This window comes from Arthrobacter sp. E44, assembly GCF_041877125.1.
Classification (GTDB): Bacteria; Actinomycetota; Actinomycetes; order Actinomycetales; family Micrococcaceae; genus Arthrobacter.
This window is the reverse complement of sequence record NZ_JBHDJA010000001.1, coordinates 1-57,671: the sequence shown is the minus strand read 5'-3', so window position 1 is coordinate 57,671 and position 57,671 is coordinate 1. Positions and strand designations below refer to the sequence as shown.

Here is a 57,671-nt window from a genome sequence, read left to right as displayed (position 1 = left end):
GTTTGCGGGCCATGGATGCCGGGATCGGTCCCAGCCCGTCCAGTACCGCTGGCTCATCCGTGAGTCCGAGCAGGGAGAACACCGGCACCATGACCAGGACGTCCGCGCGCGGGGTGGGAACCTTGCCGATTTCCGTCACGGCCGACGAACTGGCGTCGGTGCCGGTCACGTCGTCGTTGCCGGTCCCGTCGTCGATGCTGGCCGGCTCTGCCGCGGTGGTGGTGCCGGTGGCTGTCAGAGTGTTGCCGGTGGTGTTGCCGGCGCTGAGGAGCAGGGATGCTGCGATGTCGGGGCGGAGTTGGGTGATGGTGCGTGGTTCGTTGGGGCCTTGGAGGCCGCGGGCGGTGGCGGTGGTGCGGTTCCAGATGGCGCAGGCGGTGTCGCCGGGCAGATAGAGCGAGACCCAGGCCATCCCGTCCCGGTCCGGGGTGTATTCCATCCGCCGGTCCGCCACCCCTTTGGCGTGGCGTTTCTGCAGTGTCTCGGGGTGGTGTCGTTCCCGCCAGGCACGGACCTTGGCCCGGAACCGGGAGGGGACGAGTCCGCCAGGGGCTGCGCCGCGGGCGGGGTGGGGTGCGTCGGGGTCGAAGAAGTGCGCCACCAGCGCCGCAGCGCCCGCCGGATCGAGGCCCTCGGTTTCGTCCGCAACGATGCGGGCGTGCTGCCAGGACATGGCACCGGCGGACAGGGCCTGGAACACGGGCGGGAGGGAGCAGATTTTCCGGGACTGTTCCACCAGAGCGCCGGCAGCGGCGGAGCTGACGGTCAGGACCCCTGCGATCTCCTCCACCACGGACATCTCGGCGTAGGTACGGTCCTGCACCGACGCGTCAGGCGGGGTCATGGCAAGCTGAAACCCCATCGCCTCCGCTGCATCCCGCGCCTTCATCGCCGCCAGCTGCGCCTCCAACCGGGCCGCCAGTTCCAGCCGCTCCAGCCGGATCTCGTACCGCCGCCGCAACACATCAACACCCGAACCAATAACAACGCCGGAACCGAGAGCAGCGCCCGAACCAACAGCAACCCCGGAAGCCAGGAAGGCGTCCTCCTGGTCCAGCGCACCAAGGGCAGTGAGCGCATCAAGGGCAGCCACAGAGGCATGAACACCCGCCGCACCTGCCCCCACACCGCTGCCGATTCCCATAGAAGAATCATCCAACGAGGGTCTGACATTTTGTTTCGCAGCTGTCTCAGGCCAAAACAAAAGGAGGCAGGGTCGCCCCTACCTCCTTTTGTTCATGCACGCTCAGCGGAAACGTGCGGCCGCAGCTTAGCGCGAGCCGTAGTTTGGCGCCTCGACGGTCATTTGGATGTCGTGCGGGTGCGATTCCTTCAGCCCGGCAGAGGTGATCCGGACGAACTTGCCGCGGACCTTCAGCTCAGGAATGGTGGGTGCGCCGGTGTAGAACATGGTCTGGCGCAGGCCGCCCACCAGCTGGTACGCCACCGAGGACAGCGGACCGCGGTAGGCAACACGGCCTTCGATGCCTTCCGGGATGAGCTTGTCGTCGCCGGACACATCGGCCTGGAAATAGCGGTCCTTCGAGTAGGACGTGTTCTTGCCGCGCGACTGCATGGCGCCGAGGGAGCCCATGCCGCGGTAGGACTTGAACTGCTTGCCGTTGACGAAGATCAGCTCGCCCGGGGACTCGTCGCAACCGGCGAGCAGGGAGCCGAGCATGACGGTGTCCGCACCGGCCACCAGGGCCTTGCCGATGTCGCCCGAGTACTGCAGGCCGCCGTCGGCGATCAGAGGCACGCCGGCCGGGATGGCAGCCTTGGCGGATTCGTAGATGGCGGTGATCTGCGGGACGCCCACGCCGGCCACCACGCGGGTGGTGCAGATGGAGCCGGGGCCAACGCCCACCTTGATGCCGTCGGCGCCGGCGTCGATCAGTGCCTGGGCACCTTCCCGGGTGGCAGCCTGGCCGCCGATGATGTCCACGTGCGCCGCGGCGGGCTCGGACTTCAGGCGGTGGATCATGTCCAGCACGCCTTGGGAGTGGCCGTTGGCAGTGTCCACGAACAGCGCGTCGACGCCGGCGTCCACCAGGGTCATGGCGCGCTCCCAGCCGTCCCCGAAGAAGCCGATGGCGGCACCCACGCGGAGCCGGCCTTCGTCATCCTTGGTGGCCAGCGGGTACTGCTCGGCCTTGGTGAAGTCCTTGGTGGTGATCAGGCCCTTCAGCTGGCCCTGGTCGTCCACCAGCGGAAGCTTTTCGATCTTGTTGGTGGCCAGCTTGTGCGAGGCTTCCTCGCGGCTGATGCCCACGTGCCCGGTGACCAGGGGCATCTTGGTCATGACGTCACTGACCAGCCGCAGCGGGAAATCGGACTCCGGGACGAACCGGGTGTCGCGGTTGGTGACGATGCCCAGCAGGCGGTTGTCCTCGTCCACCACGGGCAGGCCGGAGACGCGGTAGTGGGCGCAGAGATCATCCAGTTCACGCAGCGTCGCCTCTGGGCGGATGGTGAGCGGGTTGGTGATCATGCCGGACTCGCTCCGCTTGACCCGGTCAACCTGGTCCGCCTGGTCGGCGATGGACAGGTTGCGGTGCACCACGCCCAATCCACCCTGGCGGGCCATGGCGATGGCCATGCGGGACTCCGTGACGGTGTCCATGGCGGCGGAAAGCAGCGGCGTCTGCACCGAGATCCGCTTGGAGATCCGGGAGGAGGTGTCTGCCTCGGACGGGATGACGTCGGTGTGGCCCGGCAGGAGGAGGACGTCGTCGTAGGTCAGGCCAATGAAGCCAAAGGGGTTGTGTTCGGGCTCGGTCATGAGTGCGCCTCTTACCTTGGTTGCTGGGTCACGGGTAGGGGTTGCAGCCGATGACCAGCCCGTGATTACGGAACTGGCCTGTGCAGACGATCCTGCGGGAGCACCGTGGAGCACGGCATTCCGGGGGCAGAAAGTGTTGAGTAAATATTAGAACCTCGGCGCCGATCCCCCTATTCCGCGCGGCCAATGTGAGCAACCGCACGGTCCCCCACCCGCTCGCCGCTCAGGCCAAGCCCGGGGAGCGGGTCAGTTCCAGCCGGTGGCGGCGAGCAGGCGCTGCTCGAACATGGGGATCATGGTCTCCACATAGGTCCGGGTCAGGTGGTTGTCATCCTTGTAGACGTAGACGTTTCCCACCACCGCCGGGCAGACCCCGCGGGCGCAGATGAAGTCGCTCATGTCCATCAGGTGCAGCCCGGGCAGCTTGCCGCGGTAGTTCTCGAGGGGGGACGGCTCCACCAGGGACTCGGCGAGCGCCGGGTTGCAGGCCGGCGCAGCGGCACCGTGGCGCTGGGCGCACTGCGGCATATTGAACGTGAACCGGGGGTTGTCCCGGATTCCCACCACCTCGATACCCGCATGGGCAAATGGCTGCACGCCTTCGAGGTATCCCGGCACCTCGGTTTCGAAGGGAGCCTCCTCGTGGGTCAGCGAAGCCACCGTGAACACAGCATCGGGCCTGTGCTCCAGGACGTAGGCGGAACTGGCGCGGTTGTAGGCGTTGCACTCTGCGTTACGCGTTTCCGAGTCGGCGCCGAACCGGCAGGCCGGCATCAGCAGTGTCACCAGTTCCCAGCCGCGGGCAGCAGCAACCGGGGCCAGCGCGGCGAGGTACTGCTGGGCATGGGAGTCGCCCAGCACCACGATGCGCTTGGAGGAAGGTTCCTCCGGCAGCTCCTGCCGGCAGCCCTCCAATATCGGGTCGCTGGTGGCATTGGCGCCAGTGCAGGGCGAGTCGATGCCGGCCCAGTCGTTGTCCAGCGCGGTGGGCCCGGGGATGGTCCGGGCCCTGGGGGCGGGAGTGTTTTCGTTCTCCGGGGTGAGTGCCAGCGCCCCTGGCGTCAGCTCCCTCGGTTGTGCCGCCGTCGCGCTTTCCTCCGCAGTGAGCGATGTCTGCCAGACGGCGACGGGCCCCGCCAGCACGGCACCGCAGGCAGCAATGACGACGGCGGTGCGCCAGGCGCGCAGCTTGGGCCAGTGCCAGTCGCGCAAGGGCTTTTCGACAAAGCGCGTGGTCAGGACGGCGAGCACCATGGAGGCAGCGACGATTCCAAGGCCCTGTTTGAGGTTGGGCGCTTCCACCCCGGTGGCCGCAAGGGCCAGCACCAGGAGGGGCCAGTGCCACAGGTACAGGGCGTAGGAATTATCGCCCAGGGCGACGGCGGGCCGGCTGCTGAGGAGGCGGTCCACCCCGAACCGGCTGCCAGTCTTCCCCGCCACGATGATGGCGGCCGCCGACAACGTTGGCCACAGTACCGCATACCCGGGGAAGGAACGGTCAACGGTCAGGACCAGCCCGCACGAAACCATGCCTGCCAGTCCGGCCCAGCCCAGCACCACCCGGAGCCTGCGGCCGGGCTTCAGGTAGGGCAGCACCAGCGCCAGCAATGACCCCAGCGCAAACTCCCAAAGCCGGGCGCGCGTGTCGAAGTAGGCGTAGGCCTGGCTGGTGGCGGTCTGTTCCACGGAATAGGCCAGGGACAGCACGAACACCGTCCCGAACACGACGGCGAGCAGCCCGCGGTAGGTCAGTCGGCCCAAGCGGGGTATCCGGCGCAGCCGGGACAGCGCAATGGCCGTGGCAGCGAAGATCAGTGGCCACAGGATGAAGACCTGCCCCTGGATGGACAGCGACCAGAAGTGCTGCAACGGGCTGGCGCCGGCATGGTCCTGCGCGTAGTAGTCCACGGCAGCGTCCGCCAGCAGCCAGTTTTGCCGGTAAAGCAGGGACGCCCACGCCTGGTCGAGCACCTCCGGCCAACGCCCCTGGGGCAGGATCAGCCAGGTTCCGGCCAGCACCCCCAGGATCACCACGACGACGGCGGGCAGAAGGCGCTTGAACAGGTGCAGCCAGTGCGCCAGGAGCTGGAAGGGCTTGCCTGATTCTGCCTTGCGGACGAAGGAGAGGGTGAGCAGGAATGCAGAGATCAGCAGGAAAATGTCCACACCGCCGGACACGCGGCCCAGCCAAACGTGGTAGGCCACCACCATCAGGACAGCCAGGGCGCGCAGGCCCTGGACCTCGGGGCGGAAGGACGGCTTTCGGGGCTTCGAAGGCGCGGGGCCTGTTGACGTGGCTTTGGTGTCTGGTGCTGCCTGCGGCATCCGCGGCATCAGACCGCCCATCCCGCCGCCGTCTGCAGCCGCTTGGCAAACTCGTCCGCCATGCTTTCCGCGTATTCCGCGCTCAGGTGGTTGTCGTCCAGATACACATACACGTTGCCCACCACGGCAGGGCACTCCGTCGGCGTGCAGATCCTGTCTGTCAGGTCCACCAGGGACAAGCCGGGCAGACGCGCCATGTCCAGGGTGTCGAAGGGACTGGCCGCCGGAAAATTGTCCCCGATCGCCGGGCGGCAGCCCTGGGCCTCGGCACCTTCCCGAACCACGCATTCAGCCATGTTGAAGGAAAAACGGGGATTGTCCCGGACGGCAGCTACCTGGATCCCCTGGTCCAGCCACCCGGAGACCATCTCCTCGAACCCCGGTGTCAGGGCCTCGGCAGGAGTCGAGGGCGCCGCCGCAGTCCCCACCACGATGATGGCATCAGGCTTTTGCCGGGTGATTTCCTTCTGCACGTCCGCGTTGAAGGCGTCGCAGTCCTCGCTTCCTCCGAGCCCGGCCGGCGTGGCCTTGCAGGCACCCTTGAGGATGGAATACAGCAGCCAGTTCTTTTCGGCTGCCAGCGGTTTGACGGCACCGGTCCATTGCTGCGCATGGCTGTCTCCGAGCACCAGGACCCGCTTGGAAGGCTCACCGGACGGCCGCTGTTCGAAACACGATCCCTTCAACAGACGGCTGTCCGGGGCGATCTCCTCCGTGCACGGCCCATCCAGGGATACCCAGTTCTTGGTGAGGTCCGCGGCCAACGGGAGGAGGGAAGCATCCGGGGCCGGCGTTGCGGCCGTGTAAGCGGGGTCAAGGACGCGGGACCCGGGGTTGTTGGCGATCTTTTGCGCTTCCACCGCACGGCGTTCCAACTCAAGCTGGAAACTCCAGCCGGACAGAGGCACCGCCGCCACAGCCACGGCCAGCATGATGGCCAGGGCGGCCCTGCGCTTCCGGACTTCCGGCCATTTCCATTCACGCCAGGGCTTTTCGATGTAGCGCGTGGTCAGGTAGGCGAGCGCCAGGGCCACCAGGATGATGACGGAACCGGAGAGCCATCCGGCGTGGTCCTTGCCGCTCCAGGCGAGAGCGAGGACCAGGAGCGGCCAGTGCCACAGGTACAGGGCGTAGGAGATGTCGCCGAGCTTGACCAGCGGCTTGGCAGAGAGGAAGCGGTCTATCCCTGCGGCGCTCTCTGTCTGGCCCGCGACGATGACCATGGCCGCGGCGACGGTGGGCCACAGCGCGGCAATACCGGGGAAAGCCCCCTGCACGTCCAGGACAATGCCGCACGCCAGCATGGCCAGAACCCCCACCCAGCCCATGATGACGCGGGTCCGGCGCCGGAAGCGCAGGCCGGGGAGGATCAAGGCCACGAGCGTGCCCAAGGCGAATTCCCACAGCCGGGCGCCGGTATCGAAGTAAGCCTGCACCTGGTTGATGGCGGTGAAGATGATGGAGTAGCCCAGCGAACCGAGGAAGATGGCGAAGAAGATGTAGGCAAGCAGGGGGCGGTAGGACAACCGGTAGCGCCGTGCCGTCCAGCCGGCCAGCGCGAAGATCAGGGGCCACAGGATGAAGACCTGTCCCTGGATGGACAGCGACCAAAAGTGCTGGAAGGGGCTGGCCAGGCTGTGGTCGTTGGCGTAGTAGTCCACCGCCTGCTGCTGCAGCAGGCGGTTCTCCGAATAGGACAGGGAGGCCCAGCCTTGCGCGATGAGGTCCAGCCACCGGGTGGGTGGAAGGACCAGGGCGGACACGGCCAGGGTTGCCACGATGACGGTGACAGCTGCCGGGAGGAGCCGCCGGAACAGGTGGAGCCAGTGTTTTGCGAGGGCGAAGGGCTGCTTCCGGTCATGGCGTCCAAGGAATTGGAGCGTCATCAGGAAGGCGGAAATAAAGAGGAAGACATCCACCCCACCGGACACGCGCCCGAACCAGACGTGGTAAGTCACCACCATGAGGACAGCCAGTGACCGCAGGCCCTGGATCTCCGGCCGGAAAGACGGCTTCCGCTGTTTTGTGGCGACACTGGGCCTGGGTTCCGGTGCCTTCGGGGTTTCCGTTATCGACACAAGAACCTCTCAAAATCCCGCCAGCCAAAGCAGCAAGCCTAGCCAACGCCGTCTTTAACAGCTAATCAACGCGGCCGTCCGGACTATGCTGGCCACAACCGGCGAAGGGAGCGGGCATGGTTGTCCAGTTGCGGATCTGTGTGCCCGGGGAGCTGTCCGAGGTAACGGTACAGACCTGCCGCGACCAGCGGGGTGTGGCAGAAGTCATGGTGGCCAAGGGGGCGGCCGTGGTGCCTCCGGGCGACGTGATCGAGGTTTTCATCGCCCGGGAGTCCGTGGAGGAACTGCTCGAAAAGCTGGACATCCTGAAGATCCAGGAGGCGGGCTCGATTGCCATGTCGACGCCGGAATTCGTCCTCTCGACAAAGGCGGACCAGGCAGAGCGATCCGCCCCGGGGGACGGCGCGGACGCGGTGATCTGGGACGATGTGACCCGGCAAACCGGGGAGGATTCCAGGCTGACGTGGAACTTCCTCGCTTTCCTGGTCCTGGCCACACAGCTCGCAGGAATTGGAATTGTGACCGATTCCCCGATTGCCATTGTGGGCGCCATGGCGGTGGGCCCCGAGTTCGGGCCGCTGGCCGCCCTGGCCGTGTCGCTGGCCACCCGGCAGTGGAAGCTTGGCCGGCGCGCCGCCGTCGCGTTGGGTGTCGGGTTCCCCGTTGCCATGCTGCTGGCAGCACTCACTGCGTGGCTTTCGGTGCCGCTGGGGCTGTTCCCGGGCGATGCCCTGGACAAGGGGTCGGCCGTCGAATTCATCTACCACCCCGGGCCGTATTCACTGATTGTCGCGGTGCTGGCCGGAATCGCGGGCATGCTGTCCATCATCGGCCGGCGTTCCGCCGCGCTGATCGGCGTCTTCATCTCCGTGACCACCGTGCCGGCGGCCGGGTACGTGGCGGTGGCTTTGGTGTTGGGCGAATACCAAAAGGCGGCGGGCTCTGCCCTGCAACTGCTGCTCAACCTCGTGGGCATCGTGGTGGCAGCCTTGGCAGTTCTGCTCTTTTACCGGGTGGTCGCCAGGCGCCTACCGGATGGGGCGGCGCGGAGGCTGCAGCGCCAGCGAAGCGGAGCGCGCCGCTAGCCGCCGAGCTCTCCCCTATGGGCGCAGCAGGCCCCGCAGGGTCTGGATGGTGTCCGCTTCGGCCGGAACCTTGTCATCGCGGTAGCGCTTGACGCGCGCGAAACGGAGTGCGATTCCACCGGGGTAGCGCGGCGACTGCTGCACGCCGTCAATGGCAATTTCGACGACGGTGACAGGCTCCACCCAGACCGTCCCGGCAGTGCGCCGCACCTCAAGCTCCTGGAACCTTTCGGTCTGCCAGCGCAGCAGTTCATCGGTAAGGCCTTTGAAAGTCTTGCCCACCATGACGAAACCGCCGGGTTCACCGAACTCTCCAGCAGGGTCCAGGGCCCCCAAGTGCAGGTTGGACAGCATCCCAGTGCGCCTGCCGGACCCCCATTCGCAGGCCAGCACCACCAGGTCATAGGTCAGGACCGGCTTCACTTTCACCCAGTTCGATCCACGCCGGCCTGCCGCGTAGGCGGACCCGATCGCCTTCACCACAACACCCTCGTGGCCGGCGGCAAGCGCGTCCTGTGAGACACGTTCCGCAACCGCCGGGTCAGCCGTTACCTCCCCCGGGATCCGGTGGGCAGGGGCAATGCGCTCAAGCACCTCGATGCGGTCGGCCAACGGCTCGTCCAGCAGGTCCCTCCCATCGATGTGCAGCACATCGAAGAACCAGGGATGCAGGAGGGTTTCGCGCACTGCATCCGCGCCAAACCGTGCCATGGTTTCCTGGAAGGGCCGCGGGCCGCCTTCCTCATCGAGGGCCAGGGTCTCGCCGTCCAGAATTACGTGCCGCAGCGGCAGGCCACGGACCACTTCCACCACTTCGGGCAGCCGGTGGGTGACGTCGGCCAGGTTGCGGGTGTAAATGCTGACGCGGTCGTCCGCGCGGTGGACCTGGATGCGCGCGCCGTCGAGCTTGTATTCCACGGAGGCCTCCCCCGTGGTTTCCAGTGCTGCACTGGGACTGGCTGCGGTGGAAGCGAGCATGGGCAGCACGGGGCGGCCCACCACCAGTCCGACGGCGTCAAGCTCGGCCTGGGTGCCAGTGATGGCCAGGAGGGCTGTTTCGCCGAGGTCTCCGGAGAGCATGGCGGCACGCCGGACGGCTTCCACGGGCTTCCCGGCAGCGCGGGCCACGGCATCAGTCAGGACTCCTTCCAGCGCACCGGTGCGCAGCTCGCCGAGCAGGACTCCGGTGATGAACGACTGTTCCGGCCCGGTGGCCGCCGACAACAGTTTCCGCAGGATTGCTGTCCGCCCCGCCGCCGACCCCGTACCCGCCGCAGCCAGCAGTCCGTCCAGCGCCGCATCAAAGTCGGCCACCGTCAGGCTCGGCTCGTCGGCCGGATCCTCCTTTGCCGCTGCCACCGCACTCCATCCCACGCCCACGCGGCCCTGGCGCGGTTTGGCACTGAGCAGGCCCACCGCCGTCGGGATCTCCACTGGCTCAAGGCGGCGCAGCAGGCCGGCCAAGGCGTCCACCTTCGCCAGCCGGGAGCGGGTCGACGCAACGGACGCGCTGGTTTCCACAAGCTCAAGGAGCAACATGGGACCATCCTGCCACGGCTCTGGACAGCCTCCCGGCGCTGCTCCACAATGGGCGCGTGGGGATCATTGTCGCGAACCTGTTCATCACCCTCGATGGCGTATACCAGGCGCCCGGCGGCCGCGAGGAAGACAGCGAAGGCGGCTTCGAATTCGGCGGCTGGCAGGCGCCGGTGTCCGACGACGAAGCGGGCGCCGCCATCGCTGCCGAGATCGGACGCATGGACGCCTTGCTCCTGGGGCGGGCAACCTATGACATCTTTTCGTCGTACTGGCCCCACCAGTCCGGCGACATTGCGGACGCACTTAACCGGGTGCCCAAGTTCGTCGTGTCCGGCTCCCTGCGCGATCCCGCGTGGGCAGGGACCACGGTGCTGCCGGATGCCGCCGCGGCCGGCAGGCTCCGGGAGGACTACGGGCAGGTGCACATGTTCGGCAGCGGGTTCCTCATCCGGTCCCTCCTGTCGGCAGGCGTGCTGGACCGCCTGCACCTGTGGCTTTATCCCATCGCGCTCGGACAAGGCAAGCGCCTCTTCGACGACGGCGCCGTACCCACCACTTTCAGCCTGGCTGAGCCGGCGCGCAGCTTCCCCAAAGGCGCTGTGTCTTTGGTCTATGAGCCTGTAGGCGGCGTAGAGACGCAGGACATGGCGGCGGGTTAAGGGGGCCTCGTTCAGGGGACATGAAAAAGGCTGGTCCGGCAGATGCCGGACCAGCCTTTTTCGAGCGGAAAGCCGCGAGGGTGCAGCCGCTAGTGGCTGTGGCCTGCGTGCTCGTCCTCTTCGGCCGGCTTCTCCACGACCAAGGTCTCGGTGGTGAGAACCAGGGCGGCGATGGAGGCCGCGTTGCGGAGGGCTGCACGGGTGACCTTGACGGGGTCGATGACGCCCGCGCCGATCAGGTCCTCGTACTCGCCGGACTTGGCGTTGAAGCCGTTGTTGACCTCGGCGTCGGCAACCTTGGCGGCCACCACGTAGCCGTCGAAGCCGGCGTTCTGGGCGATCCAGCGCAGCGGCTGAACCAGTGCCCGGCGGACGATGCCGACAGCTGCTGCGGCGTCGCCTTCGAGGGCCTTGACCGAAGCGTCCTCATCCAGTGCCTTGAGGGCGTGGACCAGGGCGGAACCGCCGCCTGCCACGATGCCTTCTTCGAGGGCAGCGCGGGTGGAGGACACGGCGTCCTCGATGCGGTGCTTCTTTTCCTTCAGCTCAACCTCGGTGGCAGCACCGACCTTGATGACGCCGATGCCGCCGGCCAGCTTGGCCAGGCGCTCCTGGAGCTTTTCGCGGTCCCAGTCGGAGTCGGTGCGGGTCAGCTCGGCGCGCAGCTGGGCAACGCGTGCTGACACGTCCTCAGCCGAACCGGCGCCGTCCACGATGGTGGTGTTGTCCTTGGTGACGGTGATGCGGCGGGCAGTACCCAGCACCTCCAGGCCAACGGAGTCCAGGCTCAGGCCCAGTTCCGGGGAGACAACCTGCGCACCGGTGAGGGTGGCGATGTCCTGCAGCATGGCCTTGCGGCGGTCACCGAAGCCCGGTGCCTTGACGGCAACGACGTTCAGGGTGCCGCGGATGCGGTTGACGATCAGCGTGGACAGGGCCTCGCCCTCAACGTCCTCGGCAATGATGAACAGCGGCTTGGAGGCCTGCAGCGCCTTTTCGAGCAGCGGCAGGAACTCCTGGATGGAGGAGATCTTGCCCTGGTTGATCAGGATGAGGGCGTCCTCGAGGACAGCTTCCTGGCGCTCCGCGTCGGTGACGAAGTACGGGGACAGGTAACCCTTGTCGAACTGCATGCCCTCGGTGAGGACCAGTTCCGTCTGGGTGGTGGACGACTCTTCGATGGTGATGACGCCATCCTTGCCCACCTTGCCGAAGGCCTCGGCGAGGAGCTCGCCGATTTCGTCGCTCTGGGCGGAGATGGCGGCAACGTTTGCCACCTGGGTGCCTTCAACCGGGCGGGCGTTCTCGAGCAGGCGGGCAGCCACGGCTTCAACCGCAACTTCGATACCGCGCTTGATCTGGCCGGGGGCAGCGCCGGCTGCAACGTTGCGCAGACCTTCCTTGACCAGGGCCTGGGCCAGGACCGTTGCGGTGGTGGTGCCGTCGCCGGCAACGTCGTTGGTCTTGGTAGCTACTTCCTTGGCCAGCTGGGCGCCAAGGTTCTCGTAGGGATCGTCCAGTTCCACTTCGCGGGCGATGGTGACGCCGTCGTTCGTGATGGTGGGGGCGCCCCACTTCTTGTCCAGGACGACGTTGCGGCCGCGGGGGCCGAGCGTCACCTTGACGGTGTTCGCGAGCTTATCGATGCCGGCCTCAAGGGACCGGCGGGCAGCGTCATTAAACGCAAGCTGCTTTGCCATGGTTTTGTCCTTTCAAAGACAGAACCCCGCACTGCCGGCCAGCATGAGCATGGCCGGCGGCACGGGGATCCGGAAGAGTTACTTTACGACGATCGCCAGGACGTCGCGGGCGGAGAGCACAAGGTACTCGGTGCCGCCGGTCTTGACTTCGGTTCCGCCGTACTTGGAGTAGATGACGACGTCGCCAACTGCTACGTCAACGGGGACGCGGTTGCCGTCTTCGAAGCGGCCGGGGCCTACTGCGACAACTTCGCCTTCCTGCGGCTTCTCCTGTGCGGAGTCCGGGATGACCAGGCCGGAAGCCGTGGTCTGCTCGGCTTCGAGCGGGCGGACAACAATACGATCCTCAAGAGGCTTAATAGAGACCGACACTCGGACCTCTCCTTTTCGTCAGCAAATTCGTGGACTGGAAAGCTTTCCGCCGTAGCTGGCAAACCGTCGTCGCGGTGCCGGCAGCAGCCTGGCTGGCAGCTCTTCATGTGTTAGCACCCGCCTAGGGAGAGTGCTAATGAAGACTCTATGTGTGAGTTAGCACTCGGTCAAGGTGAGTGCCAACGTTTCGTCATGGGCGTACGCCTTCTGGGATCGGACGACGCCGGGCGGCGGGGTGGAAGCCGCAGCCCACCTACCGGCCGAGGTCGTCAAAGTCCACGTCCTCGCCGCCGTCGGAATCGCCGCCGCCCTGCTTCCGTCCGCGGTAGAGGACCCACCCGGACACCGCTGCGGCGAGCAGCGCAATGACGAGGAAAACGATGCTTCCTGCCCGGGCGCCGTCGTACAGCCCGCGGATGTCCTTGGCCTCCTGAGTGTTGTCCTGGATGTCGTTGCCGCCCACGGAATAGACGGTGGCGTTGAAGGTGTCCAGCAGGAAGATGATCACCAGCAGGGCGATACAGACCACGGCCACCACGGCAGCGGCGATCAGGACGGGACGGGCAAACCTGGCGGGTCCGGTGTGCCTGGGCCCGTGGTCCGCGGTCTCCCCGGGGGCTGCGCTCTCATCCATGGTTTCAACAGTATCCGCATCCCGGCCACGCGCTCCTCCACTAGGCTGGAACCCATGGCTCACGCTCCCCAGGACCAGATCGCACAGGACCAGATCGCACCACTGCTGACCCCCGAAGGCTGGGAGTTGCTGGCATCGCTGGGCCCCTACCGGGACGAGGATTCGTTCGAGCTCAATTCGGCCCTCCGGAAGGCCGGGCACTCCCCCGGACTCGTGTCCGCCGTGCTCACGCAGTCGCGGCTGCGCACCCGGGCAGCGGCGAAATTCGGCGAGTTTGCCCGCCAGATGCTCTTCACCCAGGCCGGACTGGAGCAGGCCACGCGCCTGAACGTCGCAGCCCACCATGCGCGGCGTTTCGCGGCTGCCGGGATCAGCCACGTGGCAGACCTCGGCTGCGGCCTCGGCGCCGACTCACTGGCCCTGGCCTCCCTGGACATCAACGTCACCGCGGTGGAAATGGATGAAACCACCGCGGCCTGCGCAACGGTGAACCTCATCCCGTTTCCCAACGCCACGGTGGTCCACGCCGACGCGGAGGCGGTCCCGCTGGAAGGGATCGACGGCGTCTGGCTGGATCCGGCGCGCCGGGTCACCTCCACCTCGGGCACCAAACGGATTTGGGACCCCGAGGCGTTCTCACCGCCGTTGTCCTTCGTGGAGTCGCTGGCCGCCGGGGGGAAGGCCGTGGGCGTGAAGATGGGCCCGGGCATGCCGCACGAATCCGTGCCCGCCGGGTGCGAGGCGCAGTGGGTGTCGGTGGGCGGGGACGTCACCGAGGTGACCTTGTGGTTCAACGCCGTACGCAGGCCCGGCGTCCGCCGCGCTGCCCTGGTCCTGGGTTCCCAGGGGCCGGCCGAACTGACCAGCGGCGAGGACTTCGGCGCAGGCCCGACGGCGCCGGTGGGACCGGTGGAGGGGTATCTGTACGAGCCCGACGGTGCCGTGATCCGCGCCGGTTTGGTGGCGGACGTGGCGCTGGAACTCGGCGGGCATTTGGTGGATGAGCACATTGCCTACATCTGCGCCCCGGAGCTCCTGGACACCCCGTTTGCCAAGGCCTACAAAGTCCTCCAGGTCATGCCTTACAACGTCAAGGCCTTGAAGGCCTGGGTGAAGCAGGAGGGCGTCACCGTGCTGGACATCAAGAAGCGCGGCACCGCGGTGACCCCGGAAGAGCTGCGGAAGCAGCTGCTGCCGGGCGGGAAAAACACCAAAAAGGGCGGCAAAACGGCCACCCTGGTCCTGACCCGCATCGGCGAGGACCGGGTGGCCATCGTGGTGGAGCCCGTCTGACTGCCAGGCCGGGAGCCCCTCGCGCAGCTACTGGGCGCGCATGAACTCCTCGGCGGCCCGCACCTGCTCTGCCGTCGGCCGCACCCCCGTGTACAGGACGAACTGCTCCAGCGCCTGGATGGTGGCCACCTCCGCCCCGGTAATGACTGGCTTGCCGGCTGCCCTGGCAGCGCGGATCAGCGGCGTTTCGGCAGGCAGCGCCACCACGTCGAACACCACGCGGGCGGCCTCGATGGCTTCGGCAGGAAAAGCCAGGCTGTCCGCTTCCGCCCCTCCCGCCATGCCGATGGGGGTGACGTTGATGATCAGGTCGGCCGTCCCGCCGTCGAGCGCTGCACGCCACTGGAAGCCGTACTGGTCAGCGAGCGCACGCCCGGCGCCCTCGTTCCGGGCGATGACGGTGACGTCCTTGAAGCCGGCGTCCCGCAGGGCAGCGACCGTGGCCTTGGCCATGCCCCCCGCGCCCTGGACCAGCACGGAATAGTCGGTGGGCACCGCATTGGTGGCCAGCAGCTGCTCGATGGCGGTGTAGTCGGTGTTGTACGCCTTGAGGTGCCCGTCCGTGTTCACGATGGTGTTCACGGAGTCGATGGCCTTGGCGGAGGGATCCATCTCGTCCACGAGCGCTATGACGTCTTCCTTGTACGGCATGGAGATGGCGCAGCCGCGGATGCCCAGCCCGCGGACGCCCGCGATGGCCTGCTCCAGGTTGGTGGGCGCGAACGCCTTGTAGATCCAGTTCAGGTCCAACTGTCCGTACAGGTGGTTGTGGAACCGGGTCCCGTTGTTGCTGGGCCGGGCCGAGAGCGAGATGCAGAGGGTCATGTCTTTATTCAGAATGGGCACCAGACCATTAAACCCGCGTTCACCCGCTGGGTGGTGTTCCGGTCAGGGGCAGCCGGTTCCCGCAGGAAAGGGCCCGACGGCGGCGGGCAGCTTCCCGGGGGCGGGCGCCTTTCCGGCCAGCACGGCGGCCAGTGCGTCGAAAGCGGCGTCGGTACGGCCATAGAGTGCCAGCTTCACCGGCGCGCTGGAGCCCTGCAGCGGCCAGGGGGCATCCAGGGCCACGGCGATGTCACCGCCGGCCGGTTTCCCGCCAAAGCCGATCAGGTTGACCAGGGGTCCCGCCCCGACTTCGAGGCCGGCCCGGGCAGCGGCGGCCTCGAACCGCTCCCGGTCCCCCGGTCCGCCGCCGGCCACGCGCACCGAGCCGGGCACCAATGGTCCGGCGCAGGGGCCGGACACCACCGTGACTGCGGACGCGGACACCTGGGCAGACAAGGGAGCAGCGCTTCCGGCCGGAGCACCGGCACCCGGCGTTCCGGGAGCAGGCGTGGTCCGGGCATGCCAGATCATCATGGTGGCCACCCGCTGCGCTGCCTCATCCAGCCGGGCGGCGGGAAGCGTGCCTGCGGCCAGCGCCTGGACGATCGCGGCATGGGCCTGTGCCACGTCGGCAGGCATCAGCAGCAGGTCGGCACCGGCGGTGAGCGCCTTCACCGCGGCAGCGCCGGCCGGGTACTGGTTGTCCACCGCACCCATGTTCAGCGCGTCAGTGACGGCCACACCCTTGAAGCCCAGCCCCCTTAGCGCGCTGTAGCTTGGGCCCGAGAGCGACGACGGCACGCCGGGTTCCAGCGCAGGCACGGCGATGTGCCCGGTCATGACGATCGGAAGGCCCGCGGCGACGGCGGCCTGGAACGGCTTCCAGTCCCGGGCCCTGAGCGCATCGATGCCGGCCGGCTGGACGGGGAGGCTCAGGTGCGAGTCTGCAGTCACGGATCCGTGCCCCGGAAAGTGCTTGACGCTGGGAAGCACCCCGGCGTCCAGCATGCCCTGAGAAAAGGCCACCCCATGGGTTGCCGCTGCCACCGGATCGGCGGACATGGACCGGGACCCGATGGTGGGGTCGCTGGGCCCGATGGTCACGTCAGTGTCCGGGGCGAAGTCCAGGTCGAAGCCCAGCGGCGCCAGCTCACCCGCGAGGCCTTTGCCGGCTTTGCGCGTCAGGTCCGGGTTTCCGGCGGCGCCGTAGCTCATGGGCGTGGGCCACTCGGTGAGGGGGGCCCCGAGGCGTGCCACCGCACCGCCTTCCTGGTCCACGCCGATGATCCCGGGCCAGCGCCGGCCGTCGGCCGCAACAGCCTGCAGCAGCCGCTGGTTCACGGCTCCCATGGCGGCCACATCGACGTTGCCTTGCCCGTCAAGGGGCACGTTGTCCCCCATGATGATGGAACCCGCAAGATGCAGGCGCTGGATGAGCGCGGCGTGGGCCTCCACCTGGTTGCCCTTGAAGAACGGGAGCAGGACCTGCCCGGCCTTCTGTTCAGGCGACATCGCCGCCACAGCGGCCACTGCCGCGTCCTGGTCCCGCTGCTCCGGTCCCCACCCCAAAGGCCGGGAACCCGGGTCCGGTGACGGAGAAGCCGAAGGAGGTGCCGGCGTCGTACTTGCCGATGCCGAAGGGGACGGGACGGTGGGCGGCGCGGAGGACGACGGCGGGGCCACACTTGGGGAGGGAGAACAGGAGGCCAGGGCCAGGGCGGACAGGGCCAGGAGGAGAGGGAAGGATTTGGCGGGACTGTGACGCAGCAGGAACGGGGCCATCAATACGATGCTACCCCTGCACTAGACTTGAACCACCCGTTCGCCTCCCGGCAGCAGTCTGTGAGCGGCATCAGCCAGCGGCAAACCGGAGAGTAAGGAAACGTGTGAAGATCGACTTCGCGTCATCGAGGCAGTCAACGCTCGGTGTTGAGTGGGAGCTTGCACTGGTGGACGGAAAGACGGGCGAGCTCGCGTCCGTGGCCAACCAGGTGCTCCGCGGCGTGGCTTCCCGCCACCCGGAACTCAACGAAGACGACGAACACCCGCACATCAAGCAGGAACTGCTGCTGAACACGGTGGAACTGGTCACGGGCATCTGCGAGACAGCCGCCGAGGCCAAGGAGGACCTCAGCCGGTCCGTCGCCGCCGTCCGCGAGATCACCGATCCCATGGGTGTGGAGCTGTTCTGCGCCGGCAGCCATCCCTTCAGCCCGCCGCAGCTGCAGCCGGTGACGGACAAGGCGCGCTACGCCAAACTCATTGACCGGACCCAGTGGTGGGGCCGCCAGATGGTCATTTACGGCGTCCACGTCCACGTGGGGCTGGACCGCCGGGACAAGGTGCTCCCTGTACTGGATGGCCTGGTCAACTACTTCCCGCATTTCCAGGCGCTCTCCGCGTCCAGCCCGTTTTGGGGCGGTGAGGACACCGGCTACGCCTCCCAGCGCGCTCTGATGTTCCAGCAGCTTCCCACGGCCGGCCTGCCCTTCCAGTTCAAGTCCTGGGAAGAGTACGAGTCCTACGTCCAGGACATGTTCACCACGGGCGTCATCGACACCATCTCGGAGATCCGGCGGGACATCCGGCCGGTTCCAGCACTGGGAACCATCGAGATGCGCATCTGCGACGGCCTGGCCACGCTGGAGGAAGTGGGCGCCATCGCGGCCCTCACCCAGTGCCTGGTGGACGAGTTCTCCACCATCCTGGACAACGGCGGCACCATCCCCACCATGCCGCCGTGGCACGTGCAGGAAAACAAGTGGCGCGCCGCCCGCTACGGTATGGACGCCATCATCATCCTTGACGCCGCGGGCCACGAGCAGCTGGTGACGGACCACCTGCTGGAGACGCTGAACCGGCTGGAACCCGTGGCCGCCAAGCTGCGTTGCTCCGACGAACTCGCCGACGTGGAGAAGATCATCCGCCGCGGCGCCGGCTACCAGCGCCAGCGTCGCGTGGCTGAGGAAAACGGCGGAAACCTGCAGGCCGTTGTGCTGGACCTGGTCAAGCAGATGCGCAACGGCCCCACCGCCTGACGTGCTCTATCAGATATGGCTCCCAAACCGCCGGTTTGGGAGCCATATCTGATAGAGCAAATGGGGGTTTGAGGGGTTTGGTGGGCCTTTGGACCCTGCCCTGCCCCTTCAGTGCGGCGCGATTCTTTTCCGTAGGCTTGTGAGTTCCTGCGGAAGGGGAAGTTGAATGACTCCTGCTCCTCCTGTGGCCAAGCGGAGCGGCACACTCCTCCCCCTCATTGCAGTAGTGCTGGTCCTCTTTGCGGTGGCCGCACTTTGGCCTCTACTGGCTGCTGCCACCGCGCAGGCCCAGCTTTCCGTTCAAATCGCCGCCGGCCTTGCACCGTTCGTGGTTTTCTTCGCTGCCATTGGCCTGGCAGGTCGGACCGAGGGGATCAGGTTCGCCACCGCCGTCGGGTTCTCCACGCGGCATGCCGGCTGGCAGCTTCTCACAGCCCTTGCACTCCTGGCCGTCACGCTTGCCGTGACCCTGGCCCTGGCCCTGGCCGCGCTGGGCTTTCACATGTTCGGCGAGGGCCAGACCGGATTGCTGCCCTTCCTGTACGGGGCCGTGCGCAGCTTTCTGCTGGTGGGGTTTGGCGAGGAGCTCATCTGGCGCGGCTATGTCCTGGGGGCAGTGCGCCGGAACCTGCGCTCCGGGGCGGCCGCGGTGCTGCTGTCCTCGGCGCTCTTCGGGCTGTGGCACTATCCCGGCGGGCAGGACTTCTCCAGGTCCTGGTGACTATGCTCTTCGGCGTGGTGTGGAGCGCTGCCCGGATGAAGATCAGGCACTGCTCAACGTTCGCTACCGGAACCGCCCACGGCCTGCACGACCTCGCACTGCTTGTCATCGCCACTCTTACCGCCTGAGTTGCTCTATCAGATAGGGCTCCTAAACCCCCGGTTTGGGAGCCCTATCTGGTAGAGCAACTGGTCGTTTAACGGGGGTCAGGCCGGGAGCGACACCGAGGTGACCGGCATCGAGGAATCAGGAGCGAACCCGATACCGCTGGGCTCGACGCCCGCCATCACCAGCTGGGCCCCGAGCGCGGCCACCATGGCACCGTTGTCCGTGCAAAGATCCAGGGGCGGAACGTGCAGCCGGATCCCGGCCGAGGCGCAGCGCTGCCCGGTCAGTTCCCGCAGGCGTGAGTTGGCCGCCACGCCGCCGCCCAGCAACACATCCTTGATGCCGTGCTCACGGCAGGCCATGACCGCCTTGGACGAGATCACGTCCACCACGGCTTCCTGGAACGCCGCCGCGATGTCTGCCACGGGAATCTCTTCCCCGCGGGCCTCGAACTGCTCCACGCACCGGGCCACCGCCGTCTTGAGCCCGCTGAAGGACCAGTCGTACCGGTGCGGCCCGGGTTCATCCGCCGTGCCCATGTACTTGGGCTGGGTAAGGCCGCGGGGGAAGCGGATCGCCTTCGGGTTGCCATTGCGGGCCATCTTGTCGATCGCAGGTCCGCCCGGATAGCCGAGCCCCAGGATGCGGGCCACTTTGTCGTAGGCTTCGCCGGCGGCGTCATCGATGGTGGAGCCCAGCAGTTCCACGTCGCTGGTGATGCTGTTGATCCGCAGGATTTCGGTGTGGCCGCCGGAGACGAGTAGGGCGCCGAGGTTTTCGGGCAGTTCCTGCTTCCGGCCGCTTGCACGGTCGTCCAGGAGACCCACGCCCACGTGCGCCACCAGATGGTTGATGGCGAACAGGGGCTTTCCGGTGGCGACGGCGAGCGCCTTGGCGGCGCACACGCCCACCATCAGCGCGCCGGCAAGCCCGGGCCCGGAGGTGACGGCAATGGCGTCCACCTCCTCCAGGGTCACCCCGGCGTCTGCCAGGGCCTGTTCGAGGGTGGGGACGAAAGCGTCCAGGTGCGCCCGGGAAGCGATCTCGGGGATGACTCCACCGAAGCGGACGTGCTCATCCATGGAGGAGGACACCGTGTTGGTCAGGAGTTCGGTGCCGCGGACGATGCCGACGCCGGTCTCGTCGCAGGACGATTCAATACCCAGTACCAGGGGCTGTTCACGGTTCATGCCTGGCCTGCTTCCGTTGCTTCGTGGCCTTCAGGATGCGGTGCGGTCAACTGGAGGCGCATGATGAGGGCGTCCACGCCGTCACGGTAATAGCGGGGCCGGGTGTGGATCTGTTCAAAGCCAAACCGCACATACAGCTGTTGCGCCCGGGGGTTGTCGGCACGGACTTCGAGCAGGACGTCGGCCGCGCCCCGCTGCCGGGCCTCGTCGATCAGGTGCGTGAGCAGCGTGCTGCCGATGCCTCGGCCCTCGTAATCGGGGACGACCGCGATGGTCTGGACGTCCGCAATGGGCTCGATGCACATCAGGCCCGCATAGCCCACAATGCCGTCGTTTGTTTCCGCCACCAGGTAGCGGCGGGTCTCCGGCTGGGAAAGCTCGTCCAGGAACATCTGCACGGGCCACGCGTCAATGGGGAAGAGCTTCTGTTCGAGGAGACCGACGGCGGGGACGTCGTCCAGGGTCATGTCACGGATGGTGATTCCGGCCATGCGGGGGTCCGGGAGGGTGTTCACAGTGCCCGCTTCCGTGGTCCGGGAACCTGCGCGTCGGATTCGCGCAGGTAGAGGGGGGTGGAGTCCAGCAGGGTGTGTCCGGAAGCGAGCCGCGCGAGGGCGAACTGGCCAAGGTACAGGGCGTCCGGTTGCTCGCCGTCGAAGTCCGGGTGGGCCTGAAGGGCATCAGCGTAGAGCCCTGCACCTGCGCCGAAGGCGGGCAGGTCCGGAAGGCCTGCCGCGAACCCGACATGCGGCCCGTCCTCCAGCCGGGGCAACTGGGCATCATTGAGGCTGTAGCGGGCCCAGTACACCTCCTTGCGGCGGGCGTCCGTGACCACCAGGAACTCGGAAGGCGCCGCCGTGGATTCGGCAACCTCAAGGGCCACGGCGTCCAGGCTCATCACCCCGTGCAGGGGCTTGCCCCAGACGAAGGCCAGTGTGCGCGCGGTGGCAATGCCCGAGCGCAGCCCGGTGAAAGGGCCGGGCCCAACGCCCACCACAACGGCGTCGACGTCCTGCCCTTTGACCCCTGCCTCGGACAGCATGGCGTGAATGCCCGGGGCGAGCACCTCCGCGTGGCTGCGGGTGTCCTCCGTGGCGAAGCTTGCCACCACGCTTTCCGGGGCGTCGTCCGACACCAGCGCGGCGCTGGCCACGGCCGAGGTATCGATGGCCAGAATCAGCACGGGCTGCTCCCTTCCGGGCTTCCGAGTTCGGGAACGCTTGGCCACCGGGGCCCGTAGCCGCGCATCACAATGGTGCGGGGTTCGTCGGTGTCCTCGCCGTCGAAATCCAGGCTGGCGGAAGCCGCGGACGCTCCCTCCGCTGCAAAGCCCGTGGTCCCGGCGCTTCCCAACCCGATGGCCCCGAGCCCGATGGCGCGGTGCAGGTCGATCTCCAGCCGGCTGTCGCTCAGGTGTTCCACCCGTTCGTGCCCCCACTCCACCACTGTGACGGATGTGTCCATCGTGTTTTCAAGGTCGATATCGTCGACCTCCGCGGCCGAGCCCAGCCGGTAGGCATCCACGTGCACCAGGTCCGGGCCACCGGGACGCGGACCATCTGGCAGGTTGGGATGGATCCGGACCAGGACGAAGGTGGGCGAGATGATGCCCGGGCGGACGCCCAAGCCTTCGCCGAGACCCTGCGTGAAGGTGGTTTTTCCGGCACCCAGCTCGCCGGACAGCACCAGCAGGTCCCCGGCCTGCAGTACCTCCGCCAGACGGGCGCCGAACGCGTGCGTCTGTTCCGCCGTCGTCGCCGTAAACGTCTTTTCCCAGTTGGCAGGCAACTCTTGGGGGCTGCTCACGCGGCTCCCTCCTTGCCGGGCACGCCCGCCAGGCCCTGGCTGTTGTCAGCAGGATCGTCCTCGTTGATGAAGCGACGGGGTACGCGGGGGCTGATCCGGGTCACCACCTCGTAGTTGATGGTTCCAGCGGCGCGGGCCCAGTCATCAACGGTGGGCCCTCCGTCGGCGCCGCTGCCAAACAGCTCCGCTTCCGTGCCCTGCAGGCCGGCCCCCGATGCTTCCGGCCCCAGGTCAATGACCATTTGGTCCATTGCGATCCGCCCCACCACCGGGTAGGTCTTGCCGGCGACGCGGACTGGACCACCCGTGGCGACGCGGGGCACGCCGTCGGCATACCCCAGTGGTATGAGTGCCAGCGTGCTGGCTTCCCTGGTGCGGTAGTGCAGCCCGTAGGAGACGCCCTGTCCGGCGGGCACCTGCTTGCACTGGGATACGAGGGTACGCAGCGTCATGGCGGGACGGAGGCCAAGCTCAGCGGATGTGGTCCCGTCGAACGGCGAAAGCCCGTAAACGCCCAGGCCAACCCGCACCAAGTCGAAGTGGGTGTCCGGCCGGGACAACGTGGCGGGGGTGTTGGCCAGGTGCCGGACCTCAAGGTCCACGCCCGCATCCTCGGCGATGGCAAGCGCCTCGCGGAAGGCCGCCACCTGCTGGTCCGTTTCGGGCCGCTCCGGTTCGTCAGCGACGGCCAAGTGGGAGAAGATGCCCACCACGCGCAGCAGCCCCTGGTCCTGGTATTCCACGGCCTCCCCTACCAGCCGGTCCCAGGTCTCCGGGGTGGCGCCGTTGCGGCCAAGCCCGGTGTCCACCTTGAGGTGGATGCGCGCGGGGCGTTCCTGCTCCCGCGCCGCGGCAACGATGCGTTCCAGCTCCCAGCCGGAGCAGCCGATGTCGACGCCGGCGGCCACGGCGGCACCGAAGTTGCTGTCCGTGGTGTGCAGCCAGGCGAGCAGCGGCGCGTCAATCCCGGCGGCGCGCAGCGCGAGGGCCTCGGAAATGTGGGCCACACCCAGCCAGGAGGCGCCCGCCTGCAGTGCCGCCCGGGCCACGGGGACGGCACCGTGGCCGTAGGCATCGGCCTTGACGACGGCCATGACTTTCGCGGGGGAAGCAGCGGCGGCAAGCCGGCGGACGTTGTGCCGGATGGCGTCCAGGTCGATCACGGCGGACCGCTCATGGCGGGGGTCCGGCCCGGAGGCAGCGCTGAATTCACCGGTTGTTGCGGGGTAGGTCACCTAATTGATTCTAGTGCGGGCACTTCACGCCGAATAATCAGGGCGCCCAGCGCTGCTCAGGCATCCGACAGGTGCGCGATGGTGGCCGACGCGCGGCGCTGGGCAGCGAGCGGCACGTCGTCGATGATGTCCGCCAAGAACCCAAAACGCCGCAGCCATTGGCTGGTCTGACGTTCCGGGCGGGCGTTGGCGCGTTTCCACCAGTCCGCGATGTCGCCCCAGCCCGGGGCCGCCAGGGATCCGCCCACCTCCTGTACCGCCAGGGACGCGCACAGGTTGGCAAACCGCAGCCTGTCCCCCAGCGGCCAGCCGGCAAGAGTGCCGACGATAAATGCCGCGTCAAAGCAGTCACCCGCCCCGGTGGGATCGTGTGCCTTGACCGGAAGCGACGGAACCCACTCCTCCTCCCCGGTTTCCGAGTCCACGGCCATGGCACCCTGCGCTCCGAGGGTCACCACCGCCACGGGAACGCGATCAGCCAGTGCATAGAGGGCACTCCACGGGTTGTCCTTGCCGGTGAAGGCCATGGCCTCGCGCTGGTTGGGCAGGAAGGCGTAAAAGTACTGCAGGTTGTCCAGCCGCACCGGAGCCCACTCCCCGCTGGGATCCCACCCCACGTCCCCGAACAGCTTCACCCCGGCCGAATGGGCAGCCCGGGCCCACGGTTCCATCTCCAGGCCCACCTCCGCAATGCCGGCGAGCGCCTTGGGCGGGTCTCCGATCAGTTCGGAGTTTGTCACCGGGGCGGAGTGCCCGTGGGTCACCAGGGAACGGTCCTGGTCCACGCAGAGGGACACGGTGACCGGAGAGTGCCAGCCCGGGACGCGGCGGGACAGGCTGAGGTCCACGTGCTCCTGGCCGGAGAGGATCTTCCAGTTGAAGTCCCCGTATCCGTCATCCCCGAAAGCAGCCGCCAGGCCGGTGCGCAGCCCCAGCCTGGCGGCGGCAATGGCCTGGTTCGCCACCCCGCCGGGGCAGCTCCCCATGCCGTCGCTCCAGACTTCGGTGCCTGGTTCGGGACCGTGCGGCAGGCCCGTGAAGATGATGTCCTGGAAAACCGTCCCGGCGAGCAGCAGGTCGAATCCCGGCTCGGCATGTGGGCGGACGGCAGCCAGCGGATCGAAGGGGCGTGCTGGCATCGCGTCCATAGTGCGCAGGATACGCCGCACCGCACTGCTCCGGTAGGGGCTTTCGAATGGCCTGGACACGATGTCGGAGGCCGGTCCTAGACTTCATCCATGCGGCTGATGATTGCCGGCGGCGGGGGTTTCCGGGTGCCGCTGATCTACCGGGCTTTGGTGTCCGGCCCCTTTTCCGGGCTGGTCACCGAACTGGTGCTGTACGACGTCGATTCCGCCCGCCTGAACGCCGTCACCTCGGTGCTGCAAAGTATGCCGGGGAGCGGGGGTGCCCGGCTTCCCGTGCATGCCACCACCGATCCTGCCGCAGCCCTGGACGGTGCCGACGTGGTGTTCGCGGCCATCCGGCCAGGCGGCACGGCGGGGCGCATCGCCGACGAGAAGGTGGCCCAGGGCCTCGGGCTGCTGGGCCAGGAAACTACCGGCGCCGGCGGGATCTCCTACGCCCTCCGGACCATCCCGCACATGCTTGGCCTCGCCCGGCTGATGCGGGAACACTGCCCGGACGCCTGGCTGATCAACTTCACCAACCCGGCCGGAATGGTCACCCAGGCGCTCCTCCCAGTTCTGGGCCACCGTGTCCTTGGCATCTGCGACTCGGCGGGCGGGCTGGTGCAACGGGCAGCGGCCGCCGCCGGCGTTGCCTTGGCGGCGGGACGGCTCGACGGCGTGGGCTACTACGGGCTGAACCACCTGGGCTGGCTGTACCGGCTGGAGTCCGGCGGGACGGACGTGCTGCCTGGCCTGTTGGCGGACGCCGACGCGCTGCACTCGTTCGAGGAGGGCCGGCTCTTCCCACAGCCGTTCCTGGCCGCCCTGGGCCTGCTGCCCAACGAGTACCTGTATTACTACTACCAGCGCGACGCCGCCCGGCAGGCGATCCAGGCCATGGCACAAACCCGCGGAGAAAGCATCCACACCCAGCAGCAGGAGCTGTATCCGCGGCTGGCCGCTGCCGGGCCGGAGTCCTATCGGCTGTGGGAGGAAGCCCGGCGGTCACGTGAGGAGGGGTACCTGGCCGAAGCCCGGCATGACGGCGAGCGCCGGAATGAGGAGGACCTGGCCGGCGGCGGGTATGAACGGGTGGCGCTGGGGGCCATGCGCGCCCTGGCCGGTGGCGGGGAGGCCCAGCTGATCCTCAATGTCCGCAACGCCCTACCTGCCATGGGCAACGCGGATACCCGGGCACCCGAACCGTCCACTGCTCGCCCAAGCCCTTCCCAACCCGCCATTCCCGGTTTTCCCGCGGACGCCGTCGCCGAAGTCCCCTGCACTGTTACGGCTGACGGCGCCTTCCCGCTGCCGCAGCAGATGCCCGCCGGCGCGCAGCTCGAGTTGCTCCAGCGGGTCAAGGAGGTGGAGCGGTTCACGGTGCAGGCGGCCACCACCGGGGACCGTGCCGCAGCCCTTGAGGCCTTCGCCCGGCACCCGCTGGTGGATTCGGCAGACCTGGCCGCCAGGCTCCTGGCCGGCTACGAACAGGCTTTTCCGGATCTGGGGAAGATGTGGGAGGGCGGTGGGCGTTACGGGAAGGAGTAGTGTTTTACCGAATGCGCACTGAACCGGCTCCGTTGACGCGCGCCGGCGGCCGGAAGGAGGTCCCGTGGCACTGATCCGCAGGGTCGCTTTGCTCTCCCTCCACACCTCCCCCATGGAACAGCCCGGTTCGGGCGATGCCGGCGGAATGAACGTCTACATCCGCGAGCTGGCGTCGGCGCTGGCCGAGGCGGGCGTTGAGGTGGAGATCTTCACGCGCGCCACGTCCGTGGACCAGCCCGCCGTCGAGCATCCCGATCCCGGTGTGTGCGTGCACAACGTGCTGGCCGGACCGCCCAGGAAGATCCCCAAGGAGGAACTTCCCGGGCTGCTGCACGCCATGGTGGCGGAAATCGAGCAGATCCGCCGGCGCCAGCCGCACGGGCGCTATGACGTGATCCATTCGCACTACTGGGTGTCCGGGATCGCCGGGCTGGAGCTGTCCCAGCTGTGGGGTGTGCCGCTGGTCCACACCATGCACACGATGGCCAGGGTCAAGAACCTGCTGCTGGAGTCCGGCGAGCAACCGGAGCCGCGGCGTCGCGAGTTGGGCGAGCACCGCATCGTGGAGGGTGCGTCCAGGCTCATCGCCAACACCAGCTCCGAAGCCGCCGAGCTCGTCTCCCACTACGGCGCCACCTACGACCGCATCGATATCGCACCGCCCGGCGTCGACCTCGCCACGTTCACCCCGGCGTTCCGGGCACGGTCCAGGATGCAGCACGGCGTCAGCCCTGACACCTTCCACCTCGTCTTCGCCGGCCGGATCCAGCGGCTGAAGGGTCCGCAGGTCCTGGTCAAGGCTGCCGCGCTGCTCCGGAAACGCCGCCCGGACATCGACCTGCGGGTCACCATCCTGGGCGCCTTGAGCGGCAACAAGGAATTCAACCTCCGCTGCCTGATCAAGGAGGCAGGAATGGACGACGTCGTCACGCAGCTTCCGCCCGTCAAGGCACCTGAGCTTGCGTCCTGGTTCCGTGCCGCCGACGTTGTGGTGATGCCTTCCTTCAGCGAATCCTTCGGGCTTGTGGCCCTCGAGGCGCAGGCCTGCGGAACGCCGGTGGTGGCCACCCGGGTGGGCGGATTGTCCCGCGCCATTTTCCACGGCCGCACGGGCCTCCTGGTGGATGGCCACCACGCTGCCGACTGGGCCGACGCCTTGGAAGCCCTGTACGACGACCCCGCCACCCGCGAGGACCTGGGCCGGGCCGCCGCCATCCGGGCACAGAGCTCCGGCTGGCAGCGCACTGCCGCCATCACGCTGGAGAGCTACCATGCCGCCGTCGACAGCTTTGTGGGCCGCCGCCTGGCCCCGGTGGTGCCCGCTTCCTGACGTTCCTTCGTCCTTCGCCCCGCTGCTGTTAGCTTAGGGGCAGGTCTCCGGCGCGGGCCGGTGCAGGAAAGGACAAGGATGTCGAAGTTTCCTTCTGATCTTGAAATAGCACGTGCTGCCCGGATCCGGCCGATCGGGGACATTGCAGCTGCCGCGGGGGTCAACGCCGACGCCCTGGAGATGTACGGGCGGTATAAGGCGAAGATCGATCCGGGCCGCCTCGCTGCCCCCGCTCCGCACGGCAAGGTGGTGCTGGTCTCGGCCATGTCACCCACCCCGGCGGGCGAGGGCAAGTCCACCACCACAGTGGGCCTGGCGGATTCCCTGGCCCGGGCCGGGCACAAGGTGATGATCGCGCTCCGGGAGCCATCGCTGGGACCGGTGCTGGGCATGAAAGGCGGCGCCACCGGAGGGGGATATTCGCAGGTGCTGCCCATGGACGAGATCAACCTGCATTTCACCGGGGACTTCCACGCGATCACGTCAGCCAATAATGCGCTGATGGCCTTGGTGGACAACCACATCTACCAAGGCAACGCGCTCAACATCGATCCGCGCCGGATGACGTTCAAGCGCGTGCTCGACATGAACGACCGGTCTCTCCGCGAGGTGGTGATTGGTCTGGGCGGGCCGACCCAGGGCGTGCCGCGGCAGGACGGGTTCGACATCACCGTGGCCTCGGAGGTTATGGCGGTTTTCTGCCTGGCCACCGATCTGGCTGACCTGCGCACCCGTCTGGGGCGCATCACGTTCGGTTACACCTATGACCGGAAACCCGTGACGGTGGCCGACCTAGGCGTGGAGGGCGCCTTGACGCTGCTCCTCAAGGAGGCGGTCAAGCCCAACCTGGTGCAGACCATCGCCGGCACGCCCGCGCTGGTGCATGGCGGCCCTTTTGCGAACATCGCCCATGGCTGCAACTCGCTGATCGCCACGCAGACCGCCCGGCGCCTGGCGGACATCGTGGTCACCGAGGCCGGCTTCGGGGCGGACCTGGGGGCGGAGAAGTTCATGGACATCAAGGCGCGGTACGGCGGCCTGGCCCCGTCCGCCGTCGTGGTGGTAGCTACCATTCGGGCCCTGAAAATGCAGGGCGGAGTGGCCAAGGACCAGCTGACCCGGCCGGATATCCCTGCACTGGAAGCCGGCGTGGCCAACCTGCGCCGGCACATGCGCAACGTGGAGAAATTCGGGGTCACGCCGGTGGTGGCCATCAATCAGTTCTCGTCCGATTCGCCCGAGGAACTGGACTGGTTGCTGGCGTGGTGCGCTGCGGAGGGCGTACGGGCAGCCGTTGCGGATGTGTGGGGCCGCGGCGGCGGGGGCGACGGCGGCGATGAGCTCGCGGCATTGGTGGCACAGGCAGTGGAGGCGCCCAGCAGCTTCCGGCATCTGTACCCGCTCGAGCTGTCCGTGGAGGACAAGATCCGCACCATCGCCCAGGAAATCTACGGTGCCGACGGGGTGGACTTCTCCGTTCCGGCGCTGAAGCGGTTGGCCGATATCGAGCGGAACGGCTGGGGCTCCCTGCCGGTCTGCATGGCCAAGACGCAGTACTCGTTCACGGACGACGCCTCCCGCCTCGGCGCGCCCAAAGGATTCACCATCCACGTCCGCGACCTGCTGCCCAAGACCGGCGCGGGCTTCATCGTCGCCCTGACCGGGGCCGTGATGACCATGCCGGGCCTCCCCGCGGCCCCGGCCGCCCTGCGGATGGACGTGGACGCAGAAGGCAACCCCGTTGGCCTCACCTAGCACCCCCGCTCACCTTTGGCGCGCCTTTCAGAAACCCCCGCTCCCGTTTGGCAGCTCTTCCAGAAACCCCCGCTCACCTTCTGCTTCTTTTCCAGGAACGCCCGCTCACCTTTCGCAGCTCTTTTAGGAACGCCCGCTCACGTTCTACCCTGTGCTGGGCACCTGTGGATAACTTCAAACTGACTCCAGCTGTTTGTATGAGAATGCAGTATGCGATCCCGCCCGCCCCTACCCGAGCAATTGGCCAGCAGCCCTTTCACGCTTGAGAATTCCAGGAATGCCGGACTGCATCGCAACCGCTTGCGAGGCAGGGATATTCAGCACATCAGCCGGGGACTCTATCGTCCTGCCAACTGGGACTTCTGCCTGGAGGATGCTGCCCGCGCCCTTTCCGAAGCGACGCCCGGAGCATGGATTTCGCACGTGACCGCGGCCAGAATCCGAGGTTCTCTTCTGCCCGCATGGCTCTCAGACTCCAACGCGCTGCATCTCAGCAAGTCCACTGCCCTTCCCGGAGCGCGGAGAAAGGGAATCCATGGCCACCGGGTCATTGTGAAGCCCGGTGAGGTCGAGTTCGTCGAGGGAATTTGGCTGAGCACCAGGGCGCGAACCTGGTTGGACATGGCACGGCAGCTGCCTTTGAACGACTTGGTGGCCATGGGAGACCAACTCGTCCGGACACCCCGCCCAGAACTTGAGGGCAGGAAGGGCGCCTACTCAACCGTTGAGGATCTGCGGTGTTTGGTCGCCCGACACCCAAATCTTCAGGGCGTTGTTCGTGCCAGGCAAGCGCTGGACCTGATCCGGGTCGGATCTGATTCCGCGCCAGAAACGTTTCTTCGATTGTCCATGCTGGACGCAGGCCTTCCCGAACCCGAGTTGCAGGTTGGGCTTCGCCCAGGGGACGCGCGATCGCCGTCTGCTGACCTCGGCTTTCGACGACGGAGAGTTGCAATCCAGTACGACGGCGGCCATCACCTATTGGAGCCGCAGCGCCTGAGTGATCGGCGCAGGGACAAGGCCTTCGGAGCGGCTGGGTGGACTGTCGTCATTGTCGACAAGGCCGATCAGGAAGATGATTTTGCGGCTGCCATCAGGAAAATAAAAAGGGCCTTGAGTAGTTCAACCGTCGATCCCTCAATCAGGTCGGGGTTCGCCAATGAGTGATTCAGCAGCTCCTACGTTCCGCACCTCTGAACCTCATTCCGGCCCTTTTGCGCCTGCGAGAAGACCGCACGTTTAGTATCCGGAACAAGTCCAGCTAGCGTGAGGGCGTCCCGCCAAGACATACCCAACGTGAGCGGGGGTTGGAGAAAACCCAGCCAAAAGTGAGCGGGGGTTAGTAGAAGGCGTGTCAGAAGTGAGCGGGCGTGTTAACGGAGGACGCTCCCCCACCGGTGAACCGGTGAGGGAGCGACTGAAAGGGGTACGAAAGGGTTAGCGCTCCACGTCGCCGCGGATGAAGGCTTCGACCTTTTCGCGGGCGAGGTCGTCGTTGAACTGCTCCGGCGGGGACTTCATGAAGTAGCTCGACGCCGACAGCAGCGGCCCACCGATGCCACGGTCCAGGCCGATCTTCGCCGCACGGATCGCATCGATGATCACACCGGCAGAGTTCGGCGAATCCCACACCTCCAGCTTGTACTCCAGCGACACGGGGGCGTCACCAAAGTTCCGGCCCTCCAGGCGGACAAAGGCCCACTTCCGGTCATCGAGCCACTGCACGTAATCGGACGGGCCGATGTGCACGTCCTTGGCGGCCAGCTCGGCCTCAACGTTGGAGGTCACGGCCTGGGTCTTGGAAATCTTCTTGGACTCCAGCCGGTCACGCTCCAGCATGTTCTTGAAGTCCATGTTCCCGCCAACGTTCAGCTGGTACGTCCGGTCCAGGGTCACACCACGGTCTTCGAACAGCTTCGCCATCACGCGGTGTGTGATGGTGGCACCGATCTGGCTCTTGATGTCATCGCCCACGATGGGCACGCCGGCGGCGGTGAACTTGTCAGCCCACTCCTTGGTCCCGGCAATGAAGACCGGCAGGGCGTTCACGAACGCCACCCCGGCGTCGATCGCTGCCTGGGCGTAGAACTCGGCAGCCTGCTGTGAACCGACGGGCAGGTAGCAGACCATCACATCCACCTGGGCGTCCTTCAGGGCCTGGACCACGTCCACGGGCTCTTCGGTGGACTGCTCGATGGTCTCCAGGTAGTACTTCCCCAGCCCGTCCAGGGTGTGGCCGCGCTGGACCGTCACGCCGGTGGGGGGAACGTCGGCGATCTTGATGGTGTTGTTCTCACTGGCAGTAATGGCATCGGCAAGGTCAACGCCGACCTTCTTGCCGTCCACGTCAAACGCGGCGACAAACTCAACATCACCCACGTGGTACTGGCCAAACTCAACATGCATCAGGCCCGGAACGGTATCCGCCGGATCGGCGTCCTTGTAGTACTGAACGCCCTGCACCAGCGAGGCAGCGCAGTTACCCACGCCAACGATTGCAACACGAATGGGATGTGAAGACACAGAACTCCTTTGGGGACAAACGTCAGCCTGCCTGGTTTGCCTCCGAGTAATGGACGACGGCGGCCGGCTGGCTTGGCGCCACGCGGCGCCTTTTCATACTACCCAAGGAGCGGGGCCGGGCGTTGTCACGCCCGGCCCCGCTCCGTAAAGATAAACCTCAGTCAGGCGTTCTGCTTCCAGAGGTTGATGTCCGACTCCACCGCGAATTCGTCGATGGCGGTCAGTTCCTCGTCAGAGAAGCTGAGGTTGTTGATGGCGGACAGGCTGTCCTCCAGCTGCCGGACACTTGAGGCACCGATCAACGCAGATGTCACGGGCGAACCCTTCGGCTGGTCACGCAGGATCCAGGCGATGGCCATCTGGGCCAGTGTCTGTCCGCGGCCTTCGGCGATCTTCCGCAGCCCGCGGACCCGGTCCAGTTTCTCCTCCGTAATGGACTCTTCGGAGAGGAAACGGGCCTTTGCTGCGCGCGAGTCGGCAGGAATGCCGTGGAGGTAGCGGTCCGTGAGCATCCCCTGCGCCAGGGGCGAGAAGGCGATGGAGCCGGCGCCCACCTGGTCCAGCACCTCGTAAAGGTTGGGTGATCCGTCTTCGGTCCAGCGGTTGAGCATGGAGTAGCTGGGCTGGTGGATCAGCAGCGGCGTGCCGAGTTCCTTGAGGATGCGGGCCGCCTCGAGGGTCTGCTCCGGGGTGTAGGAGGAGATGCCGGCGTAGAGCGCCTTGCCCGAGCGGACGGCGTAGTCCAGGGCACCCATGGTTTCCTCCATGGGCGTCTCGGGGTCGGGGCGGTGGCTGTAGAAGATGTCCACGTAGTCAAGGCCCATGCGCTGCAGCGACTGGTCCAGGCTGGAGATCAGATATTTGCGGGAACCCCATTCACCGTAGGGGCCGGGCCACATGTAGTAGCCGGCCTTGGTGGAGATGACCAGTTCGTCGCGGTACGGCTTGAAGTCATCCTTGAGATGGCGACCGAAGTTGGTCTCGGCCGATCCGTCCGGCGGACCGTAGTTGTTGGCGAGGTCGAAGTGGTTTACCCCGAGGTCGAAGGCGCGCCGGAGGATGTCGCGCTGGTCCTCGAAGCGCTTGTCGTCCCCGAAGTTGTGCCACAGGCCCAGGGAAATGGCCGGGAGCTTGAGGCCGCTGCGGCCCACCCGGCGGTAGGGCATGGATTCGTAGCGGTTGTCCGCTGCAATATAAGTCATACGTTCCATCCTGCCAGTTGTGACCCGCGCTACACGGGAGGTTGTTAGCGCTAAGAAGAAAAGTTACGCCGGGGACGAATGCCCCCGGCGTAACTCCTGCTTCAGGACTTGAGGATCGCGGCACTCCACGGCGCCAGGGCAACCGAGCCGCCGTCCAGCGCGTTGCCCTCATCGGTGGCCAGGATGAGGTCGCCGGCCGTATCGTCCAGCCGCACCTTGGCGTCCGACAGGTTCACCAGCACCTCGACGGAACCGCGCCGGAAGCGCAGCCAGCCGGCGTCGTCGTCGAACGAAACCTCTGTCTCACCGAAGCCAAGGCCCGCCAGGTCCGGATGCTGGCGGCGCAGCGCCGTCAGCGACCGGTACAGCTCCAGCAGCCGCGCATGGTCACCCGTGGAAGCCTCGGACCAGTCCAGCTTGGACCTGCGGAAGGTTTCCGGGTCCTGCGGGTCAGGCACGACGGCGGGATCCCACCCCATGCGCTCGAATTCCTTGATGCGCCCTTCCGCGGTGGCCTTTCCTAGCTCCGGTTCGGGGTGCGAGGTGAAGAACTGCCACGGCGTGGTGGCCCCGTATTCCTCGCCCATGAACAGCATGGGCGAGAACGGAGAGGTCAGCGTGAGCACCGCGGCTACGGCAAGCTGCCCGTAGGACAGGGACTGCGAAAGCCTGTCCCCCGTGGCCCGGTTGCCGATCTGGTCGTGGTTCTGGTTGCAGACCACCAGCGCCGCCGGGTGCACCAGCGAGGCGTTGATGGGCCGGCCGTGGTGGCGGCCGCGGAAGCTGGAGTAGCTGCCATCGTGCAGGAACCCGTCCTTCAGCACCTTGGCCAGCACGGCCAGGGATTCGAAGTCGGAGTAGTAACCGGTGGTTTCGCCGCTGACGCTGACGTGCACCGCATGGTGGAAGTCATCGCTCCACTGCCCGGCCAGTCCGTACCCGTTGATGTCGCGGGGGTAGATCAGGCGCGGGTTGTTCAGGTCGGATTCCGCGATGAGGGTCTTGGGCAGTCCGGTCTCAGCCGAAATGGCGTCGCCCAAGGCCCCCAGGTCCTCCAGGATGTGCACGGCACGCTCATCGCGCAGCGCGTGCACGGCATCGAGCCGTAGCCCGTCCACGTGGTAATCGCGCAGCCACAGGGCCGCGTTGTCCAGGATGTATTCCCGGACCACATCGGAGCCGGGTCCGTCCAGGTTCACCGAGTCACCCCAGGTGTTGGCGTCGCCCTGCTTCAGGTACGGGCCGAACTTGGGGAGGTAGTTGCCGCTGGGCCCCAGGTGGTTGTACACCACGTCCTGGATGACGCCGAGACCTGCCCCGTGGGCGGCGTCGACGAACCGCTGGTACGCAGCAGGCCCGCCGTAGCCTTCATGCACGGTGTACCACTGGACGCCGTCGTAACCCCAGTTGTGAGTCCCGTTGAAACCGTTGACCGGCAGCAGTTCGATGAAGTCGATGCCCAGGTCCACCAGGTAGCCGAGCTTCTCCACCGCGGCATCGAGGGTTCCTTCGGACGTGAAGGTGCCCACGTGGAGTTCGTAAATGACGGCTCCCTGCAGGTCCTTGCCGCGCCAGCCGGAATCCTGCCAGGCGTAGGCGGCCGGATCGTAGGTCCGGGACTGCTCGTGGACGCCGGCGGGCAGCCGCCGGGACCGCGGATCCGGAACAGGGGTGGTGTCCCCGTCCAGCAGGTAGCCGTAGTCCACGTCCCCGTCCGCCGGGGCCTCGGGCGCCGTCCACCATCCTTCGGAGCCGGGCGCCGTTTCCTTCTGCTGCATGGGGTACTGCCGGCCGTCAGCCACCAGTACCACCGACGAAACGTCCGGCGCCCACACATCGAAGCGTTCGGGTCCAACGTTGACCAGGGTCATGCTTTTTCTCCATCCACAGGTGCCAGCAGGGCCACGGGATAGGTACCCAGCACCTCCGCGACCGAAACCTGGCCGGGTCCGTAGCTGGCTCCCGTGAGTTCGTCGCGCATGGCAGTGGAAAGGTCGACGGCGGTGTCCCGCCACCCGCCGCTGGCTTCCAGTCCGGCGGGGAGCCGAGTGGCCAGCGTGAGGGCACCGGAGGAGGCGTCGGTCCCGCGGCTGAACGCGAGCAGGTGCCCGGCCGCTGCGCCGGTGGCGCCCACCGGCACATATCCCTGGAACAGCTCAGGACGGTCCCGGCGCAGGCGCAGTGCCCGTGAGGTGACCAGAAGCTTGCTGGCCTCGGTGCCTGCGTCCGGCAACTCGCCGGCGTCGAGCTTTGCCAGCTCCTCCTGCCGGGCACCAAAGTCCACGGGCCGGCGGTTGTCCGGGTCCGTAAGCGAACGTTCCCAGAACTCGCTGCCCTGGTAGACGTCGGGCACGCCGGGCATGGTCAGCTGGACCAGCTTGGCGGAGACCGAGTTGGCCGCGGAGAAGGCGTCGATCCGGGCCACGAAGTCCGTGACCACCTTGGCGACCTTGGCGTCGTCGAAGACTGCATCGACGGCGGCCTTCACCTTGGATTCAAACTCCTCGTTGGGGTCGGTCCACTTGGTGGAGTTGCCGGCTTCCCGCGCGGCCTTTTCCGCGTAGCCCTGCAGCCGTTCCCGGCTTGCCGGCCACGCGCCGACGATCGCCTGCCACAGCAGGTTCTCGTACGGTCCGTCCGGGATCGGCGCCAGCTTACGAAGCTCCGCCAGCGTTTCGGCCCACTCCTCCGGCAGCTCGGCGATAACCGAGATCCGGGCCCTGGCGTCCTCGCTGCGTTTGGTGTCGTGCGTGGACAGCGTGGTCATGGACAGCGGCAGCTCCTGCTGGCGGCGCTGCATCCGCTGGTGGAATTCCTCCGGAGACACGGCGAACTCGGTGGGTTCAGCACCCACTTCGGTCAGCGTGCCCAGCCGGGTGTAGCGGTAGAACGCGGTGTCCTCCACGCCCTTGGCCATGACCATGCCGGAGGTCTGCTGGAACCGGATGGCGATGGCGTTGGCGGGATCCAGCAGCAGCGGGAGAAGGGTCCCCACTGCCACTTCCAGGTCCGGCCGGTGCGCGGCGGCTGATTCGCACGCCTCCTTGAGGACGTCGGCGCCCGCGGGCAGGTAGGACCGGTACACCGGGAAGGACGCAATAATCTCCGCGATGGCATCCGCTGCCTGGTCCACGCTGAGCCCGTGGGATTCGGGAACCAGCCGCGCCAGCCGCAGCACCTCGGAGCGCAGGATGCCGTCGGCGATCATGCGCTTGGTGCCGCGGATCATCTCGGCGTAGTCGGCTGGTTCGGAGGTACCCCGGAGGGAAGCGTCCAGCGCATCCAGCCCTGGCTGCCCGGCCGGGTCAACGAAGACCCGGTCCACGTCAGCCAGCGCGTCGTATCCGGTGGTCCCTTCGCAGGCAAAGTCCTGCGGCAACTCCTCGCCCGGCTCCAGGATCTTTTCCACTAGGACGTACGCGCCCCCGCTGAGGTCCTTGAGCCAGCGGAGGTAGCCGGCGGGATCGGCAAGCCCGTCCGGGTGGTCCACACGGAGCCCGTCCACCAGGCCCTCGGTGAACCAGCGGCCCACCTCGGCATGCGCCTTTTCGAAGACGGAGGGAACCTCCACCCGGATGCCGGCCAGCGTGGTGACCGCGAAGAAGCGGCGGTAGTTCAGCTCGGCGTCGGCGCGGCGCCAGTCCATCAGCTGGTAGTGCTGGCGGCTGTGCACGTCCTGCGGGGAGTCACCTTCGCTGTACGTGCCCTCGGCCAGCGGGAACCGGTGGTCGTAGTAGCGGAGCTCGCCGTCCTTGACCTCCAGCTTGTCCAGGTCGTCGTCCGAGCCCAGCATGGGGAGCCGGACCTTGCCGCCGCCCAGGTCCCAGTCGACGTCGAACGCTTCGGCGTAGGGCGACTCGCGGCCCTCCTTGAGCAGGGACCACCACCAGGGGTTCTGCACGGGAGTGGCCACGCCCACGTGGTTGGGAACGATGTCCACCAGGACGCCCATGCCGTGTTCGCGGGCGGCCTTGGACAGGGCCAGCAGGCCTTCCGGGCCGCCGCGGTCCGGGTCCACTGCGGAAGGATCGGTCACGTCGTAGCCGTGGTCCGAGCCCTTTTCCGCGGTGAGGATGGGCGACAGGTACACCCAGTCGACGCCGAGGTCCTTCAGGTACGGGACCTTTTCGGCGGCGTCGAACAGGGTAAAGCTGCTGCGGATCTGGAAGCGGTAAGTGGAGACCGGGGTCCTCATGCCTTGGCTTCCTCGTCGGCGCCCGTTGCCCTTGCCTCGCTTGCTTCCGCGGCTTTGGTCTGGGCTTCCACCATTTCCTCCTGTGCTTCCTCCTGCTCGGCCATCGAGGCAAGCGACGCGGCTGCGGAGTAGTCGACCTCTTCCTCCGGGCCCGAGTAGGCGCGCAGCACCACCATCGACTTGGCCTGCAGCTTCAGCGTGGCACCGGCCTTGAGGGGTTCATAGTCGTCGGCCTGGGCGGCGGTGTCGAACTGCACCTCCCAGTACTGCGAGTACTCCTCAGCGGGAAGGCAGAAGTCCACTTCGTCATCGTGGGCGTTGAAGGCCATGATGAAGCTGTCATCGGTGATCCTGCGGCCGCGGGAATCCTTTTCCTGGATGCCGTCGCCGTTGTAGAAAACGCCGATGGTGCGGCCAAAGCCACTCCCCCAGTCCTCGGGCAGCATTTCGGTACCGTCGGTCTTCAGCCAGACGATGTCCGGCAGCTTTTCGCCCTCGCCACGGCGGACCGGGCGGCCGTCGAAGAAGCGGCTGCGGCGGAAGGTGGGGTGGTCGTGGCGGAGCTTGTTGACGAAGGCGGTGAACTCCACCAGGGGCTGGTCCATGGCTTCCCAATGGATCCAGCTGAGCTCGGAGTCCTGGCAGTAGGTGTTGTTGTTGCCCTGCTGCGTGCGGCCGAGTTCGTCGCCGTGCAGCAGCATGGGGACGCCCTGGGAGAGCAGCAGCGTGCCAATGAAGTTCCGCTGCTGACGGGCGCGCAGGGACAGAACGGTTTCATCATCCGTGTCGCCTTCCACGCCGCAGTTCCAGGAGCGGTTGTGCGATTCGCCGTCGTTGTTGCCTTCGCCGTTGGCCTCGTTGTGCTTCTCGTTGTAGGACACCAGGTCCCGCATGGTGAAGCCGTCGTGGGCGGTGACGAAGTTGATCGACGCCACGGGGCGGCGGGCCGAGCTTTCGTAGAGATCGGCGGAGCCGGTCAGACGGGATGCGAACTCGCCCAAGGTGGAGGGCTCGCCGCGCCAGAAGTCGCGGACGGTGTCGCGGAACTTGCCGTTCCATTCCGTCCACTGCGGCGGGAAGTTGCCCACCTGGTAGCCGCCGGGACCGACGTCCCACGGCTCGGCGATCAGCTTGACCTGGGAAACTACCGGATCCTGCTGAATGAGTTCGAAGAAGGTGGAGAGCTTGTCCACGTCGTAGAACTCACGGGCCAGGGTGGAGGCGAGGTCGAAGCGGAAGCCGTCCACGTGCATTTCGGTGACCCAGTAGCGCAGGGAATCCATGAGCAGCTGCAGGGAGTGCGGGTGGCGGACGTTCAGCGAGTTGCCGGTGCCGGTGTAGTCCATGTAGTGCTTGCAGTCGTTGTCCACCAGGCGGTAGTAGGCCTGGTTGTCGATGCCCTTGAAGGACAGCGTGGGGCCCAGGTGGTTGCCCTCGGCTGTGTGGTTGTAGACGACGTCGAGGATCACTTCGATGCCGGCACGGTGCAGGTCGCGGACCATGGCCTTGAATTCCTGGACCTGGTGTCCCACGTCGCCCGTTGCGCTGTAGGTGTTCTGCGGCGCGAAGAAGCCGATGGTGTTGTAGCCCCAGTAGTTGTTGAGGCCCTTCTCCACCAGGGTGCCGTCGTTGACGAACTGGTGGACAGGCATGAGCTCGATGGCGGTGACGCCGAGCTTCTTCATATGCTCGATCACGGCGGGGTGCGCAACACCTGCGTAAGTTCCGCGCTGCTCTTCGGGGATCTCCGGGTGCAGTTCGGTGAGGCCCTTGACGTGTGCTTCGTAGATGACCGACTGGTGGTACGGAATCTTCAGCTGGCGGTCGCCGTCCCACTCGAAGAACGGGTTGATGACAACACCGTGCATTGTGTGGGGAGCGGAATCGGCGTCGTTGCGGGAGTCGGGGTCGCCGAACTCGTAGGAGAAGAGCGCGGGATCCCAGTCGATCTGCCCCTGGATGGCCTTGGCATAGGGGTCCATCAGCAGCTTGTTGGGGTTGAAGCGGTTGCCACTTTCGGGATCGTACGGCCCGTGCACGCGGTAGCCGTACTTCTGGCCGGGCTGGATGTGGGGCAGGTAGCAGTGCCACACGTAGCCGTCCACTTCGGTCAGCTCAATCCGGGTTTCAGTCAGGTCATCGGCCAGGAGGCAGAGTTCGACCCGCTCGGCCCGTTCGCTGAACAAGGCAAAGTTAGTGCCGGTGCCGTCAAAGGTAGCTCCCAGCGGGTAGGCATTTCCAGGCCAGACTTCCATCGTGCTCCTCATTTATTGGTCAGCAGCAGAGGACATCAGGGCGCCCCTACTGCTGGTGCGAACTAATGCCTACCGTAGTGGTTGGCTGTGACTATTACGTTTCCAAGCTTCATGTTTACTAAGCATGCTGACTTTACCCCAAATTTCGGGTAGGGCATCCGCAACGCGGCCTGCGGTGATCGGCCCGCCGGACACAGCCTCCGACGCCGCCCTCCCCGCCCGGCCGTGCAGGGCAGCGCCAAGTGCGGCGATGGCGGCCCACCGCCCGTCCGGTTCGACGCCCAGCTTCCGGAAGCGGACGACGTCGGACCCCACCTGGGCCAGCAGCGCACCAATGACGCCGGCCAGCACGTCCCCGCTGCCGGCAGTGGCGAGCCACGGGGTCCCGTCCGCCTGGCTGTAAGTAGCGCCCCAAGGGGCGGCGACAAGAGTCGTGGCGCCCTTGAGCAGGACGGTGGCGCCAGTGCGGTCAGCCGCATGGCGGACCGCAGCGAGCGTCCCTGCTTCCACCGCTTCCCGGTCCTCCCCGCGGCCCAGCCGCTGGAACAGCGACGCAAGCTCACCGGCGTGCGGTGTCAGCACCACGTGCGGGGCCAGGATTGCGGGCAGTGCAGGCAGCGCGCCGGCGTCGGCCACGACCGGAAGGTCCGACGCAATGGCGTCCCGGGCCCGGGTCAGCTGTTCATGGTCATGCGGCCCCATGCCGGAGCCCACCAACCAGGCCTGGACCCGGTTTTCGGCAACGGTCCCGGTGCTGCAGACAACCTCGGGGCAGGATTGGCGGACCAGGTCGGCCACCGACGGCGGGCCCAGGTACCGGACCATGCCCACCCCTGCCGCCAGGGCACCGCGACAGGCAAGCACTGCGGCGCCCGGGAAGTCCTCGGACCCGGCCACCACACCCAGCACGCCGCGGGAGTACTTCTGGGCGCGCCGGGCCGGGTGCGGCAGGAGGCGTGCCAGGTCGGGGCCCTCGAGGCGGCGCAGGGCAGGACGGGGCAGGTGCTCCTCGATCCCAATCGGTACCACCCGGACGCGGCCGGCATAGTCTGCGCCGGGATCGGCCAGCAACCCTGACTTTGCCCCGCCGAACGTCACGGTCAGATCAGCCGGCAGGACCGGGCCGGCAGCCTCGCCGGTATCGGCGTCCACTCCGCTGGGAAGGTCGCAGGCCACCACAAGGCCGTGGCGGTCTGCGTCCGTGATGGCCTCTACCAGGTCCGCGGCACTCCCCCGCAACCCGCCCTGGGCGCCGGTCCCCAGGACGGCATCAATCACGACGTCGGCCGCAGCGGCTTCGTCGGCAAGTTCCGGCAGTGCCGCTGCGCTGAGCCGGAGCACCCTGCCGCCGGCACGCTCAAACGCCCCGAGGCCGGCCGGGTGGGCGGCATCCCCGGTGAGTACCGCCGTCGTCCGCATCCCCCGGGCAGCGAGGAAAGCGGCGGCGTACAGGCCGTCCCCGCCGTTGTTGCCTTTGCCCGCCACCACCACAACGCGGGCACCGTTCAGGCGGGTGCCGCGGTCCCTGAGTTCATGCACGACGGCGTTGGCCAGCCCGTGCGCGGCGCGCCGCATGAGCACGTCCCCCAGTCCGTCGGCCAGGAGGGGTTCCTCCGCTTCGCGGACCTGAATTCCGGTATAGGCGCTGATCATGGCGGCCGCCCGGCTCAGCCCTCGGCCAGGACCGTGGCCGTGGCGATGCCGCCGTCGTGGCTAATGGACAGGTGCCAGCGCTTCACGCCCTTGGCCTCGGCTACCGCCAGGACCGTCCCTTTCACCTGGACGGTAGGGCCGTTCTGGTCGAGGCCGATCCAGCAGTCCTGCCAGTTCATGCCGGCAGGGGCGCCCAGCACCTTTGCTACGGCTTCCTTCGCGGCGAACCGGGCAGCCAGGGAGCGGGTGTTCAGCTCCCGTTCCGCGGGTACGAACAGGCGGTCCTTCAGACCCGGCGTCCGTTCCAGCTGGCGGCCGAACCGCTCGATGTCTACTACGTCTACCCCGATTCCAACGATCATGCGGTTCATTCTACGGTCGCACCCCTCTGCGGGGAGCCGGTCCACGCCGCTGGCCCCGGCTGTCCGCCATCAGCGGAAAAACGTGACTTTCGGGCTGGCCGCTCGGAGCGCACCCTGACATCCCGGGGCCTTCAGTGGCCGGAGCGGACCAAAAGTTACGCACCCCCTCGGCCCCAGATGTTAAGTTTCTCCACTCGCTGGAGATAATGGCCTATGGACAACTCGAGAGGCTCCCAGCCGCCACGGAGGAGAAGACCTTGGCGAAGGATTTTCAAAGGAGTCCTGATCCCACTCGCCGTCATCGCTGCTCCGCTTCTTCTGTTTCAGGCGTCGTACGTATTGGGAACGGCCCGGATGGTGTCCCTCGCCAACAGGCTTCACCCGTCGGCCGAGTGGGAACCGGATGGTGATAACGTCAGCGGCGGCGTCTTCTGCGTCCCTGTCGCTGTGCCTTGCGACAGCATGTGGCGCCAGTACAGGACGCAGCAGCCGCCCGCGCCCGCCGATATCCGCCAACTAACCGTGGCGGCGGGGCCGGACGGGAAAGTGAACGGGGACTGTGAAACGTCTCCCCTTCCTGCGAATGTCACCGGAATGTACACAGCATGCAGCGCAGCCGGAGTGTTGGACGGCTACGACGTTGAGGTTCGGGTGCTGAAGTTGGCAGAGAACGACCCGGAACGGATCATCCAGTTCCGGCTAAGCAGCATCAAAAACCGCTAGGCAAAACAGAAACCCCGGGCCGCGGGGCCCGGGGTTCAGCTGTCCTGCGTTATTCCGCTTATTCGACGGTGACGCTCTTGGCGAGGTTGCGCGGCTGGTCCACGTCGTAGCCCTTGGCTGCGGCGAGTTCCGCGGCGAAGATCTGCAGCGGGACGGTGGTCAGCAGGGGCATGAGCAGCGTGGGGGTTTCGGGAACGTAGAAGACGTGCTCGGCGTAGGCCTTCACGGCCTGGTCGCCTTCCTCCGCGATGACCAGCGTCCGGGCGCCGCGGGCGCGGACTTCCTGGATGTTGGAGATCACCTTCGCGTGCAGTGATTCGCGCCCGCGCGGGGACGGGACCACCACGAACACCGGCTGGCCTTCATCGATCAGGGCGATGGGGCCGTGCTTAAGCTCACCGGCGGCAAAGCCCTCGGCGTGGATGTACGCGATCTCCTTGAGCTTCAGCGCACCTTCCAAGGCCACGGGGTAGCCCACGTGCCGGCCCAGGAACAGCACAGACTTCTCGTTCGCCATGGACCGGGCCAGTTCGCGCAGGGGTCCGGCGTTGTCCAGGATGGTTTGGATCTTGGCGGGGATCTTGTTCAGGTCCGCCAGGACGTCCTTGATCTGGCCCGAGAAGATGTTCCCGCGCAGCTGTGCCAGGTACAGGCCCAGCAGGTACGCGGCGGTGATCTGGGCCAGGAACGCCTTGGTTGAGGCCACCGCGATTTCCGGGCCGGCGTGCGTGTACAGCACGGCATCGGACTCGCGCGGGATGGTGGAGCCGTTGGTGTTGCAGATCGAGATGGTCTTAGCGCCCTGCTCGCGGGCGTACCGGACGGCCATCAGGGTGTCCATGGTCTCACCGGACTGGGAGATGGACACCACCAGGGTGTTCTCGTCCAAGATCGGGTCCCGGTAGCGGAACTCGTGCGCCAGCTCCACCTCCGTGGGGATCCGGCACCAGTTCTCGATCGCGTACTTGGCCACCGTGCCCGCATAGGCGGCGGTGCCGCAGGCCAGCACGATGATCTTGTTGACCTGCTTCAGCAGTTCAGGATCGATCCGCAGCTCGTCCAGGGTCAACTTGCCCTCCAGGTCAGACCGGCCCAGCAGGGTCTGCGCCACGGCATCGGGCTGGTCGTGGATTTCCTTCTCCATAAACGAGGAGAAACCACCCTTCTCCGCCGAGGCCGGGTCCCAGTCCACGTGGTATTCCTTGCCCGAGGCCGGGTTACCGAAGAAATCGGTGATCACCACACTGTCGGCGGTGATGGTCACGATCTGGTCCTGGCCCAGCTCCACCGCACGGCGCGTGTAATCGATGAACCCTGACACGTCCGAGCCAAGGAAGTTCTCCCCCTCACCCAGGCCCACCACCAGCGGCGAGTTGCGGCGGGCGGCCACCACGACGTCGGGCTGGTCCGCGTGCACGGCCAGCAGGGTGAAGGCACCCTCGAGGCGCTGGCAGGCCAGCTCCATCGCCCTGGTCAGGCCACCATTTGCCGGGTCCCCGCCCAACTGGTTGCGCAGGATATCCGCCAGCAGCGCGGCAGCGACCTCGGTGTCCGTCTCGGACAGGAACTCCACACCCTTCTCCAGCAGCTCCAGCTTGAGCTCGGCGAAGTTTTCGATGATGCCGTTGTGGATCACGGCCAGCTTGCCGCCGTCAGCCAGGTGCGGGTGCGCGTTACGGTCCGTCGGGCCGCCGTGCGTCGCCCACCGGGTGTGCCCGATCCCGGTCAGGGTCTCCGGCAGCGGCCGGGCCTCCAGCTCACCAAGCAGGTTGCTCAGCTTCCCGGACTTCTTACGGGACTCGATGTTCCCCTGGGACACCACAGCCACACCGGCAGAGTCATAACCGCGGTACTCCAGGCGGCGCAGTCCCTCAAGGACAACGTCCAACGCACTGTGACCATTAATTGCACCGTCAGTCGAACGGCCTACATACCCCACGATTCCACACATAGGCTCAAGACTATCGGCAGCGTGCCTGTTGCTCTAAACCGGCAGGCGCCGATAATAGGCGTCCGTGACGTACGCCGCGCTGAGCAGGGGCGTCATTTCGCGATGGGCCGGGCGCGGGGCAGAATCTTTAGGTGACTTCGCAACGCAACGACGCGAACGGGGAGGGTGCCTCGCCGTTCGTGGAGCTGGACCGGCAAACCTGGTCCCGCCTCGCCGCCCAGATGGAACAGCCCCTTAATGAAGAGGACGTGCTGCGCCTTCGCGGGCTCGGCGATCCCCTGGACATCAACGAAGTCAGGGACGTCTACCTGCCGCTGTCCCGGCTCCTGCACCTGTATGTGGAGGCGGCAGGGCAGCTGCACGCAGCCACCACCACGTTCCTGGGTGAACAGACCCAGCGCACCCCGTTCGTCATCGGCGTGGCCGGTTCCGTGGCAGTCGGCAAGTCCACCATTGCCCGCGTGCTGCGGGAGATGCTGCGCCGCTGGCCCGGCACCCCGAACGTGGAGCTGATCACCACCGACGGCTTCCTCTACCCTCTGGCCGAGCTCAAGCGTCGGCAATTGCTGGACCGCAAGGGCTTCCCGGAGTCGTACGACCGCCGCGCGCTGCTGCGATTCGTGAGCGAGATCAAGGGCGGTGCCGAGGAAGTGCGCGCACCCTGGTACTCCCACGTCACGTACGACATCGTGCCCGGCAAGGAAGTGGTGGTTCGCCGCCCGGACGTCCTCATCGTGGAGGGCCTCAACGTGCTGGCCCCGGCCCGGCCCCGGCACGACGGCCGCCAGGGCCTGGCCCTGAGCGACTTCTTTGACTTCTCCATCTACGTGGACGCGAAGACCTCCTACATCGAGGAGTGGTACGTGGACCGGTTCCGGAAGCTGCGCAGCACGGCGTTCGCGCAGCCGGAGTCCTACTTCCACCGCTATGCCACCCTGTCCGACGAGGAAGCCGAGAGCACCGCGCGCGACATCTGGAAGCGGATCAACGAGCCCAACCTGGAGGAGAACGTGCTTCCCACACGGGGCCGCGCGCAGCTGGTACTGACCAAAGAGGCGGACCACTCCATCCGGCGCATGCTGCTCCGGAAGGTGTAGCACAGGTGTGCTACCAATGCGGCTCCCCCAGCCGGCGCAGCTTCTCCCGCTTCCTCGCAGCGGGGGCCGGGCTGACTGTCCTGGCAGCCTGCACACCGGAGGCACCCAAGGCGGTGGCGCCGTCGTCGTCCACTGCTTCCTCCGCCGCACCCTCCCCTTCAGCTGTCACAGCTTCGGCGGGCCCGACGCCGGGCGCCGCCAAGGTGGGCCAGTCACCCGAGGTGCCGTCCCCCACGCCGTCGCCGTCGGCCACCTTGGCGCGGCAATTTTCGCTCGATGATCCGGCCAGCCCGTGGGTGATCGTGAACAAGCACCGGCCGTTGAAGCCGGCGGACTATGTGCCGGCTGACCTGGTCCGGCCCGCCGTCGCGACTTCCGCCGCGGGTGAGGCCGCCCTGCTGAACAGCACGACGGCGGCGGCTGCCGAGGCGATGTTCGCAGCGGCCTCGCGGGACGGCGTGGCCATGGTCCTGGCCAGCGGCTACCGCTCGTACAACACGCAGGTGGCCACCTACAACGGGTACGTGGCGGCACGGGGACAGGCCGACGCCGACACCGCCAGCGCGCGGCCCGGCCACTCTGAGCACCAGACGGGGTGGGCGTTCGACATCGGCGACGGTGGCGGAGCGTGCAGCTTCGAGCCGTGCTTCGCTGACCAGCCTGCGGCTTCCTGGGCGAAGGCGAACGGGCACCGGTTCGGGTTCGTGGTGCGGTACCCGTGGATGCTGCACCCCATCACCGGGTATTACTACGAGCCGTGGCACCTGCGGTACGTGGGAGTGGAGGCGGCCACGGACATGCTGAAGCGCGGCGTTGGAACGCTCGAGGAATACTTCGGCCTCGAAGCGGCGCCCGGGTATCTGTAAGGGCGTGCGTTAGGTTGGTGTCCATGCTTAATGGATTCAAAAACTTCATCATGAAGGGCAATGTGGTTGACCTTGCGGTCGCCGTGGTCATGGGTACTGCGTTCGGTGCGGTGGTGACGGCGCTGGTGAACAAGGTGCTGATGCCCTTCGTCTCCGGCCTGGTAGGGGCGCCCAATTTCGACAGCTTCGCGAGGGTGGAGCTGAACGGCAACGCCATCGAGTTCGGGGTGCTGCTGACTGCGGTGGTGAACTTCCTGCTGATTGCCGCAGCCATCTACTTTGTGGTGGTGATGCCGATGAACATCATGATCGAGCGCCGGAACCGCCGACTCGGGATCAACAAGGACGTGAAGAAGGACGCTGCCGAGGATCCGCAGGTGGCGCTGCTGACCGAGATCCGGGATGCACTGAAAGAACGTTCCCTGTAAGTCTTGTTGCAGCAAAGTGGCCCGTCTCCCTTGGGAGGCGGGCCACTCTTCTAGGTGTGCCTAGTTCGAGGCGAGCTCCAGCGCGAGTTCGCTCCGGACCACCTGGGCCAGGTGTTCGGCGATGGACTGGGCGGTCTCTTCGTCTGCGGCTTCCACCATCACGCGGACCACGGGCTCGGTCCCGGACGGGCGGAGCAGGACGCGGCCGGTTTCGCCGAGCGCAGCTTCCGCCGCCGCAACAGCCTGGGCCAGGACGTCGTTGCTGCGCACGCCGCTGCGGTCCACGCCCTTGACGTTGATGAGAACCTGCGGGAGCTTGGTCATCACGGTGGCCAGCTCCTTGAGCGGCTTTCCGGTGAGGGCCACCTGCGCGGCGAGCTGCAGGCCGGTAAGGAGGCCGTCGCCGGTGGTTGCGTGGTCGGAGAAGATGACGTGGCCGGACTGTTCGCCGCCCAGGTTGTAGCCGCCGTCGCGCATGCCTTCAAGGACGTAGCGGTCCCCCACCGCGGTTTCCACGATGGTGATGCCCGCCTCGCGGAGGGCGATCTTGAGGCCCAGGTTGCTCATGACGGTAACCACCAGGACGTCGTCCCTGAGCTTGCCGGACTTCTTGAGCGCTACCGCGAGGATCGCCATGATCTGGTCGCCGTCCACCTCGTTGCCTTCGTGGTCCACGGCAAGGCAGCGGTCCGCGTCGCCGTCATGGGCGATGCCCAGGTTGGCGCCGTACTTGACCACGGCTTCCTTGAGCGGGCCGAGGTGGGTGGAGCCGACACCGTCATTGATGTTCAGGCCGTCCGGATCTGCGCCGATGACGATGACATCCGCGCCGGCGTCCTTGAAAAGCTGGGGCGAGCAGCCGCTGGCGGCGCCGTTCGCGCAGTCCAGCACCACCGTAAGGCCATCGAGGCGGTGCGGGAGCGTGCGGAGCAGGTGGACGATGTAGCGGTCCTCGGCGTCGGAGAAGCGCTGGATGCGGCCCACGTCGGCGCCGGTGGGGCGGACGGCTTCCTTGCTCATCTGGGCTTCGATGGCGTCCTCCACCTCGTCCGGCAGCTTCTGGCCGCCGCGGGCGAAGAACTTGATGCCGTTGTCCGGTGCCGGGTTGTGGGAGGCGGAGATCATGACACCGAAGTCGGCATCCAGGTCTGCGACCAGGTAGGCAGCGGCGGGGGTGGGCAGGACACCCGCATCGTAGACGTCGATGCCTGAGCTGGAGAGGCCGGCTTCCACGGCGGCGGCGATGAATTCGCCGCTGGCTCGCGGGTCACGGGCCAGCACGGCGCGGGGCCTCGCACCGTTGGCAGCGCGGTCATGGCCGAGCACGACGGCGGCCGCCTGGGCCAACTGCAGGGCCAGTTCTGCTGTCAGCAGGCCGTTGGCCAGCCCCCGGACACCATCTGTTCCAAATAATCTAGACACCGGTCAAGTGTAGAGGATGGGGCTGCTGCAGTTTGAAACAGCTGGCCAGCGGCTTTAAGCGTGCTTCGTGTGTTCAGGGAGCGGAAATTTGAAACCTCTTCCAAGTCGCGCCTACTCGTTTTGATGTCAGGTGCCATCCTTTGCACAGGGAGCAGGGATAGACGTTGGCCTCTCGCCTCCGGTAGCCGCTCGAGCGTCGTATGGCTATGAGTGGCAGAACAGCGGCGTTCCGGCTCGCGTAGGTGACCTTAGTGCAAGAGGGCATAATGCGAAATCCAATTATGGGAAGTCGCATGGCTCATATCCACACTTGATCAGCCGCTTAGTACAGCAGATCCGCATCCACTCGAAGTGGCTTGTCACTGACAAGTTAGTCCACCCGAACCGCTGCTCGCAATCATCTCTGCCGCTGCTGGGGTTGCTATAGGTGTTAACGCCAGAAGCCCGCCCCGCCAAACGGCAGGACGGGCTTCTGTGCAAGCGGATTTAGCGCTTGGAGTACTGCTGGGCCTTACGGGCCTTCTTGAGACCGGCCTTCTTACGCTCGATGACACGGGCGTCGCGGGACAGGTAACCGGCCTTCTTCAGGGTGGGGCGGTTGTTCTCGACGTCGATCTCGTTCAGTGAACGGGCGATGCCGAGGCGCAGTGCGCCGGCCTGGCCGGAGATGCCGCCACCGTGGATGCGGGCGATGACGTCGTAGGCGCCTTCGAGATCAAGGATCTTGAAGGGCTCGTTGACGTCCTGCTGGTGCAGCTTGTTCGGGAAGTAGTTCGCCAGCTCGCGGCCGTTGATGGTCCACTTGCCGGTGCCGGGCACAACGCGAACGCGTGCAACGGCTTCCTTACGGCGGCCAACAGCTGCGCCGGCAACGGTCAGTGCCGGGCGCTCCTTCTTGGGAGCAGCTTCTGAAGCTGAGCTCTCAGAGGTGTAGCTGGTCAGGTTTTCCTCGGCCTCGACGACCTCGGTGGTCTCTTCGTTCTGAGCCACGATTCTCCTTGTATAGATAAGTTGTTTGGTGGCCAGGACTACTGGGCGACCTGGGTGATTTCGAAAGTCTTGGGCTGCTGGGCGGCGTGCGGGTGCTCAGCACCGCGGTACACCTTCAGCTTGCCGAGCTGCTGGGCAGCAAGGGAGTTCTTGGGGAGCATGCCCTTGATGGCCTTCTCAACGGCGCGGACCGGGTTGGTTTCCAGCAGTTCCGCGTAGTTGACGGAGGTCAGGCCGCCCGGGTAACCGGAGTGGCGGTATGCCCGCTTCTGCTCCAGCTTGGCACCGGTCAGGGCTACCTTTTCAGCGTTGATGATGATGACAAAGTCGCCCATGTCCATGTGGGATGCGAAAGTGGCCTTGTGCTTGCCGCGCAGCAGGATTGCGGTCTGGCTTGCAAGACGACCAAGGACAACGTCGGTGGCGTCAATGACGTGCCACTGGCGGTTGATATCGCCGGGCTTCGGGGTGTACGTACGCACGGTGTTTGCCTCGTTCTTGTTCTGGCGTTCTTGTTTAGGTGTCGCTAGCTCGCGCACCTACTGTCTGCGCGCTACCGGAACAGAGGTGAGGGCTCTATGTAACCAGTCATCCTGAAGTTCCGAATGTGCACGTTGAGTAGTTATCCTGCAACCGGATTCTCAAGCGGGCACGCACCATCGGAATAGGACACGCACAACGACTACCAAGATTAGCGCGTCAGGTGCTTCAGGGTCAAAATGAGGTAGCCGGAGGCCGCTGGGGCCTACGTCGGATCAACAACGTAGGGGTAACAGTGTTGTCAGCGGAGAACTTGAGCCCCACCACCGCGCTCCTAGTTCTTGGCGCCGCACTCCTGGGAGCCACCCTCTCCCCCATCGCGGAGTTCCTGATCGCCAAGGTGATTCCGAGGCTCGGTAACGCACCACGCTTCCAGACAAGAATTACGACGGCGGCACTCACCGGCGTCGCGTGCGCCGCCTTTGCCCTTCATTTTGGCATTTCTTTCGGCCTACCGGCCTTCCTATTCCTAGCGGTATTAGGCGTGCAGCTGGCACGGATAGATGTAGCACTCCATCTGCTGCCCAATCCCCTCGTACTGACACTTTTAGCCGGCGGTCTTTTACTTCTTTTATTGCCAGGAGTATTTGGTAAGCAATCTGAGGATGTGCTTCGCGCAGCCCTGGGAGCCGTCATCTTGTTTGCCGGCTACCTGATGTTGGGACTTATTTCGCCCGGCGGCATCGGAATGGGCGACGTGAAGCTTGCCGCGCCTGTCGGTCTTTACCTGGGGTACCTAGGTTGGAGCCAACTCCTCTACGGCGGCCTCTTAGGGTTCATCCTGAACGGCGTGGCCACGGTGCTTGTGCTCAGCAGAAAAGGCCGCAATAAAGCCACCGAAGTGGCCCACGGCCCCTCCATGCTCGGTGCCCTTGCTGCCGTCACGTTCTTCATTGCCTAGTCCGCATCGCCGTACTTCATTCCGGCGCCGCCGCCGTTTCCGGCAGCAACCCAAGTAGTCCTCCGCGTACCTGCAAACGCCGGCTGAGTACTGGTCCGTCTTTCCGAGTACGTATTTTTTGCGTCAAAGTAAAAAGTCGAGTACTACTACGCATTGTCGCCCCATAGCCCCCGATGACAATCTCTTCTTAGCGAAGTCCAGCCGCTAAAGAGTTATGGGGGCAGCTGGAAATTCGTTGAAATCAAATAAATCCAATTTCACCGAATTAAGGAAATTAAAATGACTCCTCTCATGGTCTCAATGACTGCTTTCATCGCCGGCATCGCCGATCGTTTCAAGACCGAAGAAAAGGGTGCAACTGCTGTTGAGTACGGCCTGATGGTTGCCCTGATCGTTATCGCGGCCATCCTCGGTATCACGGCCGTCGGAGGCCAGCTGCAGGCCCTCTTTGCCGACATCGCCACCCGGCTCTAACAAGCAGGAATATATCGCCAAACCGATGGCGGCTCCCAGGCCATCTGGGAGCCGCCATTGCTTTCCCAGGACGTAAGGATCGAAGCATGCGCAAGAGGAACGAAGAGGGTGCCGCGGCCGTCGAGTTCGCACTCATACTTCCGGTGCTGTTACTCATCTTGATCGGCATCATCGAGTTCTCCTTGGCTTTCAACGCGCAGCTGTCGCTGAACCAAGCAGCTCGTGAAGGAGCTCGGTACATGGCTATCCACAACAACGCAGGTGACGCGGCTACTGCCGCCGGTAATGCTGCCGGTCGATTGGCGCCAGCTTCAGTCAGCACCACCTTCTCCTTCACAGGCGGCGGGACGACATGTGCGGCCGGCAAACAGGTCACAGCAACAACCAGTTACACGCTGACCACCGTAACGGGCTTTCTGGACGCCTTCACGGGAAACATCGCCATGACGGGCAAAGGAACGATGTCATGCGGAGGCTGAACAAGAACACCGACCATGAGCGCGGAGCCACCGCCGTAATGGTGGCGGTCATGATGGTGGTGCTTCTCAGCTTTGGAGCCGTCGCCGTCGATGTGGGCGGGATGTATGCAGAAAAGGCCGTTACACAGAACGGGGCAGATGCGGCAGCCCTGGCGGTTGCACAAAAATGCTCCAAAAACGAAGCCGATCCCGCGTGCGTGACTGGCTCGTCACTTTCGCCCACTTTGGCCAATGCCAATGCCAAAGACAATCTCACGAATGTGGCGTCGACTGTCGTTAATAAAGGAGCAGGCACGGTAACTGTTACCACGAATGCCCAAGACTCCTCCGGGGTCCATTTCTCGACATTCTTCGCCAGGATCTTCGGAACCGACACGACAAATATCAGCGCCGTGGCCGAGGCGAGATGGGGAGGCGCCAAATCGGGTGACATCTTCCCGATTGCCTTCTCTGAATGCGAAGTCGACCTCAGCACGTCAGGCGACGGCGCCATGCAATTTCTGCTCTCCCACGGGACGGGGGCTGGCAAGAAAGATACCTGCCACAGCACCGCCTCTGGGCTTGAGATTCCTGGCGGCTTTGGCTGGTTGGTAACGAGCGGCACCTGCACCGTCAAAGTTGACCTGGCATCACCGTGGGTATCAAGCAATACCGGAAACAATCCCGAGGCCGGCTGCAGCGACATTCTTCAAGGCTGGAAGAACAAGCTCGTCGCAGGGCAGAAGGTGGTAGCGCTGCTGCCGGTTTTCGATCAGACAAGCGGTACGGGCACTGGCTCCAAATTCCACCTGCGAGCCTTTGCTGCCATCGATATTGCCGGCTGGGACCTGGCCAATCAGGATCCATTCCACTACATGCCTGCTTCCGCTCAGGCATTCAAGGATGCGGGTGGCTGGAAGAGCAGCGACCTCGGCATCGTCGGAAAGTTCGTGCGCTACGTCGCCTTGGATGAGGCGTTCGACGTAGGCGGGCCTACCACCTACGGCGGAAACGTCGTAGAGCTCACCAAATAAGACATAAGGAGAATCTCTTGAAAACAAGGCTGCTGGGGGGCCTGGCAGCACTGCTCTTGGCAATTGTCGGATCTGTACTGATGTTCAACTACGCACAGGCTGCCGACAGCCGAGCACAGCAAGGCCTAGATCCCGTCGAAGTACTCGTCGTTCAAAAGGCAATTCCCGCAGGGACACCCGTTGCGGATCTTGCCCAATCCGTAAAGCTGACATCTCTTCCCGGCGCGGCAGTGCCCAAAGATGTCGTCACGTCGCTCTCAGACTTTCCCGGCAAGGTCACCTCTGTCGCCCTAGAGCCGGGTGAGCAGCTTTTAGCACCGCGGCTGGTTGACCCGAATGCCTTGGCGGCCCCTGGAACAGTACCGGTTCCCAAGGGCATGGAAGAGCTTACCCTTCTGCTGGAACCGCAACGCATCCTGGGAGGGCAGCTCAAGGCCGGAGACACCGTTGGGGTCTATACCTCTTACAAGCTGGATGATGCAGCCGCAGCCAGTGCGCCTGTCGGAAACGACGTAAAAGGATTCAAGGAGTTTACAAAACTGGCGTTCCAAAAAGTGTTGGTAACCAGCGTGCAGCAGGCACCTGCCGAAACGTCAAAGAAGGACTCTAATTCGTCATCTGACGGGCCGGCCCTCCCGTCGGGCTCCGTTTACGTGACGCTGGCCCGCGAAGACATCGATGCCACGCAAATCGTGTTCGCGTCAGAGTTCGGAAAGGTCTGGCTGTCGAAGGAGAACAGCGACTCCAAGGACGGCAACCCAGGTGTGATAACCCTCGGAAAGGTCTCGCAATGAGCCGCTTCGTTCTCGTCACCGCATCACAGGATTTCCAGCGCAAAGTATCCCAGGCCGTACGCGGAGCGCTTCACGGTTCAGTTCAGGTGCTGCCACCCTCAGTTTTGTTGGGAGGTCCGCAGGAGCTCTTTGACCGACTCACAGGCGAACCGCCTGAAGTATTGATCCTCGGCCCCGGCCTGCCAGAGGACGATGCCCTAAAACTCGCGACCGTGTTCGATCTTCAGTTTCCGGAAATCAGCCTGGTTCTCGTCGAAGACACGGAACCCGAGCAAGTAATCACCGCAATGCGCGCCGGCATCAGGGATATCGTCAGCCCGAGCGCAGATGCAGACCAACTGCGAATTCTCCTCGAGCGCGCCTGCCTTGCTTCTGCCGGTAGGCGCCGGGGGCTGGTAGCGGCAGCGGGACCAGAACGTGCTCCCGGCCGCGTCATCGCCGTAATGTCACCGAAAGGCGGCGTCGGCAAGACAACCGTAGCCACCAATCTGGCCATCGGCCTGGGCAAGATCGCTCCCATGGGCGTGGTCATCGTCGACTTGGACGTCCAATTTGGAGATGTGGCCAGCGGTCTCCTCTTGGAACCCGAACACACACTAAAAGATGCTGTCAGTGGTGCGGCTTTCCAGGACTCCATGGTCCTGAAGGCCTTCCTCACAGTACATCCCAGTGGAATCTACGCACTATGTGCGCCCAGTAGCCCCAGCGAAGCAGACCACATCAGTGGAGAGGCAGTTAGCCACCTGCTTAGCCAGATGGCCGCTGAATTCCAGTACGTGATCGTGGATACAACCCCGGGACTTGGCGAGCACGTCTTGGCAACTTTGGAGCAAGCCACCGATGCTGTCTGGGTTTGTGGAATGGACGTACCAAGCATCCGGGGGCTTCACACTAGTTTCTCAATCCTGCGCGAGCTGCAGCTTATGCCACAGGGAAGGCACGTGGTACTCAATTTTGCTGATCGCAGGAGTGGACTGACTGTCCAAGATGTAGAGGCCACCATAGGTGTTCCCGTCGATACGGTGATTCCGCGTTCCCGCGCTGTCCCCTTTTCCACAAACAAAGGGGTTCCTCTTCTACAGGAGTCCTCTCGCGATGCGGCAGCTCGAGCTTTCGGAAAACTCATAGAACGCTTCGACCCGAAGCGAAGCGCACAACCCCAAAGAAAAGTACATCGTCGGATGGTGATCTCATGAGCCTGGCAGAACGACTTCAAGCGGCACGCAGTGGTCCGGCCCCCGCCCAGACTTCTCCATTGCAGGAAACGACTACCCCTACTCTGGAGACAGCAGGTGCCAGCGCGGCACCCGTGGACGCCTTGGCCGGACTCAAGCAACGCGCGGGAAAGGCCCTGTTTGAGCGGCTTGGGGGCCGGCTCACTGATTCCTCGCTCAGCGACGAGGAACTCCGGAAGATTGCGCGCGATGAGCTTAGCACCGTGATCGACGAAGAGCAGGTACCGCTTACGCCGGAAGAACGGCGCCGCTTGATCCGGGACGTGGGAGACGACGTTCTGGGTTACGGCCCTCTCCAGCGGTTCCTGGATGATCCTTCCATCACGGAGATTATGGTCAACAGGCTTGATCAGATCTACGTTGAGCGGGATGGCAAGCTGCTCTTAACGGACAGCCGCTTCAGCAGCGAGGAACACCTCCGCAAAGTCATCGAGCGCATCGTGGCAAAGGTTGGTCGACGTATCGACGAGTCTTCGCCCCTGGTCGACGCACGGTTGGAAGATGGATCCCGTGTCAACGCCATCATCCCGCCGTTGGCCGTGAACGGTTCTTCGCTGACTATCAGGAAGTTCAGCAAAGTTCCGCTAACCGTCCAGAACCTAATCGATTTCGGTACTTTGACGCCACAAATGGCAGAGCTTCTCGATGCCTGTGTTCGGGCAAAGCTCAACATCATCGTTTCCGGGGGCACCGGCACCGGCAAGACGACGCTCCTCAACGTGCTGTCGTCGTTCATCCCGGCGGACGATCGCATCGTCACCATTGAAGATGCCGTTGAATTGCAGCTGCAGCAAAGTCACGTGGTCAGGCTGGAAAGCAGGCCCCCGAACATTGAGGGCAAGGGGGCAGTCACGATCCGTGAGCTGGTCCGCAACTCCCTTCGCATGCGCCCTGACCGCATCGTCGTAGGCGAGGTTCGAGGGGGGGAAAGCCTGGATATGTTGCAGGCCATGAATACAGGCCACGATGGCTCCATATCGACGGTCCATGCAAACTCCCCCCGGGACGCGATCTCCCGGCTGGAGACGCTGGTTCTTATGGCCGGCATGGACCTGCCCCTGCGGGCCATTCGCGAGCAAGTCTCATCCGCGGTTAACCTCATCGTGCACCTTTCGCGCTTGCGGGACGGCACGCGCCGGGTTACACACATCACGGAAGTACAGGGAATGGAAGGGGATATTGTCACTCTCCAAGACGCCTTCGTCTTTGACTACAGCGCTGGTGTTGACAGATATGGCAGGTTCCTTGGCCAGCCGGTTTCCACGGGCATCCGTCCTCGTTTCATAGATCACTTTGCCGAGCTTGGGATTTCGGTGTCGCCAGGCATCTTTTCCGGCACCACAGCACAGCTGGCGAGGCGGTAATCATGCATGGTCAAGAGATTTTCCTTGCCGGCGTGGTCCTCCTGGGAACCTCACTCGCTACTGCGGTACTCGTCGTCTTCAAACCGGCGAGCGGTTCTCTGCCGATAAGCAGGCGGCGGCCGCTCGGTACAACAGAACAGACAGCGATAAGCCGTGCTGCCTCTTCTGCCGTGCAACTCGCCGAAAGGTTACTGGCCGGAAGAAAAAGCACCACACCCAGATCAAATAGCCTCCTCAGTCTTGCGGGAGTTTCTCTTCCCCAAGCGGACTTCGTGGTTCTCGTCGCAGCCGCCACGGCGGTTGGTGGCCTTGCTGGACTGATTCTCCAGGGGATTGGGCTCGGCCTCCTGGTGGCTTTGGCAATTCCAGTGGTGGCAAGAGTCGGCTTGTCGATACTCATTCAGCGGAGGCGGGCCGCTTTTGAGGCCCAGTTGGGCGAAACCCTGACCATGATCTCCGGCGGACTCCGGGCGGGACACAGCGTTCTACGAGCGATTGACGCAGTCGCTCAGGAGGCCAGCGAACCGACCGCAACTGAGTTCTCCCGTGTTGTCAATGAGACACGGCTTGGCCGAGATCTCCAGGATTCACTAAATGAAGTTTCTGTACGTATGAAGAGCGAGGACTTTAGCTGGATGGCCCAGGCCATCGAAATCAACCGGGAAGTCGGTGGAGATCTTGCAGAGGTGTTTGATCAGGTCGGCGAAACTATCCGCGAACGGACTCAGATAAAGGGGACCGTCAAGGCCCTAAGCGCAGAAGGCAAACTAAGCGCCATTATTCTCATGGCACTTCCAGTCCTGCTATTCATTCTGATCGGACTGGCGAACCCCAAATATATGGGGGCACTGACCGGACATCCTGTCGGCTGGATATTGCTGGGCATCGCTGCCGTGATGATGACGATCGGCGGAATCTGGGTCCACAAAATTAGCGATTTGAAATTTTGAGGGGTGAACAGTGCAACCAATAGCCTGGGGCATCATCGCCCTGACAGTAATTCCAGTGTCCTTCCTCGCATGGTCCGTAATCGTTACGGACCGCAGGTCGCGTGTGCTGATCCAGGGCAACCTGAGCAAGGGAATAGATGTACCCGCCAACGCCGTATCCAGCCAGAACATGAATCTGGAGAGGTTCGCGGCCCGCGTCACGCCCAAAGGTTATGCAGCAAAGCTCGACAGACTGCTTGCATTGGCTGGCCGGCCCGCCGCTATGCCTCTCCCGCGCCTTTTGGTAGCAAAGCCCGCCATCGCGCTGATAGCAGCCATCATCATGATGCTCTTCCTCAGCCGGGGGGCGACACCCCAGTTGGTACTGCTGGCTGTCTTCACCACCTTGCTCGGGTACTTCGTCCCCGACTTGCTGATCTACAGTCGGGGTTCCGAGAGGCAAAAGAAGATTCAGCTTGAACTACCGAACACCTTGGATCAAATGTTGATTTCGGTTGAGGCAGGGCTAGGTTTTGAATCGGCAATGGCAAGGGCTGGTCACAACGGAAAGGGTCCCCTTGCGGAGGAACTGATTCGGACCCTTCAAGACATGCAGGTGGGCCGCAGTCGTCGAGACTCGTATACCGCCCTGGCGGATCGCAGCAATGTCCAGGATCTGCGGAACTTCGTTCGAGCAGTTGTACAGGCTGACACTTACGGCATTGCGATAGCAAAGGTTTTGAAAGCCCAAGCCGGAGACATGCGGGTCAAGCGGCGGCAGCGAGCAGAGCACAAAGCAATGAAACTCCCAGTTCTGGTCCTGTTTCCACTCCTGCTCTTCATCTTTCCCGTAATTTTCATCATCATCCTGGGCCCGGCAGTTATCAACATCATCCAAGCCTTCAGCTGATCCACCCCCGCCCGAAAGACCGGACCCCCTCGGCACCCAGAACCGAGGGGGTCCTTTTGTGTGCACACGGGTTAGAAAAACCCAGTTTCGGGGCTCTTCGTGGTTGATGGTGAAACAGGTTCGTGTCTTGAAAGCTGAAGGGCTCGTAGCCCTGCTGTGATGGATGTTCTCTACGCATTCATCAAGTCAGGAGCTACGAGCCTTGATCGAGC

General features: G+C 65.4%; 48 protein-coding genes and 1 pseudogene (1 of these 49 running past the window's edge). 22 read left to right on the top strand and 27 right to left on the bottom strand.

The genetic code is table 11. The features are described from left to right. From ACETK3_RS00245 to ACETK3_RS00230, 4 genes and pseudogenes are all read right to left on the bottom strand, one after another. A pseudogene (locus ACETK3_RS00245) lies at window positions 1-1,144 on the bottom strand (HNH endonuclease) (it extends 556 nt beyond the left edge of the window). Window positions 1,145-1,270: 126 nt separating this feature from the next. Continuing rightward, the gene (gene guaB, locus ACETK3_RS00240; RefSeq protein WP_306967727.1) at window positions 1,271-2,782 is read right to left on the bottom strand and encodes an IMP dehydrogenase; all 1,512 of its coding nucleotides are present in this window, start codon (window positions 2,780-2,782) and stop codon (window positions 1,271-1,273) included. A 246-nt stretch (window positions 2,783-3,028) separates the two neighbouring features. After that, entirely contained in the window at window positions 3,029-5,107 is a 2,079-nt protein-coding gene (locus ACETK3_RS00235) for an acyltransferase family protein (protein ID WP_373992330.1), read from the bottom strand. A gap of 8 nt (window positions 5,108-5,115) precedes the next feature. Next, window positions 5,116-7,185: an acyltransferase family protein gene (locus ACETK3_RS00230; RefSeq protein WP_306967731.1), complete on the bottom strand. Its 2,070-nt coding sequence runs from the start codon at window positions 7,183-7,185 to the stop codon at window positions 5,116-5,118. Between the two features lie 116 nt (window positions 7,186-7,301). Between ACETK3_RS00230 and ACETK3_RS00225 the strand changes: the two genes are divergently transcribed. Beyond that, window positions 7,302-8,270: a DUF389 domain-containing protein gene (locus tag ACETK3_RS00225; protein ID WP_373992329.1), complete on the top strand. Its 969-nt coding sequence runs from the start codon at window positions 7,302-7,304 to the stop codon at window positions 8,268-8,270. A gap of 15 nt (window positions 8,271-8,285) precedes the next feature. On the opposite strand, the gene ACETK3_RS00220 is transcribed toward ACETK3_RS00225, so the two are convergent. Then, on the bottom strand, window positions 8,286-9,809 hold the full coding sequence (locus ACETK3_RS00220) for an ATP-dependent DNA ligase (RefSeq protein WP_306967735.1): 1,524 nt from the start codon (window positions 9,807-9,809) through the stop codon (window positions 8,286-8,288). 56 nt (window positions 9,810-9,865) lie between these two features. Here ACETK3_RS00220 and ACETK3_RS00215 point away from each other — a divergent pair, with 56 nt between their 5' ends. Further along, window positions 9,866-10,468, top strand: a complete 603-nt coding sequence (locus tag ACETK3_RS00215) for a dihydrofolate reductase family protein (protein ID WP_306967737.1) — start codon at window positions 9,866-9,868, stop codon at window positions 10,466-10,468. An 89-nt stretch (window positions 10,469-10,557) separates the two neighbouring features. Here the strand turns inward: ACETK3_RS00215 and groL are convergent, their stop codons facing one another. From groL to ACETK3_RS00200, 3 genes are all read right to left on the bottom strand, one after another. Then, complete coding sequence (gene groL / locus ACETK3_RS00210) at window positions 10,558-12,168, bottom strand: chaperonin GroEL (protein WP_236799047.1); 1,611 nt, start codon at window positions 12,166-12,168, stop codon at window positions 10,558-10,560. A gap of 78 nt (window positions 12,169-12,246) precedes the next feature. After that, window positions 12,247-12,540, bottom strand: coding sequence for a co-chaperone GroES (gene groES / locus ACETK3_RS00205; protein WP_003805290.1), 294 nt, complete (start codon window positions 12,538-12,540; stop codon window positions 12,247-12,249). 253 nt (window positions 12,541-12,793) lie between these two features. Next, window positions 12,794-13,174 carry a hypothetical protein gene (locus tag ACETK3_RS00200; RefSeq protein WP_236820151.1) on the bottom strand — a complete coding sequence of 127 codons (381 nt, stop codon included), beginning with the start codon at window positions 13,172-13,174 and terminating at the stop codon, window positions 12,794-12,796. A 54-nt stretch (window positions 13,175-13,228) separates the two neighbouring features. On the opposite strand from ACETK3_RS00200, the gene ACETK3_RS00195 reads away from it, so the two are divergent. After that, entirely contained in the window at window positions 13,229-14,467 is a 1,239-nt protein-coding gene (locus tag ACETK3_RS00195; RefSeq protein WP_306967741.1) for a class I SAM-dependent methyltransferase, read from the top strand. Between the two features lie 27 nt (window positions 14,468-14,494). Here the strand turns inward: ACETK3_RS00195 and ACETK3_RS00190 are convergent, their stop codons facing one another. Together ACETK3_RS00190 and ACETK3_RS00185 are read right to left on the bottom strand one after the other, a co-directional pair. Further along, the gene (locus ACETK3_RS00190; RefSeq protein WP_306967742.1) at window positions 14,495-15,313 is read right to left on the bottom strand and encodes a shikimate 5-dehydrogenase; all 819 of its coding nucleotides are present in this window, start codon (window positions 15,311-15,313) and stop codon (window positions 14,495-14,497) included. Window positions 15,314-15,355: 42 nt separating this feature from the next. Further along, window positions 15,356-16,804 (bottom strand): glycoside hydrolase family 3 protein, encoded by a 1,449-nt coding sequence (locus tag ACETK3_RS00185; RefSeq protein ID WP_306967791.1) that lies wholly within the window; start codon window positions 16,802-16,804, stop codon window positions 15,356-15,358. A gap of 374 nt (window positions 16,805-17,178) precedes the next feature. On the opposite strand from ACETK3_RS00185, the gene ACETK3_RS00180 reads away from it, so the two are divergent. The 3 genes from ACETK3_RS00180 (at window position 17,179) to ACETK3_RS00170 (ending at window position 19,179) form a co-directional block, all read left to right on the top strand. Next, complete coding sequence (locus ACETK3_RS00180; RefSeq protein WP_373992328.1) at window positions 17,179-18,330, top strand: glutamate--cysteine ligase; 1,152 nt, start codon at window positions 17,179-17,181, stop codon at window positions 18,328-18,330. A 166-nt stretch (window positions 18,331-18,496) separates the two neighbouring features. After that, window positions 18,497-19,051 (top strand): CPBP family intramembrane glutamic endopeptidase, encoded by a 555-nt coding sequence (locus ACETK3_RS00175; protein ID WP_373992327.1) that lies wholly within the window; start codon window positions 18,497-18,499, stop codon window positions 19,049-19,051. After that, window positions 19,048-19,179: a hypothetical protein gene (locus tag ACETK3_RS00170; protein WP_373992326.1), complete on the top strand. Its 132-nt coding sequence runs from the start codon at window positions 19,048-19,050 to the stop codon at window positions 19,177-19,179. The genes ACETK3_RS00175 and ACETK3_RS00170 overlap by 4 nt, the downstream gene beginning before the upstream one ends. A gap of 78 nt (window positions 19,180-19,257) precedes the next feature. Here ACETK3_RS00170 and tsaD read toward each other — a convergent pair whose 3' ends face one another. From tsaD to ACETK3_RS00140, 6 genes are read right to left on the bottom strand one after another with little or no spacing between them, the layout of a single operon-like run. Beyond that, the gene (gene tsaD, locus ACETK3_RS00165) at window positions 19,258-20,349 is read right to left on the bottom strand and encodes a tRNA (adenosine(37)-N6)-threonylcarbamoyltransferase complex transferase subunit TsaD (RefSeq protein ID WP_236799053.1); all 1,092 of its coding nucleotides are present in this window, start codon (window positions 20,347-20,349) and stop codon (window positions 19,258-19,260) included. Beyond that, entirely contained in the window at window positions 20,346-20,840 is a 495-nt protein-coding gene (gene rimI, locus ACETK3_RS00160) for a ribosomal protein S18-alanine N-acetyltransferase (RefSeq protein WP_236802905.1), read from the bottom strand. The genes tsaD and rimI overlap by 4 nt, the downstream gene beginning before the upstream one ends. Window positions 20,841-20,860: 20 nt before the next feature. Beyond that, window positions 20,861-21,532, bottom strand: coding sequence for a tRNA (adenosine(37)-N6)-threonylcarbamoyltransferase complex dimerization subunit type 1 TsaB (gene tsaB / locus ACETK3_RS00155; protein WP_373992325.1), 672 nt, complete (start codon window positions 21,530-21,532; stop codon window positions 20,861-20,863). After that, entirely contained in the window at window positions 21,526-22,155 is a 630-nt protein-coding gene (gene tsaE, locus ACETK3_RS00150) for a tRNA (adenosine(37)-N6)-threonylcarbamoyltransferase complex ATPase subunit type 1 TsaE (protein ID WP_373992324.1), read from the bottom strand. The genes tsaB and tsaE overlap by 7 nt, the downstream gene beginning before the upstream one ends. Next, entirely contained in the window at window positions 22,152-23,390 is a 1,239-nt protein-coding gene (gene alr / locus ACETK3_RS00145) for an alanine racemase (RefSeq protein ID WP_373992323.1), read from the bottom strand. Before alr ends, tsaE begins: the two co-directional genes overlap by 4 nt. A 56-nt stretch (window positions 23,391-23,446) precedes the next feature. After that, window positions 23,447-24,538 carry a carbohydrate kinase family protein gene (locus ACETK3_RS00140; protein ID WP_237428615.1) on the bottom strand — a complete coding sequence of 364 codons (1,092 nt, stop codon included), beginning with the start codon at window positions 24,536-24,538 and terminating at the stop codon, window positions 23,447-23,449. 90 nt (window positions 24,539-24,628) lie between these two features. Here ACETK3_RS00140 and ACETK3_RS00135 point away from each other — a divergent pair, with 90 nt between their 5' ends. The 3 genes from ACETK3_RS00135 to ACETK3_RS00125 all read left to right on the top strand — a co-directional run bounded on the left by ACETK3_RS00135 (window position 24,629) and on the right by ACETK3_RS00125 (window position 29,153). Further along, window positions 24,629-26,068: a 6-phospho-beta-glucosidase gene (locus ACETK3_RS00135; protein ID WP_373992322.1), complete on the top strand. Its 1,440-nt coding sequence runs from the start codon at window positions 24,629-24,631 to the stop codon at window positions 26,066-26,068. Between the two features lie 64 nt (window positions 26,069-26,132). After that, entirely contained in the window at window positions 26,133-27,398 is a 1,266-nt protein-coding gene (gene mshA, locus ACETK3_RS00130) for a D-inositol-3-phosphate glycosyltransferase (protein WP_373992321.1), read from the top strand. 78 nt (window positions 27,399-27,476) lie between these two features. Further along, entirely contained in the window at window positions 27,477-29,153 is a 1,677-nt protein-coding gene (locus tag ACETK3_RS00125; protein ID WP_373992320.1) for a formate--tetrahydrofolate ligase, read from the top strand. 1,437 nt (window positions 29,154-30,590) lie between these two features. On the opposite strand, the gene ACETK3_RS00120 is transcribed toward ACETK3_RS00125, so the two are convergent. The 7 genes from ACETK3_RS00120 to ACETK3_RS00090 all read right to left on the bottom strand — a co-directional run bounded on the left by ACETK3_RS00120 (window position 30,591) and on the right by ACETK3_RS00090 (window position 41,343). Continuing rightward, a complete protein-coding gene (locus tag ACETK3_RS00120) occupies window positions 30,591-31,676 on the bottom strand; it encodes an inositol-3-phosphate synthase (RefSeq protein WP_236799062.1) in 1,086 nt (361 codons plus the stop codon). Window positions 31,677-31,837: 161 nt separating this feature from the next. After that, entirely contained in the window at window positions 31,838-32,878 is a 1,041-nt protein-coding gene (mgrA, locus tag ACETK3_RS00115) for an L-glyceraldehyde 3-phosphate reductase (protein WP_236799063.1), read from the bottom strand. Window positions 32,879-32,979: 101 nt separating this feature from the next. Further along, the gene (gene treZ, locus ACETK3_RS00110; RefSeq protein ID WP_373992319.1) at window positions 32,980-34,749 is read right to left on the bottom strand and encodes a malto-oligosyltrehalose trehalohydrolase; all 1,770 of its coding nucleotides are present in this window, start codon (window positions 34,747-34,749) and stop codon (window positions 32,980-32,982) included. Further along, window positions 34,746-37,073: a malto-oligosyltrehalose synthase gene (gene treY, locus ACETK3_RS00105; RefSeq protein WP_373992318.1), complete on the bottom strand. Its 2,328-nt coding sequence runs from the start codon at window positions 37,071-37,073 to the stop codon at window positions 34,746-34,748. The genes treZ and treY overlap by 4 nt, the downstream gene beginning before the upstream one ends. After that, a complete protein-coding gene (gene glgX, locus ACETK3_RS00100; protein ID WP_236820161.1) occupies window positions 37,070-39,328 on the bottom strand; it encodes a glycogen debranching protein GlgX in 2,259 nt (752 codons plus the stop codon). The genes treY and glgX overlap by 4 nt, the downstream gene beginning before the upstream one ends. 69 nt (window positions 39,329-39,397) lie before the next feature. Further along, window positions 39,398-40,981 (bottom strand): NAD(P)H-hydrate epimerase, encoded by a 1,584-nt coding sequence (locus tag ACETK3_RS00095; protein ID WP_373992317.1) that lies wholly within the window; start codon window positions 40,979-40,981, stop codon window positions 39,398-39,400. 14 nt (window positions 40,982-40,995) lie between these two features. After that, a complete protein-coding gene (locus tag ACETK3_RS00090) occupies window positions 40,996-41,343 on the bottom strand; it encodes a holo-ACP synthase (RefSeq protein ID WP_236799068.1) in 348 nt (115 codons plus the stop codon). A 594-nt stretch (window positions 41,344-41,937) separates the two neighbouring features. Between ACETK3_RS00090 and ACETK3_RS00085 the strand changes: the two genes are divergently transcribed. After that, window positions 41,938-42,066 carry a hypothetical protein gene (locus tag ACETK3_RS00085; protein WP_373992316.1) on the top strand — a complete coding sequence of 43 codons (129 nt, stop codon included), beginning with the start codon at window positions 41,938-41,940 and terminating at the stop codon, window positions 42,064-42,066. A gap of 58 nt (window positions 42,067-42,124) precedes the next feature. Here ACETK3_RS00085 and glmS read toward each other — a convergent pair whose 3' ends face one another. Continuing rightward, on the bottom strand, window positions 42,125-44,017 hold the full coding sequence (gene glmS / locus ACETK3_RS00080; RefSeq protein WP_236799070.1) for a glutamine--fructose-6-phosphate transaminase (isomerizing): 1,893 nt from the start codon (window positions 44,015-44,017) through the stop codon (window positions 42,125-42,127). A 131-nt stretch (window positions 44,018-44,148) separates the two neighbouring features. Here glmS and coaA point away from each other — a divergent pair, with 131 nt between their 5' ends. From coaA to mscL, 3 genes are read left to right on the top strand one after another with little or no spacing between them, the layout of a single operon-like run. Then, a complete protein-coding gene (gene coaA / locus ACETK3_RS00075; protein WP_236799071.1) occupies window positions 44,149-45,114 on the top strand; it encodes a type I pantothenate kinase in 966 nt (321 codons plus the stop codon). A 5-nt stretch (window positions 45,115-45,119) separates the two neighbouring features. Next, window positions 45,120-45,980 carry a D-alanyl-D-alanine carboxypeptidase family protein gene (locus ACETK3_RS00070; RefSeq protein ID WP_373992315.1) on the top strand — a complete coding sequence of 287 codons (861 nt, stop codon included), beginning with the start codon at window positions 45,120-45,122 and terminating at the stop codon, window positions 45,978-45,980. Window positions 45,981-46,003: 23 nt separating this feature from the next. Then, on the top strand, window positions 46,004-46,408 hold the full coding sequence (gene mscL / locus ACETK3_RS00065; protein ID WP_236799073.1) for a large conductance mechanosensitive channel protein MscL: 405 nt from the start codon (window positions 46,004-46,006) through the stop codon (window positions 46,406-46,408). 60 nt (window positions 46,409-46,468) lie between these two features. Here mscL and glmM read toward each other — a convergent pair whose 3' ends face one another. The 3 genes from glmM to rplM form a co-directional block, all read right to left on the bottom strand. Beyond that, window positions 46,469-47,830 (bottom strand): phosphoglucosamine mutase, encoded by a 1,362-nt coding sequence (glmM, locus tag ACETK3_RS00060; RefSeq protein WP_236820166.1) that lies wholly within the window; start codon window positions 47,828-47,830, stop codon window positions 46,469-46,471. 486 nt (window positions 47,831-48,316) lie between these two features. After that, on the bottom strand, window positions 48,317-48,820 hold the full coding sequence (gene rpsI / locus ACETK3_RS00055) for a 30S ribosomal protein S9 (protein ID WP_236799076.1): 504 nt from the start codon (window positions 48,818-48,820) through the stop codon (window positions 48,317-48,319). Between the two features lie 38 nt (window positions 48,821-48,858). After that, on the bottom strand, window positions 48,859-49,302 hold the full coding sequence (gene rplM / locus ACETK3_RS00050) for a 50S ribosomal protein L13 (RefSeq protein WP_043454696.1): 444 nt from the start codon (window positions 49,300-49,302) through the stop codon (window positions 48,859-48,861). A gap of 311 nt (window positions 49,303-49,613) precedes the next feature. Between rplM and ACETK3_RS00045 the strand changes: the two genes are divergently transcribed. The 9 genes from ACETK3_RS00045 (at window position 49,614) to ACETK3_RS00005 (ending at window position 57,459) form a co-directional block, all read left to right on the top strand. Next, a complete protein-coding gene (locus tag ACETK3_RS00045) occupies window positions 49,614-50,261 on the top strand; it encodes a prepilin peptidase (RefSeq protein ID WP_236820167.1) in 648 nt (215 codons plus the stop codon). Between the two features lie 279 nt (window positions 50,262-50,540). Beyond that, a complete protein-coding gene (locus ACETK3_RS00040) occupies window positions 50,541-50,735 on the top strand; it encodes a Flp family type IVb pilin (protein ID WP_237428626.1) in 195 nt (64 codons plus the stop codon). An 86-nt stretch (window positions 50,736-50,821) separates the two neighbouring features. Next, window positions 50,822-51,214: a TadE/TadG family type IV pilus assembly protein gene (locus ACETK3_RS00035; protein WP_236820169.1), complete on the top strand. Its 393-nt coding sequence runs from the start codon at window positions 50,822-50,824 to the stop codon at window positions 51,212-51,214. Continuing rightward, the gene (locus tag ACETK3_RS00030; protein WP_236820170.1) at window positions 51,202-52,227 is read left to right on the top strand and encodes a pilus assembly protein TadG-related protein; all 1,026 of its coding nucleotides are present in this window, start codon (window positions 51,202-51,204) and stop codon (window positions 52,225-52,227) included. Before ACETK3_RS00035 ends, ACETK3_RS00030 begins: the two co-directional genes overlap by 13 nt. 17 nt (window positions 52,228-52,244) lie before the next feature. Next, window positions 52,245-53,021, top strand: a complete 777-nt coding sequence (gene cpaB / locus ACETK3_RS00025; protein ID WP_236799081.1) for a Flp pilus assembly protein CpaB — start codon at window positions 52,245-52,247, stop codon at window positions 53,019-53,021. Beyond that, complete coding sequence (locus ACETK3_RS00020; protein ID WP_236799082.1) at window positions 53,018-54,217, top strand: AAA family ATPase; 1,200 nt, start codon at window positions 53,018-53,020, stop codon at window positions 54,215-54,217. The genes cpaB and ACETK3_RS00020 overlap by 4 nt, the downstream gene beginning before the upstream one ends. Further along, window positions 54,214-55,620, top strand: coding sequence for a CpaF family protein (locus tag ACETK3_RS00015; RefSeq protein WP_237428627.1), 1,407 nt, complete (start codon window positions 54,214-54,216; stop codon window positions 55,618-55,620). The genes ACETK3_RS00020 and ACETK3_RS00015 overlap by 4 nt, the downstream gene beginning before the upstream one ends. 2 nt (window positions 55,621-55,622) lie before the next feature. Continuing rightward, window positions 55,623-56,570: a type II secretion system F family protein gene (locus tag ACETK3_RS00010; protein ID WP_237428628.1), complete on the top strand. Its 948-nt coding sequence runs from the start codon at window positions 55,623-55,625 to the stop codon at window positions 56,568-56,570. 10 nt (window positions 56,571-56,580) lie between these two features. Further along, window positions 56,581-57,459 (top strand): type II secretion system F family protein, encoded by an 879-nt coding sequence (locus ACETK3_RS00005; RefSeq protein ID WP_237428629.1) that lies wholly within the window; start codon window positions 56,581-56,583, stop codon window positions 57,457-57,459. Window positions 57,460-57,671 lie beyond the last annotated feature (212 nt).

Bases quoted from the DNA above. Each gene is read 5' to 3' on its own strand.
- guaB (WP_306967727.1), bottom strand. From the start codon at position 2,782: ATGACCGAGCCCGAACACAACCCCTTTGGCTTCATTGGCCTGACCTAC.
- ACETK3_RS00235 (WP_373992330.1), bottom strand. From the start codon at position 5,107: ATGCCGCAGGCAGCACCAGACACCAAAGCCACGTCAACAGGCCCCGCG.
- ACETK3_RS00225 (WP_373992329.1), top strand. From the start codon at position 7,302: ATGGTTGTCCAGTTGCGGATCTGTGTGCCCGGGGAGCTGTCCGAGGTA.
- ACETK3_RS00220 (WP_306967735.1), bottom strand. From the start codon at position 9,809: ATGTTGCTCCTTGAGCTTGTGGAAACCAGCGCGTCCGTTGCGTCGACC.
- groL (WP_236799047.1), bottom strand. From the start codon at position 12,168: ATGGCAAAGCAGCTTGCGTTTAATGACGCTGCCCGCCGGTCCCTTGAG.
- ACETK3_RS00200 (WP_236820151.1), bottom strand. From the start codon at position 13,174: ATGGATGAGAGCGCAGCCCCCGGGGAGACCGCGGACCACGGGCCCAGG.
- ACETK3_RS00195 (WP_306967741.1), top strand. From the start codon at position 13,229: ATGGCTCACGCTCCCCAGGACCAGATCGCACAGGACCAGATCGCACCA.
- ACETK3_RS00185 (WP_306967791.1), bottom strand. From the start codon at position 16,804: ATGTCGCCTGAACAGAAGGCCGGGCAGGTCCTGCTCCCGTTCTTCAAG.
- ACETK3_RS00175 (WP_373992327.1), top strand. From the start codon at position 18,497: ATGACTCCTGCTCCTCCTGTGGCCAAGCGGAGCGGCACACTCCTCCCC.
- tsaD (WP_236799053.1), bottom strand. From the start codon at position 20,349: ATGAACCGTGAACAGCCCCTGGTACTGGGTATTGAATCGTCCTGCGAC.
- rimI (WP_236802905.1), bottom strand. From the start codon at position 20,840: ATGGCCGGAATCACCATCCGTGACATGACCCTGGACGACGTCCCCGCC.
- ACETK3_RS00140 (WP_237428615.1), bottom strand. From the start codon at position 24,538: ATGGACGCGATGCCAGCACGCCCCTTCGATCCGCTGGCTGCCGTCCGC.
- ACETK3_RS00135 (WP_373992322.1), top strand. From the start codon at position 24,629: ATGCGGCTGATGATTGCCGGCGGCGGGGGTTTCCGGGTGCCGCTGATC.
- ACETK3_RS00125 (WP_373992320.1), top strand. From the start codon at position 27,477: ATGTCGAAGTTTCCTTCTGATCTTGAAATAGCACGTGCTGCCCGGATC.
- mgrA (WP_236799063.1), bottom strand. From the start codon at position 32,878: ATGACTTATATTGCAGCGGACAACCGCTACGAATCCATGCCCTACCGC.
- treZ (WP_373992319.1), bottom strand. From the start codon at position 34,749: ATGACCCTGGTCAACGTTGGACCCGAACGCTTCGATGTGTGGGCGCCG.
- treY (WP_373992318.1), bottom strand. From the start codon at position 37,073: ATGAGGACCCCGGTCTCCACTTACCGCTTCCAGATCCGCAGCAGCTTT.
- glgX (WP_236820161.1), bottom strand. From the start codon at position 39,328: ATGGAAGTCTGGCCTGGAAATGCCTACCCGCTGGGAGCTACCTTTGAC.
- ACETK3_RS00095 (WP_373992317.1), bottom strand. From the start codon at position 40,981: ATGATCAGCGCCTATACCGGAATTCAGGTCCGCGAAGCGGAGGAACCC.
- ACETK3_RS00090 (WP_236799068.1), bottom strand. From the start codon at position 41,343: ATGATCGTTGGAATCGGGGTAGACGTAGTAGACATCGAGCGGTTCGGC.
- ACETK3_RS00085 (WP_373992316.1), top strand. From the start codon at position 41,938: ATGTACACAGCATGCAGCGCAGCCGGAGTGTTGGACGGCTACGACGTT.
- glmS (WP_236799070.1), bottom strand. From the start codon at position 44,017: ATGTGTGGAATCGTGGGGTATGTAGGCCGTTCGACTGACGGTGCAATT.
- mscL (WP_236799073.1), top strand. From the start codon at position 46,004: ATGCTTAATGGATTCAAAAACTTCATCATGAAGGGCAATGTGGTTGAC.
- ACETK3_RS00040 (WP_237428626.1), top strand. From the start codon at position 50,541: ATGACTCCTCTCATGGTCTCAATGACTGCTTTCATCGCCGGCATCGCC.
- ACETK3_RS00035 (WP_236820169.1), top strand. From the start codon at position 50,822: ATGCGCAAGAGGAACGAAGAGGGTGCCGCGGCCGTCGAGTTCGCACTC.
- ACETK3_RS00030 (WP_236820170.1), top strand. From the start codon at position 51,202: ATGCGGAGGCTGAACAAGAACACCGACCATGAGCGCGGAGCCACCGCC.
- ACETK3_RS00020 (WP_236799082.1), top strand. From the start codon at position 53,018: ATGAGCCGCTTCGTTCTCGTCACCGCATCACAGGATTTCCAGCGCAAA.
- ACETK3_RS00015 (WP_237428627.1), top strand. From the start codon at position 54,214: ATGAGCCTGGCAGAACGACTTCAAGCGGCACGCAGTGGTCCGGCCCCC.
- ACETK3_RS00010 (WP_237428628.1), top strand. From the start codon at position 55,623: ATGCATGGTCAAGAGATTTTCCTTGCCGGCGTGGTCCTCCTGGGAACC.